Genomic DNA, 57,671 nt, shown 5'->3' with positions numbered 1-57,671 from the left:
CTCGGTTCCGAAGGCAGTGTCGTTCCGTTTTTCGCCAAGCAAATTGAAAGCGGCGGTCCGGTCACAGTCACCGACCCCGAGATTCGCCGCTATTTTATGACGATCCCCGAAGCCGTTTCGTTGGTGCTACAGGCAGGCGCATTGGCAAAAGGCGGCGAGATTTTTGTGTTGGATATGGGCGAACCCGTAAAAATCAAAGATTTAGCGGAAGACATGATCCGGCTGGCGGGATTGGTGCCGGGACGCGACATCAAGCTCAAATACATCGGTCTGCGCCCGGGTGAAAAGATGTTTGAGGAACTCTCGATGTCTGCCGAAACCGTAGACAAAACCACCCGCGAAAAGATTTTCGTACTGCGCGACAACGAACTCAATCCCGAAGAATTAAAACAATTATTGAAAAAATTAAACGACGCAATTCAAAGCGAAGACCCCGACGCCGCCGAGCGCGAGATCTTCAATTTTCTTCCCACAAATTATCGGAACTAAAAATAATAAAATGTAGGGGCGAACTTTGTTCGCCCGCCGGGTGATTCCGCTCTTACAAAGGACTGTCTACTCACGCTATTATAAATTAAATTCACGGGCGAACGCAGTTCGCCCCTACATATAACAACGATTACATCTCCTTAAAATCCGGAATAAATTCCTCGCCCGAGCAATCCTGCTCCTGAATAAAACCGTCCTCGATCCCGCTTTGAAATAAATATTCCTGCGCCGCTTCGTATTCCGAGGCGGTTAATTTTCTGTCCGGACCGCCGTTCGGCATCGGCGTATACTGCGCCATCAGCGAAAATAATACCTGCCCCGGTTTAAAATGTTCGGCGATAAAATCAATCGCCCGATAGGTGTTCTCCAAATGTCCCGGTAAAATCAAATGCCGGAGGATCACGCCTTTTTGAATCATCCCGTCTTCGCCGAATTTGTAATCCCCGACGAGTTCGTGCATCCTTAAAATCGCCGCTTTTGCGATTTCGGGATAATCCGGCGCATGCGAATACTGCGCCGCGAGTGCCGCATCGGTGTACTTCAAATCGGGCATCCATACGTTTATATACGGCGCAAGTCGCTCCAGCGTCTCGATTTTCTCATACCCGCCGCAGTTATAAACCACCGGCACCGGTAATCCGCCTTTGAGCGATTCGATCACCGCACCGGTAAAATGGGTCGCGGTCACTAAATTGATGTTGTGCACGCCCTGCGCGATCAGGTCCAAATAAACCTGCCGCAGCTGTTCGTTCGTCACCGCTTTTCCCCGATTTGCGCCCCGGCTGATCTCGGCGTTCTGGCAAAAAATACAGCCCAGATTGCAGCCGCAGAAAAAGACCGTGCCGCTGCCTTTTTCGCCGCTGACGCACGGTTCTTCCCAAAAATGTGGTGCCGCCCGAGCGATATGCGCCGTCGTGCCGTACCCGCAGACGCCGTTTCCGGCCTCGGCGGTGCGGACAGCGCCGCAGTTTCGCGGACATTCGCTGCAAATCATGCGATTTCCATTCCCCCGAGCGCCAGCAGGCATTCCTCGGTCGGCGCGTAGCCGTCGGCGGAAAATGCCGAGCCGCCCGGGGTCTTCAGGGTCTGTTCGTCGAGTTCTTTTTTATGGCGGTAATGTGTCTCCAGCACCGCCCAGCCGTCATAACCGGTGTTGTTTAAATACTTCAGTTGGTCTCTGACTCTTGCAATGCCGTCGCCGACGCGCACCGCCTCAATGGCGTTTTCTTTCTTCCGACCGTCCTTGATATGGACGTGCGCGATATACGGCCTGACCGCCAGCATGCCCTCATACGGAATCTCTCCTTCGGGATCCCATACCGAGTTGCCGATGTCCCACAGCGCCCTGAGGTCGGGCGAGTTGACGGCTTTGATAAATTTCGCCACCTTTGCACCGTTGGAACCCCAGACCGACGGGTCCTGCTCGACTACGGCAGTCACGCCGAGGGTCTTTGCCAGTTCCGCAAGCATCGCCAGTTTTTCGGCGACCTTGTCGAAATTCTCCTCAAACGTGCCGTTTTTGGCCCAAAAAGTGAAGGAGCGGATATTTTTCACGCCGAATTCCGCAGCAGCAGCAGCGGACTTTTTAAAAATTTCAATATGTTCTTCGATCTGTACGGGGTTCTCCAAATCGCATTTAAAACAAGGGGAACCCAGTCCGCAGACCACGGTGCCGTACTGCTTGCAGATCTCCTTGATGTTTTTAATGTCGCGGTCGGTCAGTTTGTGCGGCGCGCGTTCCCAGACGGTGCGCAGTTCCAGCCCCTTGACGCCGTATTTCGCCGCCAACTGCGCGGCGACCTCCAAATCCTGCGAAACCTCGTCGGTGATCAGTCCGAATTTCAGCATGTTCTATCCTCCCGTATTATAAATCGATCCGTTTTCCGGTTTTGGACGACTCATAGATCGCGCAGATAATCTCGACCGGCTTTTTGCCTTCGCGTCCGTCGACCGCAGGATTCCGGCCGGTGCGCAGCGCTTCAACCATATCTGAAATTTGGCTGATGTGCCCGCCGATATCGATATTGGTCGGGTCGCTGTAACCGCTCTTCACCGAAGACGAAATCAGAATATCGGCGGGAATCGCTGTACCGTCAACCGACCATTCGACCACCGCATTTTCAAGCAGCACGATGGTACCTTTTGAACCGTTGAGTTCAATACGCCTGCCCGAACCGGGCGTCACCGAAGTGGTGGCTTGAATCATGCCCAAAGCTCCGTTCTTAAATTCAAGCACCGCCGAACAGGTGTCCTCGGTCTCAATGTCGTGCAAAAGGGTGCGGCAGTTGGCGTAGACCGACTTGACCGGCCCCATCAGATATTGAATCGTATCGACGCCGTGCACACCCTGATTCATCAGCGCGCCCCCGCCGTCCATCGCCCAAGTGCCGCGCCACGGGGACTTGAGATAATATTCGCGGTCGCGGTGGTATTTCATATAGATGTCGCCGCAGAGCATTTGGCCCAGCTGCCCGTCGTTGATGGCGGCTTTGACCGAACGCACCGTATGAGAAAACCGCAGCTGTGAAATCACGCAGATTTTGACGTGATTGCGGTCGGCGGCCTCGATGATTTTATCGCAGTCGGCGACGGTGAGCGCCATCGGTTTTTCGGTGATAACGTGTTTACCGGCGTCTGCGGCCTGAATGCAGAATTGCGCATGCAGCCCGCTGGGCGTGCAGATGCTGACCACATCGATATCGGGGCATGCCAATAAATCCTCGACGGTATCGAAGGCCTTGCAGTTGTATTTCACGGCGAATGCCTCGGCGCTCTCCTTGGCGCGGTCGGTCGCGCCGATCAATTTGCAGCCCTTAATCGCGGCGACGGCTTCCGCGTGCCATTTAGAAATCACGCCGCAGCCGATAATGCCAAATCCGATTTCTCTCACCAAATCACCTCTGAATTTAATTTCACTAACTTAAAATTTTCGTCCACCTTTTTAAAAGGTGGCAGGGTTCAAAGGGATGGAATCCCTTTGCCGTGTTCCGCAGAACGCGGAATCCTTTCCCTTAAAACAACGGGGGGATTATTAAGGGGGCCGTAACCGCCCCCTTAATGGGGGATCGGGGGTCGGTGACCCCCGCCTTGAACCGTTAACTCTTTTATTTATAATTTATGCAGAGATTCGAAACCCAAACGGAATCCCCCCTGCGCGTCGAAACGACGCGCAGTCCCCCTTTTCACAAGGGGTTAATTATCTACTATGCTTCTTATACACCGCCGAAGCCGTCAAAAACCCGATAGCAATTGAGAGCAGCGTGATACCGCCGAATGCCGGCCAGACGATGTTCCACAGCGTGTTTTCGGTCATCGCGGCAGCCGCCACGAATCCCACGCCCAGCGATAAAATTAGGCACAACGAATACAGCAGCCCGTAAATCCATATAAATCTTTTTTTACTCGGTTTCTCGCGCATATTCCCTGCCCTTTCCGAATTCTCGTCAACCGGCAACCTTTTCGCCGCCGATCACGGTAATTTGAACTTCGATTTCGGGGTCGAAACTCACCAAGTCGGCGCGCTTTCCGATCGCCAACGACCCGCATTCATGGTCAATGCCCATGACCTTTGCCGGATTCAGCGTCATCATCTTCACACCATCGGTCAGTTCGATTCCCGCAAAAGCCGTCACCGTCTTTAAAAGCCGCGGCTGCGTCGCAACACTGCCCGCAAATGCCGTGCGGTCCATCAGCTTGGCTACGCCGTCTTCGATGATGACCTCCATGCCGTCTTTGAACGAGCCGAGCATGGTCGTCGTACCCTCGGGCAGTCCCGCACCGCGCATCGCATCGGTAATCAGCGAGATTTTGTCATGGCTCTTGAATTTGAAAATCTGCCGCAGCAGTTCGGGCGGCAGATGAATGCCGTCGCCGATGATTTCGATTGTCACATCGTCGAGCATATAGCCGATCTCGACCGCGCCGCTGTGCCGGAAGGCGTTGATGCGCCGCACCGTTGACATCGCGGAATAAAAATGCGTCATATGGGTGTAGCCGTTTTCGTAGGCCTCCATCAGCTGTTCAAACAATCCGTCGGTGTGACCCATCGCGGCCACAATACCGCGTTTGCGCAGTTCGCGCCCGAATTGCATACCGCCCGGCAGTTCCGGCGCGGCGCTCCAGCGCTTGATGTCGGGGCAGGAATCGAGAATCTGCAAATACTCGGTCGGGTCGGGATCGCGCAGAAACCGGGGATCCTGCGCACCTTTCATCGCATAGGCAAAATACGGCCCTTCGAGGTGCAAACCGGGCATTCGCGAGCCGTTTTTATTGGCTTTTTTGGCTTTGTGAAAAGACGAGAGCGCCTCGGCGGAAGATTCCGGAGAGATGGTGGTCAGCGTCGGATAGAGCGTCGTCACACCGTTTTTGGCATAGTGTTTCGCACAGGCCGAAAAGGCCTCCTCGGTGCCGTCGGCGAAGTCAAATCCGGCCCCGCCATGGGTGTGCATCTCGATAAAACCGGGCGCGAGATAATTGCCCTTCAAATCGATTTCCGCATCGCCCTTTTCGGTCGGAGCGCCCGCGCCGAGTGCGGTAATGACACCGTTCTCGGTTGCAAGCCAGCCGTCGATAATGCGGTACGGCATCACCAGTTTTGCGTTTTTGTAAATGGTTTTCACGTTTTGCATCTCCTATTCGGAATATTCGTCAATGCGCTTGCGGAAGTGCACATAGTTTTCGAAACTGACCTCTTCGGGCACGCCGTGGTCGCAGGTCGGGAAAAATCCCCCGCGTCTGCGCAACGGCGGCAGCAGTTTTTCAAGATACCGGTCGATCCCGTCGGGTGTGGTCGCCAGCACCCGCTTGTCGATCGCGCCGTGCATTTTCATATCGGGATAACGTTCCGAAACGGCGATGGGGTCGTTGAAAGACGCGATTTCGAACGGGCTGAAATAGTTGACGCCGATGCTGCGGTATAGGTCGATGACCGGTTCGCAGAAGCCGTCGGTGTCCACCTGAAAATGCGTCGTATATCCAGGCGGATTGCGTTTTTTCACGTTTTGGTACAACTGTGTGTAATAGGGGAATAAAAATTCTTTGATCATGTCCGGCGAGATCAGCGGGCCGCGGTTGTAGCAGATGTCCTCCGACAAAAAGAAATCGTCGATGGCCACTTTTTCCTGGTGGCGGGCGGTGACGGCGTCAGCCAGTTCAAACCATTGTTTCATGCAGGCATGGATCAGTTCCGGCTCGTCGTAAAACTTATACAGCAGTTCCTCCGGACCCATCAGCGAACGCAGATACATATAACCGCCGACCAGTAGCTGTTCCACGATCATGCCCTTTTTTTGACCCTCGGCAGCCGCTGTGAGCTGATCGCTTGAAAGGGTCTCGCGCCCCGGTGTGTCGGGATTCATGCGCCACTTGATTTCGCGCTCCCAGGTATTCATATCCTTGACGGGATGATCAACATATTCGGGCATAAATCCGCTGCGGCGGCCTTTGAAGCACAGCACATGCCGCCCGGCGAAATCCTGCACCAGCTCGTAATCGCCCCGGTCTTGGAGCACTTTTTCATCGAATTTCGGGTAAAGAGCCGCTTCGCAGCCGCCCAATCCGTATAGCGTACAGACCGCAGGTTCGTCAAAATTGAATGTTTGACGCAAATATGCCGAATAATCCGACACTTCGTCGCGCGGCTTTAAATAACCCTGCTCAATCCATTTGTCAAGCACATAATAACCGAATTCCCGCTTGTACAGCGGTACGCCCGGTTTGACCGCGAGAAAATCGCGGTATTTTTGAATGGATTTTTCAAGCGAAGACGATTGATTCAATCGAATGTTCCCCCTTTGAAAGCACCGTTTGAACCTTGCGATAAAAATTATAACATACGAATCCGAGAGGCGCAATGCGAAATCGAAATAATCCACCAATCCGCTATAAATGTACAAACACCCGCAGGCGAACCCACGGGTGTTTTTAGAAAATTTGTTAAGAAAACCTACAAACCTCTTATAAACTTGACCGCATCCTCGGCTTCGGCGAGAGTTTTGGCATAGTACCAAATCAGGCATTTGTTGCGCTTAATGATGTCGGCGTTTGCGCGCAGTTCCTCGGCGGTCGGTGTCATAATGACAACTTTATCCGCGAGGGTTTTTTCGTATTGCCGCCAGACGTCGAAGCAACGGTCGGCGTTGGGGTCGTTGGAGATTTCAATCACCTTAATCTGCGGCACGGTGACAAACAGCGGCAGCATGACCTTGCCCAGCGAATGGACGTGAATCATAACGGCGTCAAAGCCTGCGCAGGTCTTTTTCAACCCGTCGAGGAACAACTCCTCGAAAATATCCGGCGACATCATGCAGGAGGCGTCCTCGGAGACCTGACCGATGCTGTCGCCGTCGAGCCAGATATCGAAACCGGTCACATAACCACCGGCTACTTTACCCGCAGCGGCCTTTTGCGCTTCCAAATAGAAACGCGCGGCATCGGCGCTGAAATCGACAAGCGCTTTGATCTTTTCGGGTTCGTCGTAGACGTCGTAGAACATCTCGTTGCCGCGCACGATATTGATAATATCCGACGGACCGTCAGCGCCGCGCAGTTTGGGCACAAACTTATCGCCCCAATTTTCGCGATAATATTTAATACCGTCGGTGACCATCTTCAGGCGCGGATTTTCGGGATCGAGTTTCAACTTAGCCACGTCGTCCCATTCCGGGCAGATGGTGTGGTTGTAGCTGGTGTCGGGGGTATAGTCGACTTCGCCGCCCAAAAAGGAGGTATGTTCGGCAATGCCGTACCACGGCCCGATTGATGGAAAAATGTCATCATCCAATTTTGCACGGCGTTCCCAATACTTCTCGAGGTTCTTGGCGCGCAGTTCGAGATATTTCTCCATATCCGCCGGGAACGAGAAGGAATTGAGCGGCGGCATGGTTTCGGGGGACAATTCGGAGATGCCGCGAATTTGGATGGATGCGGCGGGATTGGGGTCTGCATAGAATTTTCTGGCGCGGTCGGCCAGCATGTCGATGTCACGGAACATGTCGGACTCCTTTCGGCACTGGAAGGTGGCGTGTTTTTTAAAAGTTTTCGCCGGCCTTTTTCAAAAGGCCGCAAGGTTCAAAGGGGCGGCGCCCCTTTGCCGCGTTCCGCAGAACGCGGAATTCTTTCCGCTTAAAATAACGGGAGGATTAGTAAGGGGGCCGTAACCGCCCCCTTACTGGGGGTTCGGGGGCCGGTGGCCCCCGCCTTGGATTTAATCATTAGAAGATTTCAATTCCGCGGAGGTATAAACAGAAAGTTTTACATTTCACGAGTTATAAAACAACAGTTTTTACGACTCAAGGCGGGGAACACTGTTCCCCGCACCCCTGTCAAGGGGGTTAGCAACAGACTGAAAATCGGTATCATCGCCCTCTTGCAACATGGTCGCATCCCTCGCTATTCGCACCGTGCTGCTCCCTGTTGCAGCGCCATAAAATCTTCACTGTCGTTAAAAGTCTAAAGATTTCGCGCTTTGCGAAGCGCGACAAGGGCTCCGCCCTATGATCCCGCGGCCTTTGCAAAGGCCGGCGAAACTCTTGTGATTACTTCTTATCCTTTAACAGATACTTGTCGACTTTTTTGACCATCTCGTCGGGCATTACGCGGGCGATCGGGAACATCGCGGCGTTGGCGACCCGCTCCGAGAATAACGCCGCAAATTCTGCCGTGCCGCGCAGTGAGTCGGCGGAAAGCGGCTTCAACGTATCATGATGGTTGTGGCAGTCCGCCGCGCCCGGTGCGCCAAAGCGGATAAAGTTGATGGCGGGAATGCCTTTGTCAGCAAACGGGATGCAGTCACTGGAATAGGTGTCCCAGCGCACGCTCATCGGACGTCCCATCTCTTTATACATGAACTCGATTGCATGGCAGACCTTCTCCTCTGCAAGAACGGTGACCGTGTCGCGCCCGATGACCGGGCCGGCCAGATCGACGTTGATCGACAGACGGATTTTTTCGAGTTCGCTCTCGTGGGTCTTGATGTAGTCCTTGCTGCCCAACAGACCGCGCTCCTCGGAACCACACCAGATAAAGCGCAGTGTGCGCAGCGGCGGATTCTTGATAAAATGCGCCGCCAGTTCGAGCAGAATCACACTGCCCGCGGCGTTGTCGTACATACCGTGGCTGAAAACAACCGAGTCATAATGTGCGGTATAGGTAATCACTTCGTCCGGGTATTTGGTACCTTTGATCTCGGCGATCACGTTGCCGCTGTCACCCTCGCCCTCGTCCTGTTCGAGCGTGATCTTGACCTTTTCGGGCTTGGAGCTAACCAGTTTGACCGCATCTTCCATACGGATGCAAACGCCGGGAATCTGGCCGTGCTTAATGTGATTTTCACGCAGCATGCGCAAGTCGTGATCGGTCTCGGAACGGCGGTCACGATAGGTACCAGACGTGCCGATAAAGCCGACGACACCGGCCTTGACCAACCGCTCATAGGTCTCGTAGCCCGCGCCGTTGGAAAGCAGCACGATCTTGCCCTTGGCGTCAAAGAGGTCAATATCCTCACCGAGTTCGGCATACTTGAATTCGGCTTCAAGCCCGTCTTTAGCCGCGTTGCCCGAGAATCCGTAACCGGTCGCCTCATATTCGGCGTATTTGGGTGCGGTAACTTCAAACTTGCATTTTTTAATCTCGTACTTCGGGGCTTTGAAAAGCTCGATTTTAGGTTCTAGGCCGAGTTCGCGCACTTTGGCGGCGATAATCTCGCGTCCGCGCTTCTCGCCCTCGGTGGTAGAAAGACGCTCGAAGTCGAGTTCTTTCAAGTTTTTGTACATGCGGTTTCCGTTGATGGTCATAATGATTTTACCTCCGATAATATGATGTAGTCCTAATATATAAAGTTTTCGTCCACCTTTTGAAAAAGGTGGTGGGGCTGGGGCAACGCCCCAGTCGTGCTCTGCAGAGCACGAAATACTTATGTTTATAGCAACGAGGGGATTATTAAGGGGGTCGTTCTAACCCCCCTTAATGGGGGTTCGGGGGACAGTGTCCCCCGTCTTGAACTTTACCCACAAGGCTTTCGCGCTTTGCGAAGCGCGACAAGGGCTCTGCCCTTTGAACCTGCCACCTTTAAAAAGGTGGACGAAACTTTTAAAAGTCCTCGTTTTTAGTTTCCGTCGCTGTCATTCCTCCGAATCTGCGCCCGCTTGATCTTCCCGCCCAGCGTCTTCGGCAGTTCGGCGACGAATTCTACCACACGCGGATATTTATACGGCGCAGTGACCTTTTTTACATGATTCTGCAGCTCCTTAATCAGTTCCGGACTGCCCGTAAATCCCGCTTTCAATACGATTGTCGCTTTGACCACCTGACCACGAATGGGGTCGGGGGCTGCCGTCACGGCACATTCGAGCACCGCTTTATGTTCGAGCAGCGCACTCTCGACCTCAAACGGCCCGATGCGGTATCCAGAACATTTGATCACGTCGTCATGCCGCCCGACGAACCAGTAATAGCCCTCGCTGTCCCGCCATGCCACATCCTTCAGGTTGTAAACGCCCTCCTGAAAGGACTTATTCGTATTTTCCTCATCGTGAAAATATCCGGTAAACAAGCCCGCCGGCGGTGCGGAACGCGCATTCATCACGGCAATTTCGCCCTCGTCGCCGTCCTCGCAGGGATTACCGTCGGCATCAAGCAAGGCGATATCATAAAGGGGAGACGGCTTTCCCATAGAACCCGGAATCGGGTCAAACCAAGGGAAGTTGGCCAGCATCACACTGCTCTCACTCTGTCCGAAGCCCTCGGCCATCTTCTTGCCAGTCAGCTGTTCCCACTTGCGGAAAATCTCGGGATTGAGCGGCTCTCCGGCCAGACACCACCGCTCAACGCTAGATAAATCATAAACCGAAACGTCCTCGGTCAGCATAAAACGGTACATGGTCGGCGGCGCGCAGAAGGTTGTCAGTTTATAATCCTGTATCTTTTGTAAAAGGTTCTTCGGCACAAACTTGTCCATATCATAGGCAAAAATCACCGCACCGCAAATCCATTGACCGTAAATCTTGCCCCAACCGAACTTTGCCCAACCGCTGTCCGAGACGCTCATATGCAGCTTGTCTTCCTGAACACACTGCCAGTATTTTGCCGTGACGATATGCCCGAGCGGATAGGAAAAATCATGCCGCACCATCTTAGGCATGCCGGTCGTACCGGAGGTAAAATAGATCAAAAACGTGTCTTTGACGTCGTTTTGCACGCGCTCGATCTGATCGGGAAATTCATCGATTTTTTCGAAACTCTCCCAGCCGTCTTTTTTCTGACCGACTAAAATTTTCACGGCCAGCGACGGGGCCTTGGGCTGCGCCAGTTCGACCTGCTCGACGACGAACGGGTCATCGACGGCGATAATGGCCTTGATTCCAGCGGCGTTGGCACGGTAAGCGATGTCTTTTTGGGTCAGTTGCAGCGAGCCGGGAATCAGCACCGCGCCGAGTTTATGGACGGCGTTGGCGGCGACCCAGTATTCCCAGCGGCGTCGCAGAATCAGCAATACCACATCGCCTTTACCGATGCCGAGAGAGCGCAGGTAGTTGGCGGTCCTTGCGGAAAGAGCGGCGATATCGGAAAAGGTAAAAGAACGCTTGCCGCCGTGATCGTCGCACCAGACCAACGCGGTCTTAGCGGGCTGTTCTTTTGCCCAGCCGTCGACGATATCGTAAGCGAAGTTAAAATCCGCCGGAATATTCACTTGATAATTGCGTTTAAAGTCCTCATAGGAGGAAAAGTCAACGCGCGGCAGAAATTTTTCGAGCATGCAAACCTCCGAAGTGTAAAACTAAAGTTTTCGCCGGCCTTTCTCAAAAGGCCGCGGGTTCAAAGGGCAGCGCCCCTCATCGTGCTCCGCAGAGCACGGAACTCTTATTGCTTAAAATAACGGGGGGATTATTAAGGGGGTCGTTCTAACCCCCTTAATGGGGGTTCGGGGGTCGGTGACCCCCGGCTTGAACTATAATTGTATAGGATTTATATCCGCATAGAGCCGGGACCGGGGGTTTCGCATATTCGCGAAATGATATAGGAGTTTTCACGATTCGAGACGGGGAACACTGTTCCCCGAACCCCTGCTAAGGGGGTTAGAAACAGATCCCCTTAGCAATCCCCCCTGTTTTATAAATGAGAGATTTCGCGCTTGCGAGCGCGACAAAAGGCGCTGCCTCTCGACTCTGCCACCTTTTGCAAAAGGTGGACGAAAACTCTCTGTTGATTCGACGGAACTTTGTCAATTCGTAATCACGGTCAAAAACACCGCCTGTGTATCACCGCCGCAGCGCTGCCCGTGCGGATACGCCGGGTTGAAATAAATGCTGTCCCCTTCGGTGAGCGCAAATTCCTGCCCATCGAAAGAAACAACGACCGTACCGCTGACAATATAATTGAATTCCTGCCCGCTGTGGCTCACCAATTCAGCGGGTTCGTTCGTCGGATCGAGCGTGACCAAAAGCGGCTGCATCACCTTATGAGAATAGCGGAATGCCAAATCCTCATAACTGTATCCGGTGAATCGGTCGACCGGCTTGCCCTTGCCCTTTTTGACAATGTGGTAAGTGGTCAGCTTGGCAGCCGTACCCGTCAGAATCTCGGTGAAATCGACGCCGCAGAGTCCCGCAATTTTATACAGCACGCTGATCGGGATGTCATCGCCGTTTTTCTCATATCCGGCATAAGTCTCCGAGTCAATGCCGATCATTTTTGCGAATTCTGCCTGTGTGTAGCCGCAGGCGTCGCGCAGTCCAGCAATGCGCTGGGCGATTTCGACTGTCTGTTCCACGTTCCTGACTCCTTTCCTGCGAAGCCGATAACTTACGCTTTCCCTATTTCAATCGCTTTGCGATTAAAATCAACCATCTCGGGTTTGCGCGCAGGCACGCACTTCACAAGGCCTTTGTCCAGTCCTTCGGCGCTCAGCACCTTGCATACCTGATTGAGCCGCCCGACCAACACCATGTTGCCGAGACCTTTTAAATCGTTTTGCTCGGCCAATTCGGTTGCGGGCAGTTTGCAGACGGTGATGTCGCTCCGATCGATTTTGACGTCTACAATCGAGCTGTCAATGATCACTGTGCCGCCGGGAACGACCGCATCGATGAATTTTTCGAGCGACGGGCGATTCATGGCGACGAGAATATCGGGGTTGGTTACGAGCGGCGAGCCGATTGGCTGATCGGAAACGCACACGCTGCAGTTGCAGGTGCCGCCGCGCATCTCCGGACCGTAGGACGGCAGCCAGGAAATTTCCTTTCCGTCGCAGAGACCGCCGTAAGCCAGCACTTTTCCGGCAAACAGCACGCCCTGTCCGCCGAATCCGGCGATTAAAATATTATGGGTCATTTTTATTTCTCCTCTCGAACTCGTATCACACGCAGTAAAAGGTTCAAGACGGGGGACACTGTCCCCCGAACCCCTGCTAAGGGGGTTAGCAACAGACCCCCTTAGCAATCCCCCCTGTTGTTTTACTGGAGAGATTTCGTGCTCTGCGGAGCACGACCGGGGCGCTGCCCCGAACCCTGCCACCTTTTAAAAAAGGTGGACGAAAACTTCTTGCTTATTCCTTTTTCGCTTTAACGTCCTTATAAACACCCAGCGGATAATACGGCAGCATGTTTTCGCGCAGCCACTCCAGCGACTTGATCGGCGAAAGCCCCCAGTTTGTCGGGCAGGTCGATACGACTTCCACAATCGTATATCCCAACCCCGCAACCTGGTACTCAAACGCCTTTTTGATCGCTTTTTTTGCCGCGATGATGTCTTTCGTGCTGTCCACGGCGACACGCTGTGCCAATGCCACACCGTCCAGCGTCGAGAGCATCTCACAGACCCGAATCGGGTTGCCTGCGGTCTTGACGTCGCGCCCGTAAGGCGTGGTCTGCGTGATCTGTCCTGGCAGTGAAGTCGGCGCCATCTGACCGCCGGTCATGCCGTAGATCGCGTTGTTGATAAAAATTACGGTGATATTCTCGCCGCGGGTCGCCGCATGCACGGTCTCCGCAGTGCCGATCGCAGCCAAATCGCCGTCGCCCTGATAGGTGAAAACGATCCCATCCGGCAAAGCGCGGCGTAATCCGGTTGCAACCGCCGGCGCACGTCCGTGTGCGGCCTCAACCATATCGCATTCAAAATAATTATAAGCAAATACCGAACAGCCGACCGGTGCCACGCCGACCGTGCGGCCCGTTACGCCCAATTCGTCGAGCGTCTCGGCCACCAGCCGGTGCACAATTCCGTGCGAACAGCCGGGGCAATAATGCAGCGGCACATCGCAAAGCGCTTTCGGTCTCTCAAAAACAATCATGTTATATCCTCCTTACAGCAGCTTCTCTGCGGCAACAGCAATTTCAGCGGGGGTGGGAATCACGCCGCCGGTTCTGCCGTAAAACTCGACCGGACGCTCGCCGTTGACCGCCAGCCGGACGTCGTCGACCATCTGACCCATGCTCATCTCGACCGTCAAAAACTTCTTCGCCGTCGGGATGCAGGCGCGGATCGCCGCTTTCGGGAACGGCCAGAGCGTGATCGGGCGCAGCAGCCCCACTTTCAGACCCTTTGCACGCAAAGCATTGACGGCACTGCGGCTGACACGCGAAGACGCGCCGTAGGCCACAATAACCAGATCGGCGTCTGCGGTCAGATAGCTCTCGGCCATGACTTCGGTCTTCTCAATCTCGGCATATTTTTGAAACCGCTCCCGCACCAGACGTTCGAGTTCATCCGGTTGAATATAGAGCGAATTGACGATATTATGCTTGCGCTTGCCCTGTGTGCCGCTGGTCGCCCACTCTTTCACGGGCGGCGTGATCTGCTTTTCGGGCAGAATCACCGGTTCCATCATCTGACCCAGCATCCCGTCGGACAGAATCATCGCGGGCATGCGGTATTTGTCGCCGAGTTCAAACGCCTTGGCGACGAGGTCAACCGACTCCTGCACCGTGGACGGCGCGAAAACGAGGATATGAAAATCGCCGTGACCCGTGGCGCGGGTCGCCTGCCAGTAATCCGACTGGGAGGGCTGAATGCCGCCCAAACCCGGACCTCCGCGCTGGACGTTGATGATCAGCGCAGGCAGATCGGCGCCCGCCAGATAAGAGATCCCCTCGCCTTTTAAGCTGATTCCGGGCGAAGATGACGAGGTCATGACACGCGCGCCGGCGGCAGAAGCGCCGTAAACCATATTGATCGCGGCGACTTCGCTCTCGGCCTGCAGATAAGTTCCGCCGACCTTGGGCATGCGCTTTGCCATATACGCGGCCACTTCGGTCTGCGGGGTGATGGGGTAACCGAAGAAATGACGGCAGCCGGCAGCAATTGCGGCCTCGGCCAACGCCTCGTTCCCCTTCATAAGCACTTTTTCAGACATGATGTTTCTCCTTATTTCTCTACAGTAATTGCGCAGTCGGGGCAGGTCATTGCGCAGAACGCACACCCGATGCACAGCGCCTGATCGCTGCAGTGCGCGGGGTGATAGCCCTTGGCGTTGAGTTTTTGCTGATCCAGCTTCATAATCCCTTTCGGGCAGGCCGCGATGCAGAGCTCACAGCCCTTGCAGCGGTCTTCATTGACGGTGACTTTTGCCATTTCCGATGTATCTCCTTTGCTATGTATATTCATATCATTCCCAGGGCTTTTTCACGTAAATCTTCACCGGGAACGGATTTTCGATATTTTTAGTCGAAACGCCCTCGGGAACCGCCGTAAACAACAGCGGCAGTCCGGCGATGCGGGCGATTTCACGGGCAAACGGCATGCTCTTTTGCACGGTTTCGGCGTCGGTCTGGTCGCATAAATGCGAATTGTTGACGATCGCCGTGGCTTTCAGCCGGCAGACGGCCTCGATTTCACGTAAAATCCCGACGGCCTCATCCGGTGTTCTGGTAAGGTTACGGTAATAATTGACGACGTAGTACATCTCATACCCGACACGGCTGATTTTCTCCGAAAACTGCCCGAGCGCATACGCGCCGGCATCGTCGCCGCCGACGTCAAAAATCGCTTTTTCATTGCCGTCCCAAACCGCGTTCAGCGCGGGTGAGATAAAGGGCTGGTCGACGTTGGAGCCGTCATAGGTCTGCGCGATCAGCCGCACGCCGCTCTGTTTCAGCAGTTCGCCGTGTCCGCTCGACCGGAAATAGGGATTGACGATATCGAGATCGGCCAGTACGCAGGGTGCGTTATAAAGCGCGAAGTTGAGCGAGAGGTTGGTCTTGCCCGCGCCGTAGTGGCCGATGACAATTAAAAGCCGTTTTTGCATCTTTTGTGTGAAAATAACCCCGCTCACCTCCCCGCCGAACTCTTTTTGCGGACAATAACAAATTATACACCCCAACTTGATTCAAGTCAACCGCGCGCAGACCCGTTTCGGCATTCCGAAACAAAATCATATTCTTCAAAAAATATTATAAAAACGCCCGGCCGAAAGGCAAAACGCCTTATGGCCGGACGCTTTTAAGAAAAGTGTTTATTCCACACTCGCCGTATCGAAAAACGCCAGATAAGCGTTTACTTGTTCCTTGGAATTACCGCTGAAAGTCATAAAAGTCGTCACACTTCCTGAGATTACTCGCAGACAATACGCCGCGTAATAATCATCCACACCCTCAAGCATATATCCGCGATAAAGATATAAATTCCCGCTAAGTTTTATTTCTACAATATCCTCGTAAATAACCTCACGTACTTCACCGTTATATTTTTGAGTCGTAAATTCAACACTCGTTAGATTCATATACTGCTGTACGGTATAATTTTTGCGCAAGTTTACATCATATTTAATGCTCATCTTTGAATTCTCATCGGTTATTCTGACATCATAATATCCGCTCTGACTTTTTACATCATCATAAAAGCTTTCGGGATATCCCTTCCATTCAATCAATTCCTCATCGGAATAAATATTATACCCATCGGGTACCGTCAGTTTTATTCCCGCCTCGGTGTTGGTATAAGTCCGCCCATCCCAAACGCCCCGCGCCGGAACTGTCTCTTTCTTGGCACAGCCCAAAACGCCGATCGCTAGTAACGTAAAAGCCAAAATGCCGCAAACAAACTTTTTCATCCCTTTTTCTCCTATTTATTTTTTGCCGATCATTTCGTTTAACTCACACTCGCTGTATCAAAAAAAGCCAAATAGGCATTTGCCTGTTCTTCATTCTTGCATGCGATATTAATATAAGTTAATACCCCTTCGGATGTAATTCGAATACAGCGACCTCGGTAAAAATCATCCGCACCTTCTAAAGTAAAACTGTAATAAGTATATCCCTGCCCGCAGAGAACCTTTTCAACCGTGTCTCCATATATAATATTCCAATCTGCACCATCATAATGCTGCGTTTTGCTTTGCGCTTTTAAAAGATTGATATACTGTTCAGCGGCCAAATTTTCGTCCATAATTTTATAATTGATGAACATCATCGAATGATCATCTGAAATCAAAATATCAGTATATTCCTCTTTGCTTTTTACATTATTAAAATAATCGTCGGCAAAATTGCCCCAAGCGATAATCTCTTCATCGGTGTCAATATGATACCCTTCGGGTACCGTCAGCCGAATACCCGCCTCGGTGTTGGTATAAGTATGTCCATCCCAAACGCCACGCGCCGGAACTGTCTCTTTCTTGGCACAGCCCAAAACGCCGATCGCCAGTAACGCAAAAGCCAAAATGCCGCAAACGAGTTTCTTCATGTCCCTGCCTCCTTAAAACTATGTATGTTGAATTCAAATAAAATCACTTACTTCACGCTTGCAGTATCGAAAAATGTCAGATAAGCGTTTACCCTTTCTTCGCTTTTGCCACGGATATCGATCAACACTGTCGCATTTGTCGAAGTGATCCGATAGCAGACTATTTGATAAAACTCTTCTATTCCCTCAAGCGTAAAGCTGCAACAGATGTATGTCTGACCGCAAAGTGTCAGTTCAAAATTTTCTCCGTATATTCTGTTGAGATCCGGACTTCCGTCGAGATAGTATGTATATTTTGTATTTCGGGCTTTATAAAATTCCAAGGTTTGCTCGGCGTCGATCTTTTTATCTTGACCGAGGTAATACTCAATATACATTCTTGAATAACTTCCCGAAGTTGTGTCTTGCACAAAAACATCCAAACAATTGTGTTTATTTTTCACATCTTCAAAGTAATCTTCGGAAAATCCGTATGTATCGATGATTTTTTCATCCGTTCCAATATCATATTCCTCCGGAACCGTCAGTTGAATGTTTGCTTCTTTATTCGTATATGTCCGTTCGGCCCAAACACCCCGCGCCGGAAGTTCAGTTCGATTAAGTCTGCTGTAAATCCAAAAACCACCGGCCAATAAAACGCAAATCAATAAAACACTGATGAGTTTTTTCATATTCTTTCCCTCCGTTAATTCCTTGTGGGAAATTATACCTCCGTTTTCTATCTTTGTCAATCCGCCCTGTAGCAGCACCGGGACAATCAAAAAACGGCTTTCCTTTCACAAGAGAAGCCGTCATTTATGATTTTATTGATGAACCACCCGCATTCTCCGGAGCGACAGGGGCGTCGCTCCCTACGAAACCGCACTTTTTATTCGACAGTCACTTTTCCCAGTTTTCCCGCTCCAGATGCCAGCGGGCTGTTGTACAGACGGTCAAAACGTACTTCATGCAGATAGATGGAATCCGGAGTTGTAATCGGCGTTCCGTTGACTTTTACATTGTGCAGCACCAACTCGCCAAGCGTACAGCGGACGTATGGGTCGAATACCTCATTACCGTTTTGAACGGAGGACTTCGGCCCGACCAGCAGCACCGCAGACGAGGGGTATTCGGGGTGAACCGTCAAATTGATGTTTTCCAACAAGATGCCGCCGATATCCGCGCCGATCTCGAAAAGGGCAATCCAGCCCGTCAGCGGATCGGAAGCCCTGTAATTCGGCAGTCCGTCAATAGGCGAATCCAGATCGGCGTCGATGTTCTCGAAATAAATATGATCTCCCGTGCCGATTCCGGTCAAAGACGGTTTCCCGTCCACCGGATACGAGCGTGTCTGCAAATACAGTTTGAAATTTTTAATTCCTCGGACATCCGAAAACAAGATGTTCTCGGTTGCGCAGTCGACGAAAGACCCGTCACCGTAATAATAAATACCGGGCAGAATCCGCAGCGCTTTATAATTACTGTCGCGGTATAAATCGAGATGTTCGCACAGTACATTTTTAATCGGCCCGAAGTTGATCGATGAGTTATCCCAGTCGAACGCGTTCAGCGCAACCAGATCGTCACCCACCTGCCCGCGAATGTTTCGGCAGACGACATTTTCGGAATTGCCGTTGATATGCAGCCCGTCCGCATAGCAGGACTCGAACGCGATATTTTCAAAAACAGCATCCTGAAGATTCCCCGCCTGCAATGCAAACCCCGCTGTATGCGAGAACGTGACATCTTTCAGCGTAAATCCACGGACGCCCGAAAACAAAAAGCAGGTGGAGACGCCGTATTTACTGTGTGCCTCGTCATATTTGCCCGTCGCTCCGCAGCCCCCGCGTTTGGTGCGGCATTCGACATAGGTGCCGCCCAAAAAAGAAATATCCTCATCTTCGGGCATTCCTTCGGGTGCCAATGCACCGTCGGTGACGTGTTCGTTGCGAAACATCAGTACGTCGGTTTCGGGCAGCAAACTGACAGTCGCCCCGTAAGCGACGATTTTCCGATGCGAGGGAATGGCGACCGACCTGTCAAGGTAATACGTCGTATCCGATGCCGGAATCACGACCGCCGCATGTTCTTCCAGCGCTTTTTCAAGCGCTTTTGTCCAACAAAGCCCCTGCAAAACCGCCGTCGTCAGCGTCTGATAATCGGTCACAAGACACGAATCTGTCAAAGATTCCGCCTCTTTGTTCCGCTTTTCTTCCATCGCCGAAAGCGACGCGCGTATTTCCCGTCTTTTGTCTGTCATAGAAATCTCCTGTCTGTTTTATATTCGATCTTTGTTATAATAGGTAATATTACACCTAAATACCATTTGACAATCAATAAAACAAAACGACCCCTTTAAAAAGGGGTCGTTTTTTATTACCGCAGAATAATGTCGTTTCTCGACGGGCCGTTGGAGATCATGCCGATGTGGATGCCGATATATTCCTCGGCGAACTCGATATATTTTTTGCAGGCTTCGGGCAGGTCACGGTAATTGCGAATACCCTTGATTTCACATTTCCAACCGGGCAGCGTCTCATAGACCGGTTTGGCATATTTGAGCTTGACGGTAGTCGGAAATTTATCGGTTACCTTACCGTCAATTTCATAGCCGACGCACACTTTTAATTCATCCAGATACCCCAGTACATCCAACACTGTAAAGGCGATTTTGGTTGCGCCTTGTAGCTTACAGCCGTATTTTGAAGCCACAAGGTCGAGCCAGCCAACCCGGCGGGGTCTGCCGGTGGTCGCGCCGTATTCCCCGGCGTCGCCGCCTCTGTGCCGCAGTTCCTCCGCCTCGTCGCCGAACAGCTCGCTGACGAACTCACCCGCACCGACCGCACTGGAATAGGCCTTGACGACCGCAACGATTTCTTGAATCTCATACGGCGGCACACCCGCACCGACCGTACCATATCCGGCAATTGTATTAGATGAGGTCACCATCGGATAGATGCCGAAATCGGGATCTTTGAGCGCGCCGAGCTGCCCCTCGAGCAGAATCGTCTTACCCGCAGCACGTGCGTCGCATAAAAATTCAAAGGTATCGGCGACATACGGACGCAGCATCTCGCGGTATTCGATCAGTTTTGCAAACATCACGTCGCCGTCGAGCGGCTCCTGTCCGTAAAGGCCGGTCAGAATGGCGTTTTTCTGTGCCAAAATCCCGTCGAGTTTTTCGCGCAGGGATTTCTCATCGTCGTAAAGTTCACTGATCTGAATGCCGATTTTGGCGTATTTATCGGAATAAAACGGCGCGATGCCGCTCTTGGTCGAGCCGAATTGTTTTCCGGCCAACCGGGCTTCTTCACACTCGTCAAACAGGATATGATAGGGCATCAGCACCTGCGTGCGGTCGGAGACCAGCAGCTTCGGCGCAGGCACATTGCGGCTTTTCAGCTCACCGAGTTCCTTGATCAGCTTTTCGGGATTCAACGCCACGCCGTTGCCGATGATATTGGTTATGTGGTCGTAAAATACGCCGGAAGGCAGCTGGTGCAGCGCAAACTTACCATAATTGTTGATGATGGTGTGACCGGCGTTGCTGCCGCCTTGAAAGCGGATGACAACGTCGGAATCGGCGGCCATCAAATCGGTGATTTTTCCCTTGCCCTCATCGCCCCAGCAGGAACCAACTATCGCTTTAATCATAATAATACCTTCCTAAAGTGTGATTTCGGCATCCGCAATACGAACGCTTTGATATTTCTCAAGCAGCGGCTTGATGACTTCATTCAAATATTCGGTCACCTGATGTGCGCTGCGTCCGGTGAATTTCTCGGGTTTACATAGTTTGATGAGTTCCTCTGCGGTCAGGCCGAATACGGGGTCGGCTGCGATGCGTTCCAATAGATCATTTTTCGCGCCCTCCTCCTTAACCGCTTTCGCGGCAGCCATCGAGTGGACGCGGATGCGCTCGTGCAGTTCCTGACGGTTTCCGCCGCGCTTGACGGCGTCCATCAAAATCGTCTCGGTCGCCATGAACGGCAGTTCGGCCTCGAGCCGCGCCGCGATAACCTTCGGATAGACCACCAGCCCGTCGGATACATTGCGCAGCAGTTCCAAAATCGCATCCGCCGCTAAAAAGCACTCAGAAATCGCAAGACGGCGATTAGCCGAGTCGTCAAGCGTGCGCTCAAACCACTGCGCCGAGGCGGTCAAAGCCGGATTCAAGGTGTTGACCTCGACAAACCGCGCCAGAGACGCCATGCGCTCGCTGCGCATCGGGTTGCGCTTATAGGCCATCGCCGACGAGCCGATCTGATTCTTTTCAAACGGCTCCTCGATCTCTTTTAAATGCTGTAACAGCCGGATGTCGTTGGAGAACTTCGCGGCAGTTTGAGCGATACCCGAAAGCACATTTAGCACGCGGCTGTCGGTTTTGCGCGAATAGGTCTGCCCCGACACCGGAACACTCTTTTCAAAGCCCAGTTTTTTGGCGATCATATCGTCGAGACGGCGGCATTTCGCATCGTCGCCCTCGAAAAGTTCCAAAAAGCTGGCCTGAGTGCCGGTCGTGCCCTTGACCCCGCGCGGATATAAAGTCAACAGCACAAATTCCAAATCGGTCAAGTCCATCACCAGTTCGTTCATCCATAACGTGGCGCGTTTCCCAACGGTGGTCGGCTGTGCGGGCTGGAAATGGGTGAATGCCAGTGTGGGCATCTCTTTATATTGTTCGGCAAATCCGGCTAAAATGCGAATCGCATCGACCAGTTTTGCACGCAGCAAAACCAACGCGTCGCGCATGATGATGATGTCGGTGTTGTCGCCGACATAACACGAGGTCGCGCCCAAATGGATAATCGGCGCGGCTTTGGGGCATTGCTTTCCGAAGGCCCACACATGCGCCATCACGTCGTGCCGGACCTCCTTTTCGCGGGCCTCGGCATCGGCGTAATTGACGTCTTTTTCATGGGCTTTCAATTCGTCGATCTGCTCTTTGGTAATCGGCAGGCCGAGTTCCGCTTCGGATTCCGCCAAGGCAATCCAAAGCGTGCGCCAAGTCGTAAATTTTTTCTCGGCGGAAAACAGATATTTCATTTCCCGCGAGGCATATCTGCCCTGCAGCGGAGATTCGTAAGATTGATACTCTTCCATGGTCGTCAATTCAGTCCAAGACGCTTCATCATCTCGGCATAGGCCTCTTCGACGCCGCCCATGTCGCGGCGGAAGCGGTCCTTATCGAGTTTTTCATGGGTTTTGATATCCCAGAAGCGGCAGGTGTCGGGCGAGATCTCATCGGCGAGAATAATTTCATCGCCATAGCGCCCGAATTCAAGTTTAAAGTCGATCAGTTCAACGCCGACCTCGGCAAAAAACGCCTTCAGCACGTCGTTGACCTTAAAAGCCATCTTGGTGATGGTGTCAATATCTTCTTTTGTTGCGAACCCGGCAGCCAGAACGTGATATTCGTTGACCATCGGGTCGCCGAGCGCGTCGTCTTTATAGGAAAATTCGAGCACCGGGCAGTTGAGTTCCATGCCCTCCTCGAGCCCGAGCCGTTTAGCCATACTCCCGGCGGCCTTGTTGCGGATGATGACCTCGAGCGGGACGATCTTGACTTTTTTCACAAGGGTTTCGCGGGGAGACAGCTGTTTGACGAAATGGGTGGGAATACCGTTTTTTTCGAGCAGTTGGAACAGATAATCGGACATCGTATTGTTGACGACGCCCTTGCCGACGATGGTGCCCTTTTTCTGACCGTTAAAAGCGGTCGCGTCGTCTTTATAATCGACGATGCACAGGTTCGGGTCGTCGGTGGCGAAGACCTTTTTGGCCTTACCCTCATAAATCTGCTGCAGTTTTTCCATACGCTTTTCCATCCTTTCGCATTTGTCAGGGTCGAAATAATCCTTTCCATCTGCCCCGGAAAACAAAATATGTGATAATTCGGGAAAAAATTCATTCCCTTTTTATCACATACCTCATTATAACAAACCACCGTCTTTTTTGCAACAACAATTTGCCGCTTTACGAATTTTTACGAATAAATATACACCGCATGATGCCGATCATGTTTTGTTCATCTTTTTTACTGCAGCAATCCGTTTATTCCGTCTCCTGCTCCGTCTCGGTCACAAATCCGCACCAGTTGTCGGCATATTGTAATAACAATGTCAGCGGCTTTTCGTGCTTTGCGACACTGCGGTTGTCCTCCACATACTGCCCGTCGTGATAGACGATGGCCTGCGTCTCCTCCTGAGTCAGCGGCAGATAGGGCAGCGCCAGCCAGATACTGCGTACCGGCACGCTTAAATAAGTCAGATCATTGTTGAACCGGTAGGGTACCGACGGGCCGTAGCCGTACCGTTTCTGTTTTTCGGTCGGTTCGTTTTCAAGATACTGCGGTTGGCCGGGGATACCGGCCTTGCCGAGGTCGTGCAGCAGCGCCACAATCACACAGCTCTCGTCCGAAAGCTCGGGTGCCAGCACGGCTTTAATTTTCAACAGGGTCTCGGCGACGTTGACGCTGTGCTCCAACAACCCGCAGTCCTTGCTCATATGAAACCGCATCGAGGCCGGTGCGGTCAAAAATGCCGTCTCCTGCTCGACGAATTCCATCAGCCGTTCAAACGCCTCTTTCCGCTCGGTGACCTTCTCTTTCAGCGCTTTATACCGCGCTGTCAGCGCATTGTATTCCATAACGTCTCCCTTTCATACACAAACAATCTATACTATTATTATATCGCTTTTTTCTGCCCTATACAAGCGCGAAAAGGCCGCCCGCTTCGGGCGGCCTTTAAATTCTTCAAATCTTCTCAATTTGCCGAAGCGGCGGCCAGTTTTTCGGCCTCTTCCTTTTCGAGCACCGTGTAGGCCACTTTGCCGACCAGGGTCTGCGGCAGCGACTTGCGGTATTCGATCTCATACGGCAGCGCGTATTTGGCGATGTTTTTTACGCAATGGTTGTAAATCTCGGACTTAACCTCATCGGTCGGCTCGTAGCCCGGCTTCAGCACAACAAACGCCTTGACCTTTTGTACCTTATATGGGTCGGGCACACCAATAACCGTCGACATCAGCACATATTCATGCGCGTCGATGATGTTTTCAAGCTGCGACGGGTAAATCGAATAGCCGGACGAGATAATCATTCTCTTCAGCCGCTGGCGGTAATAGACAAAGCCCTCCGCATCCATCGCGCCCAAATCGCCGGTATGCAGCCATTTCCGTCCGTCTTCGTGAATCTGCAGGCAGTCGGCGGTCTCGGCGGGGTTGTCAAGGTATTCGATCATGACTGACGGGCCGCTGATGCAAATCTCGCCCTCCTCGCCGTAAGGCGCGGTCACCTTGGTACCGGGTTTGACGATCTTGTAATAAGTATCAGGGAACGGCACGCCGATGCTGCCCTCTTTAAAGAAGCCGCGCGGCGTCAGGCAGCTGGCCGTGACGCACTCGGTCAGACCGTAACCCTCACGCACCTGCTCCTTGGAGCCGTGGTCACGCAGGAATTTATCGACTTTTTTCTTCAATTCGATCGACAGCGAATCGCCGCCCGAGAAAATGCCCTTAAGGCAGGACAGGTCCACGCCGTCCATGTTCTTGTTGCGCAAAAGCGCTTCAAACAGGGTCGGAACGCCGGCGATGACATTCGGCTGTTGTTTTTTCAATAACTGTGCATAGGTCTGAGCATTAAACTGCGGAACCAGGATACACTTCAAAGCGTTCGTAAGCGCGGTATGAATACAGACACCGAGTCCGAAACCGTGAAACACGGGCATGACGGCGAGCATCGAACTGCCGGGATCGATGCAGTCGCCCGCCGAAAAGGTCTGCATTGACAGGGCGTTAAAGCAGAGGTTCGACAGCAAAATGCCTTTGGTCGTGCCGGTTGTACCGCCGCTGTACAAAATGACCGCCGGATCCATTCCCTTTTTGGCCACACGGTAATTTCCGGTGTATTTTCTACCCGCAGCCATAAAATCCTTATATCGGATGATGTCGGCATCGGCGGGGATGGGTGGGATTTTGCGGCCCTTGGTCAGCATAAAGCCGATTTTCAGAATCGGATTCAATTCCTCGGCAATCGTGGCGATAATCACATGCTTCAGGGTGGTCAGCTGGGGCCGGATGTTTGCGATTTTGTTGTAAAACGCGTCAAGGGTCAAAACTGCAACGCTCTTTGAAAAGTTGAGATAGAATATGATTTCGCCCTCTGCCGACAGCGGGTGAATCATGTTGGAAAGCGCGCCGATCACATTGAGCGCATAAAACGCCGTGACGGCCTGCGGGGTATTAGGCATGCAGATGGTCACGCGGTCGCCCTCTTTGATGCCTATGGCTCTGAAGGCCTTGGCGCAGTCGAGAATATCGGCGACAAATTTTTTATAGGTGACCTTCGTGCCCATAAAATCATAGGCATAATAATCCGGATATTTATTAGCGGTTTTCTCGAGAAAATCAAACATCGAGATATCCGGGTAATCCAAATGCGCGGGGACATTGCCGTAAGACGACAGCCACGGTGCGGGGATGTTCGGTGCATCAAACGTCATAATCTACTTCCTCCTTGAATGGCTTATCCAACATTTCCGGATGAGCGAGAATGTATTTGAGAAGCTTTACCGATTTTGCAAAATAAAAGCCGTCGGCAATGCGTTCGTCCAAAGTGATGCCGATTTCCACGACGTCGCGGATCTCAAAACTGCCGTCGTCATGATAGACAGGCTCTTTATGGATCACACCGATGGTGGCGACAATGGAATTGGTGCCGTAGTTATTGAGGTGGTGATAAGTTGCACCGCACTTGATACTGCCGAGATTGGACAGCAATACAGTCGAATAATTGGTATCGCCGTCCTTGAGGGAATTGGGCATCCAGTCGTGCCTGTCCATCATCCGGAAAAATACCATAATCAATGACATTACGCAGCGCGGCAGTTTCTTAAAAAAGTCGAGCGCGTCGCCCATGTCGTTGGAACCGCCCTTGCGTAGTTTCGTAACGTCACCGACAACGCTTTTGCTGATATCGGATAATACCGTTTCGCCGTCGGCGATAGCCTTGACCAAAACCTCTTCGGAATGATCTTCGAAAGTGCGTTTGGCCATAAACGAGAGAGAGACCTTCTCGCGTTCATAGATGTGTTTATTGGCAATAAAACGGTTGAGCAGCGGGCGGTGGATGACCGTCTTGGCGACAGCGGCGGCAAAGACGTGGAATGCCGTTGTCTTATAAGGTGCATCGGGACCGTTTTTGGCGGCGACGAATTTTAACAGCTCCGTGACATCGAATTTTTCCTGAATATACACTTCGGCGTCACAGCGGTTGGGCATCAGATGGGGCATTATGTAATGCACGCCGTCCAGATCCTTAATCCGCCTCCCGTCATGCCTGTCACAAGACCGTTTTTTCGTTTCCGCCATTGATCATGACTCCTCTCAAAATCGCTGAATCAGCGCATGAAATCCGCACTTAGATTCTCATTATACTACACAATATTTGCGAATGCAACAATCATAATCCGCGCATTTTTTTGCCCGCCGATCAGCGTCCGCACCAATTCGGAGAACACTGCGTAAAATAGGAATGCAACCTGATTTTATAAAGGAGCGCGATGCTTTTATGAACGAGACTCTGCTCAAATGCGGATGTGTGGGCTACGATGTAATCGGCGAAACGACCGGCGACACGTTGAATTACGAAGAGACGCCCGTACTGCGCAGCAAGATCACACTGCCCAAACTGCGTACGACCGGCGCTGCGATCAACTACATAAAAATCAATGCCTGGTATCAAAACCTCGCCTCACAGGACCGCAATCATGCGCGGCTGGTGCTCTACCCCGCCGCGGTGGACGATTATCTTGACTCCGTCAAAGACAAACGTCCCTTTAACACCCATGAATTCCTCGTGACCTATGAAGCGCAGCTGGTCGCGCAGGACCTGTTTTCCGCCACGGTCGACACGCTGACCTATGAAGGCGGCGCCAATCCGACCACGGTCCGAGCCGCCCAGACTTGGCTGACCGGCAGCGGCTACATGCTCAAAGCCGAGGACTTTTTCAAACCCGCCTGCCGCTATAAAGACCTGATTTTCAGCAATGTGCTTGCGCAGGCCGAGGAAAAAGCGGAAGAACTGGCTTTGTTCCCGGATTTCCCCGTATTGTTGAAAAAATATCTCGATTGGAACAATTATTATCTGACCTGTTCCGAATTCGTGCTGTTCTATCAGCCGGTGACCATCGCACCGCACAGTTCCGGTATTGTCGAATTCAAAATCCCGCTGTCAAAAATGCGTTTTTGCATCCGTGACTGCTTCTTGAAACAACCGAATCGCTGTGACGACAGAGATTGCTGCGACAACGGCGTCAATCCGTTGAACATGCCCCCGCTTTACCGATGAGCGGCTGGGAATTATGGCTGATCCTGGTATTGGCGGCACTCGGGATTTGCTGTGTGGTCAATGCTGTCCTGCTCCAAATCACGTACCGTTCCCCGAAAAATCGGGAGATCGAATTGCTTCTCACCGGCGATAACGCCGAATGCCTGCTGCGGAGCACTTTGCAGGCGTCACGAGGCTCTTTTACAAAAATCATCGCCGTCTGTGAGGACGAGGAAGCCGAAAAAATCTGTGAGATCTTCTGCCGCTGCCACCCGAATATTATATGCCGCCGCTTGTCCGACGATACCTGAACGATTTCAGAAAACGCGATTTAGCGTGTGACGGTTCTGAGCCATTTTCCGCTTCTGACTCGAAAAATGCAGGCAAACGCCTTGGTGGGCTCGTCCACCTTCATTGCAGCCAGCACAAACGGCACCGGCAGCCGTAAAACCGCCGCCGCCAGATAACCGAGCGGCACACCGAGAAACCACAGCGCCCCGATCTCCAAATACATACAAAACCGAGTGTCGCCCCCGCCGCGCAGAATCCCGATCAGGCAGATACCCACAATCGAGACAAAAAAGGTGATGACGGCAATTACGGTAATCATCTGCCGCGCCAGTTCTTTGGTCGCTTCGTCGATATTGTAAAATCCGACCGCAAGGTCGCGCATAAAGAAGATCATTGCAAACGACACCGCGCCGATGCCGTAGGAGAGCAGCCGGAAAGTCGTCGCCTGTTCGCGTGCCTTTTTGTGGTCCTCCTCGCCGATCGTGCGTCCGGTAATGACCGCTGCCGCATTTGCAATGCCGAAAATGACAAGACAGGCCAGCTGCTGGAGCATACTTGCAATCGAGTTGGCTGCAACCGGATCACCTTCGGCATAGTCGATATGCCCCATAATCGAGGCCTGCACCGAGATACCGATGGCCCAAAGTCCCTCATTCAGCAGTACCGGCGTACCGTAGTGAATCAAATCCTTTGCCAGCAGCTTGTCAAACAGTTTGAGGTCGCGCAATTTAAATCCCAGCTTTTTATCAAAGCAGAACAGGTAGATCATGATGATGACAAATTCCGAAACGCGGGCAATCAGTGTGGCGATGGCGGCGCCCCGGATGCCCAGCGCCGGAAAGCCGAGATTCCCGAAGATCAGCACCCAGTTCAAAAATACGTTTAAAGCAAACGAAACAAGATTGATCCCCACCGAGATCTTCACCGATTCCACCGCCCGAAACAGACAGATCAGCATTGAACTGACGTCGAAGGTCAGGCAGGCGAACCCCATGATTCCAAGATACTGCGCGCCCATTCCGACAATCTCGGGATTGTCGGAATAAAGCAGCATGATTTGACGCGGTATCGACAGCGATAATACGGCAAAAAGCACTGAAACTACCGCCGCAAATTTAATCATCATCGCAAAAATCCGACGGATCGACTCCATATCCCGTTTGCCCCAATACTGAGCCACCAGCACCGAAGCACCGCCGGACATCCCAAACCCGAGGACGTATAATATAAACATCGGCTGACCGCCGAGTGACGCCGCAGAGAGCATTGATTCACCGTTTTCAGCGAGCCCAAGCATGATTGTATCCATCATTCCGGTCGCAAACGAGATCAGATTCTGCAGTGCGATCGGAACCGCAATCAACAGCATATTCCGATAAAAATGTTTCGATTTAATCAGGTGCATTCGATGAAAACCCCCAGTACGCAAAGTATAACATCAAAGGCTTTAAAGTCAACAAAAATTTGCACGGGCGGTTGACAAAGATGGAGGGCTATGATATACTGACCACATAACTCCTGCTTACAAGGCAAAGGGAGGGATAACAAATGGCCGAAGTTCATGTCAAAAACGAGTCGATCGATAACGCTTTGAAAAAGTTCAAGCGCCAGTGTGCCAGAGACGGCGTCCTGGCCGAAGTTCGCAAGAGAGAACATTATGAAAAGCCGTCCGTGAAGCGCAAGAAAAAGGCGGAAGCAGCCCGTAAACGCAAGTATTATTGAGGCCTTTCCCTGAGCGTAAACAGACAGTCGAAAAGATCTGTGCAAATCAGAGCGGGCTTACAGCCCGCTTTTTGCATGTTAAAGGATAGATTTATGAAAATTTTTACCCCGGACGAGATGTTTTCCGATCTCTGCGAAATCACAACCCAAATGTTGAAAACACGCGGCATCACCTGGCTGGCGCTTGATCTCGACAATACCATCACCCATGACTGCCACGATGAAATTCCGGAAAAAATCGCAGAAAGACTGAATGATCTCAAAGCCGCGGGAATTTCCCTCGCGGTCATTTCCAATAATAACTCCGCCCGGGTCAAACGCTTTGCCGATAAGTCGGGCCTGATTTGCATCCCACAATCCCAAAAGCCCAAGAAAAAAGGGCTGTTAGCAGCCTCAAAAGCCCTCGGCAAGCCCCTCAGTGAGGGCGCTGTCGTGGGGGATCAGATTTTCACCGACGTCTGGGCCGGTAAAAACGCCGGCATGGCGGTTTTTCTTGTCGAGCCGCTGGGCGAAGATCTCGGGTGGTTCGTGCGTTTCAAACGGCGTCTTGAACGCCTGACAAAAGCGGGAAGGAACAGAGCCACATGCAAATAAGAATCGGCCCCGCAGGCGGATGCGACGAATTTGCGGCCAAATATAAATCGAATATTTTTCTGCCGGAGTTTATCTCCGATTTCAATTTGAACGCCTTTGAATATCAGTGCGGAAGAGGTGTCAACCTCGCCGAAAAAACCGCCGAGATTCTCCGCGAAAAGACCGCTGCAATCGGCATGGAAATCTCTTTGCACGCGCCCTATTACATCTCGCTCTCGGGCATTGTCGAAGAAAAGCGGCTCAAGAGCCTCCACTATATTCTGCTCGCTGCAGCCGCGATTAAAAAACTCGGCGGAACACGCATTGTTGTCCACGCGGGATCGGCTTCGAAAATCTCCCGTACCCGTGCCGTCGAATTGGCCAAAGACACGCTGATTCGGGCGCAGAAAGCCCTCGACGAGGCCGAGATGAGCGATGTGATTATGTGTCCCGAGACCCTGGGCAAAGTCAATCAGTTGGGCACGGTCGAGGAGGTCTGCGAACTGTGCAAAATCGACGACCGGCTGCTGCCCTGTATCGACTTCGGACACGTCAACGCCATGACCAACGGCGGCATTAAGGGCAAAGAGGATTACAAAAAGATACTCGACACGATTGAAAACGCCCTCGGAAACGACCGCATGAAACGCATGCACATCCACTTTTCCAAGATTGAATATACCCTTGCGGGCGGTGAACAACGGCACCTGACTTTTGCCGATACCGTCTACGGACCGGAATTTGAACCGCTGGGGGAACTGATTGTCCGAAAAAACATGACGCCTTTTATCGTCTGCGAATCGGCCGGCACCCAGACCCGCGATGCCGCACAAATGCTCGAATTTCTGAATGGAGTGAAATAGATGAACAACACCAAAAAAATCGCTAAACTGCTCCCCGAGGGAATCGACGCGGCAATTTTCACCGACGAAAACGACCGCTTCTGGCTGACCGGATTCCGTTCAAGTGCGGGAACCGTCGTAGTCGGCCACGAAAAAAGCGCATTTTACACCGACTTTCGCTATATCGAGGCCGCCAAAGCCGCGATTTCGGGCACCGAGGTCATTCTGCTGGATAAACTTTTTGATCAGCTGACCTCTTTCCTCGACGGAATCAACGCCAAAAAAATCGCCCTGCGCGACGACAAAACCACAATTCGCCTCGCCCGTCAATACGAGACGTCGCTGCCTAAATTTCATCCGCAATTCTCAAGGGAACTCGCCGATCTCTTCGAAGGGGCTGTCATGCTCAAGGACGAAGAAGAACTCGAAACCATGCGCAAAGCCCAGCAGATTACCGACGAGGCGCTGGCCGCCGTTCTCCCGCAGATCAAGGTCGGTATGCCCGAAAAGGAACTTACCGCCAAAATTGAAGATGAGATGAAAAAGCGCGGTGCGGAGGGCGTATCGTTCGACCTGATCGTGGTCAGCGGCAAAAAGTCGGCCATGCCGCATGGCGTCCCCGACGGCAGCCCCATTCAAAACAACGCCTTTTTAACAATGGACATCGGCGTCAAATATAACGGCTATTGCTCAGATATGACCCGCACCGTCTGTGTCGGCCAACCGACTGAGGAAATGAAGAAGGTCTATGAAATCGTACTGGAAGCGCAGAGACGCGCTCTCGCCGCGATTGCCCCGGGTAAAATCTGCAGCGATATCGATAAAATCGCCCGTGATTACATCTATCAGTCCGGCTATGAAGGCTGCTTCGGACACGGACTGGGTCACGGGCTCGGTGTGATGATCCACGAAAGTCCCCGCTTCTCTCCTGCCTGCTCCACTGTCTTACAGCCCGGCATGGTGCTTTCGGTGGAGCCGGGCATCTATTTAGAAGGGAAATTCGGCGTGCGCATCGAGGATGTAATCTTCGTGACCGAGACCGGCTGCGAGGATATCACAAAGTCGCCGAAAGAGTTAATTTGTCTTTAAAACATAACGGCACCATATGTGGCAGCCTGCGTAACATCGTAGGGGCGAACTGCGTTCGTCCGCCAAATCCCCCTCTGAGGAGGTGTGTCACGAAGTGACAGGGTGGTTAAATATAAACAAAACGCCGGGTTGCACCGGCGTTTTGTTTTGTTATAATCATTCCTTATCCTGCCGTTTTGCCCACTCGGCGAACGCAGCGAAGGCCTTTTGATCGGGCGCACTGATGTTTTGGGGCAGATTACCTATATCAAACCACTTGAGTTCGACAACCTCGGATTCTTGCGCTTTGATTTCTCCTGAAAAATCCCGGCAGATAAAGTTGACCTCGATAATCTGTACCTGATCACCGCCCGGAAACGTATACGTCATCCCCTCGCCCGAAAAGATGCCCAGCAATTCCAACTGATTGGCAATCAACCCCGTCTCTTCAAACAATTCCCGTTTTGCGGTGTCCTCCACGCTCTCGCCGATCTCAACGCCGCCCGCATGCATCGACCAGCACAGATTGTCGGTGCGCTTTTGTAAAAGTACTTTCCCGTCTTGATAAACAAAAACACCGGCCCCGACGCCGATCAGCAGGTCGTGGCCGATTTTTTTGCGGATTTCTTCGATATACCCCATAATGCTTCTTTTATTGGCTGACTATTGTGTAATAAACGCATCAATTTCAAGCTCAATCGCTTCGATTTTTGCAGAAAGCTCTTTGTAGGAATCCTTTTCCATCTCAATACCGCCCTCGGGCAGATAGGGTGAGAGATTCACTAATTCCTGCCGAATGTCGTAATATTGCAGAATGTAATCGTCGGTTGCTGTTCCGGCCAAAACAGCGGCATCCTTGGCCTCGTCAAGTTCAGAAAACATTGCCATCAGACGCTCGTTCAGCTGTGCAGTTCGCTTTGTGCCGACCACAGCGCAACCGGATAGAGAAAACATCAATAGTGCAGCCATCGCAATACAAAGAAATGCGGTGAGCATTTTATTCTTTTTAATATTCATTCTTTTCCTCCGAAAGATTGTTTATTTTCAAGCAAGCAATTTACATGATTTAATGCGGAAAAATTCCGCAAAACAAACGTTGTGTACAAACAACGTTTGTTTATCAGGCATCATTTTAGCACATATTCCTGAATCCGTCAATTCGTAATAAATTCATATTGCTTTTTATATTGTGTCATTATATAATTCAGTCGTCACCGTGCAGAGCGGTGTCAATCTGAATAGCGAGGCCATATTATGACCGTCAGGGAAATTACACCCGAAGACCGAGAAACTTTCTGTAAACTCTGCGAGGACTTTTACAACACCGGGGCCACAAAACGCGGCTATGATCGCGACAGCGCCCTGCTGACCTTCAATCAGGTCATTTCCAAACACGAGAATCTGTTCGGCTATTTTATTGTCGAACCCGAACTTGCCGCCATCGCCGGGTATGCGCTCATCACCACCTATTGGTGTAATGAGGAGGCGGGCAACGTCATCATTCTCGACGAAATCTACATTGACCCGCTGTTCAGGCATCACGGGTTCGGCATCGGATTTTTAAACTGGTTGGACAAAGAGTTCCAAGGAAAAGCGGTTTCGGTGACGCTTGAGGTGCTCTCGACGAATCTGGCCGCGAAGGAGCTCTATTCCAAAGAGGGCTTCGAGGAAGACGGCTTCGTCACGATGTCCAAGAAACTGTAATTTTTTCTTTAAAATAAAAACCGGCGGCCTTTTTGACCGCCGTATTTTCTCTTGCATCGATTTATTGATCCTGCATCTGCTTGATTTTCATCAGGTTGACCCGCGTGCTGCGGTCGGCCTCGTCGAGCTTCATCGTGATCATGCGGATCGTCGATTTGAAGTTCGGGATCATAACATATTCAAGGGCGTTTACGCGCCTGCGGGTGCGTTCGATCTCCTTGGCCATCAGTTGACAGCTCTTTTCGACTTCGGCCAGTTTGATCAATTTTTCAAACACCGCCTGCATCCGTTCGAGCGCAAAGTCCAACTCCGCGGAAGTCTGCGCAAGACCGTAAGGCAATGATGTGTCCACGTTTTCCCGCTTTAAATCAAATACGGGCGTGTTGACGCTCATGATGTTACGCGTGCTGACGTCAACCGAAACGCTCTGCATCGGAAACAGGAGCGCCGATTCGAGAGCGGGCGCGCTCATGACCGCGCTGGCCACGACAAAATTGCCGAATGCCGCCGAGAGTTCCTTTTCAACTTCCATTCTCAGTTCGCGGTTCTGACGTACCAGCTCTATAAACTTTTTGACCAGCTCGTCCTGTTTATCTTTGAGTAGCTTATGACCGCGCGTTGCGGTAGTGAGCCTCCGCTTGAGCTGGGTGAGTTCCATTCTGGTCGGGCTTACGTTGGTGACGGGCATCGGATCAGTCCTTCTTCGGGTAGTATTTCTCGATGTAAACTTCCTTAATTCGTTTCAGTTCGGATTTCGGGAAGATGGTCAGCAGTTCCCAACCGATGTCGAGCGTTTGCGCAATGGTTCTGTCCTCGGTTTCGCCCTGCCCAACATAGCGTTTTTCAAACGCATCAGCGAACTTGGCATAGAGTTTATCCATCTCAGACAGCGCGCCTTCACCCAAAATCACGGCCAGTTCCTTGGCCTCTTTGCCGCGCGCGTAGGACGAGAACAGCTGGTTCATCAGGCCGTCGTGATCTTCACGGGTCTTTCCGGCGCCGACGCCCTTTTGTTTCAGACGCGACAGCGACGGCAGCACGTCCACCGGCGGCAGAATGCCCTTACGGTAGAGGTCGCGGGACAAAATGATCTGCCCCTCGGTGATGTAACCGGTCAGGTCGGGGATCGGGTGGGTTTTGTCGTCCTCGGGCATCGACAAAATCGGGATCTGGGTGATCGAACCGGTGCGGCCGCGAATTCTTCCGGCGCGCTCGTAAATCGAGGCAAGGTCGGTGTACATATAGCCCGGATAGCCGCGGCGTCCCGGGACTTCTTTACGGGCGGCGGAAATTTCACGCAGCGCCTCGCAGTAGTTGGTGATATCGGTCAGGATGACCAACACGTGCATGCCCATTTCATAAGCCAAAAATTCGGCGGCGGTCAGCGCCATACGCGGTGTCGCGACGCGCTCGATGGCCGGGTCGTTGGCCAGATTCATAAACAGCACCGTGCGGTCGATGGCGCCGGTGGAACGGAAGTCACTGATAAAATAGTCGGCTTCTTCGTAGGTAATGCCGATCGCGGCGAAGACGACCGCAAACTGCGTATCGGTACCCAAGACCTTTGCCTGACGGGCGATCTGGGCGGCGATGCGCGAATGCGGCAGGCCCGAACCGGAGAAAATCGGCAGTTTCTGTCCGCGCACGAGCGTGTTCAGTCCGTCGATGGACGAGATACCGGTCTGAATGAACTCGGACGGAAAATCACGGGCGGCCGGGTTGATTGGACGGCCGTTGATGTCGAGACGCTCTTTGGCGATGACAGGCGCGCCGCCGTCACGCGGATTGCCGAGTCCGTCGAAAACGCGTCCGAGCATGTCCTCCGAGACGCCCAGCTGCAGACTCTTACCTAAAAACCGGACGCTGCTGTCACGCAGGTTGATGCTCTGCGAACCCTCGAACAATTGAATCAGCGCTTTGTCTTTGTTGATCTCGAGCACTCTGCCGCGGCGTTTTTCGCCGTCCTGCGTCGTGATCTCAACCAATTCGTCATATTTAACGCCCTCGACCTGCTCGACCAGCATCAGCGGTCCGACGATCTCGCGAATGGTTTGATACTGCTTATACATCGGTCTGCCCTCCTACTTGGTCTCGCCGAGCGTCGCCGCGGTCTGGCGGCGGATGTCATCGGCGATACGGTCGAATTCTTTGATATCTTCTTCCGAAATGTCTTTTTCACGGGCGAGGTCATGCAGCACCGGCATCGCCATGATGTCGGACAAAAGCGCGCCTTTGGCAACCGCTTCTTCGCCCAGTTCATAAAACAAAATCTCGTTACGCAGCATCTTATACATCTTGTGCGCCGAGCAGTAGCTGTCGGTGTCGGAGAAGGAGTTTTGCTGTAAATAGTCCTCACGCAGTGACCTTGCGGCCTCGAGCCGGAACTGATCCGCGACGGACAGCGAGTCGATACCGACCAGACGGACGATTTCCTGCAGTTCGGCTTCGACCTGCAGCAGGCGCATGGCTTCGGTGCGCACCCGCACCCAGTCGGAACTGACGTGATTGGTGAACCAGTCCTCCAACCGCTCCAAATACAGCGAATAGCTGTTGAGCCAGTTGATGGCCGGGAAATGGCGGCGGTAGGCCAGCGCGTAGTCGAGTCCCCAGAAGACCTTGACGATGCGCAATGTCGCCTGCGTGACCGGTTCGGACAAGTCGCCGCCCTGCGGGCTGACCGCGCCGACAACCGTCAGCGAACCCTCTCGCCCGTCGCTGCCCAAACATTTGACTTTTCCACTACGCTCATAAAACTCGGCGGCACGGCTGCCTAAGTAAGCCGGGTAGCCCTCTTCGCCGGGCATTTCTTCGAGACGGCCCGACATCTCGCGCAGGGCCTCCGCCCAGCGGCTGGTCGAGTCGGCCATCAGTGCGACCGAATAACCCATATCTCTGAAATATTCCGCAATCGTGATGCCGGTATAAATCGACGCCTCACGCGCCGCGACCGGCATATCCGAGGTGTTAGCGACCAAAATCGTGCGTTTCATCAGCGACTCGCCGGTTTTCGGGTCTTTTAATTCGGGAAACTCGTTCAGGACGTCGGTCATCTCGTTGCCGCGTTCGCCGCAGCCGATATAGACGACCACTTCAGCGTCAGCCCATTTGGCCAGCTGGTGCTGAACAACGGTCTTGCCGCTGCCGAACGGACCCGGGATGCAGGCGGTACCGCCCTTTGCGACCGGGAAGAAGGTGTCGATGATGCGCTGTCCGGTGATCATCGGAACCAGCGGCGGCAGTTTTTCAGCATAAGGACGCCCGACGCGCACCGGCCATTTCTGGAGCATTTGCAGTTCTTTGTCGCCCTCGTCGGTCGTGATGACCGCAACCGGCTCGACAACCGTAAAGCTGCCCTCTTTAATCTCTTTGACTGTGCCCTCAAAACCCTTGGGCACCATAATTTTATGGGTGATGATCTCGGTCTCGCGCACCGTGCCGATGATGTCGCCGCGCACGACCTTGTCGCCCTTTTTTACGGTCGGGACAAAATCCCATTTCTTTTCTCGGTCGATTTTATCGACGGTGATACCGCGCCCGATGAAATCACCGCTCTTTTCGCGGATAACCTCCAGCGGCCGTTGAATGCCGTCGTAAATCCCCCCGACGATGCCCGGAGCAAGCTCGACGGAGAGGGGTTCGCCCGTGGTCACGACCGGCTCGCCCGGCCCCAGACCCGAGGTCTCCTCATAAACCTGTATCGACGCGTTTTCGCCGCGCAGCTCAATGACCTCACCCACGAGGTGCTGATTGCTCACGCGGACCACGTCGTACATTTTCACGTCGTCCATGCCGTCGGCGACCACGAGCGGTCCCGAGACCTTTGTAATTGTTCCGGCCATAATTGATGATTCCTTTCCTGTGTGAAAACTCGCGTTACTGTTGTTTAAAAATATCGGTGCCGATGGCGCGCTCGACGCTCGCCTTGACCGCCGCAAGCCCTTTTCCGGTGCTGCCCGCATTATTCGGGATCAGAATCAGGGCGGGTGTCGTCTGGTTGCGATAGGCGGCGAAGACGGGTTCCAGTTTCTCCGCCAGCGGTTCGGTGATAAAAATAATGGCATAGTGTTCTTTTTCGAGTTCTGCAATCTTGCGCGAGGCCTCGCGCTCGTCGGAGGTGGCAAACACGGTCACGCCCAGCGCGTTAAACGCCAGAATCGAATCCCGGTCGCCGATGACTGCAATTTTACCTGTCATAAATATGATAACCTTTCCTCTTTGAGATTCTATTTTAATAGAATTTCAAATTTTCCCCCTAAAACAACTGACGCAGCCGCTGCCGGATGACCTGCGGGTTCATGCCGTTGATCTTACCGACAAGGATGATCCGCAGCTGGGCAATCTCGGTCAGTTTGGCCGACACATAGCCCATCAGCGGTTCGGGTCCGAAAGCGATCTTCTTTCCCATGCGCACAGTTTCCGTCAGATAGTCGTCACAGTCGCGCTCGAACCCCGCCAGATCCCCCTCGCCCGCACTCTTGGCGAGTGTGGCATACGGGGTGAATCCCAGCTTTTTCGAAAGCGCATCGGCACTGTCGAAGCAGTCGTCGAAAAACTCCACGGGCAGAGTTCCGCCCTCGATGAACACGGCGTAGAAAGCGCCTTTGCCGCCGGTGCGCGTCCTCAAAAAATCACGGAGGTTAGCCAGATCGATGCTGACGCGCACATAGTTAATAATAAATTCATTGCGGCACTTTTTGGCGTAATCCAGTTGCGCGGCATATTGCGCCCGATCGAGGGTCAGGTCGATCACACTGACCGACGAACCCGCCGAAAGGGCCTTGCGTACTGCGGCAACCGCTTCGCCGATAGCTTTTGGATACTTGGAAAAATCGCCGTCTTCAAAAGCATCTCTGAGTGTCGGCGGCTCGTAAATACCGAGTGCCGACATCAGCCGCGCGGGGTCTTCGCCCAGTTTTTCACACCGCAGCAACACTTTCAAATTAAAGATATCATAAGCGATCAGATACAACTCGGCCAATGCCCTGTCCGGGCAGACCTCGCGGATATATGACAGTACCGCCCGCGTCTGCGCGGTCAGCATGCCCTCAAACTCCTCCGGCTTTTGCAGCAAATCGGCGTTCTCGGCATAGACCGTGCCGGACAATGCCCGCAGGGCCGACGGCGCATCAGGTGCTTCCGTCAGCTGTTCAAACTTTGCCCGTGAGAGCAGTTTGTTTTCCAGTTCCGCGGTTCTTGCGACCGCGTAATAGTACCGTTCGCTCACTGTGTTCTCCTATTCGAACAGGATTTTTGCAATTTGGGCCTCGATCCGGTCGCGGTCGAGTTCCAGCGCGGCCTCGAAGGTGCAGACCTGCCGGCTGTTTTTGCCCTGCACGATAAACCCGTCTGTAATCTCGGAAGTTGAAGCGCCGAGTGCGACTTTTTTACCCGAGAGCGCGGCATTCATCTTTTCGACAATGCCGTCTCCGAGCTTTGCTTTGGCGTTTTCGGACAGCAGAATCTGTTCGCCGCCCTCGATCGTGCACTGCGAAAATAAACCCAGAACCGCTTTTTCATAATCGGCAGAACCGAATCCGGCGATGCGCTTTACGGCCTCGTCACAGACGCGGTCGATCAGCTCTTTCTTAGCGGCCAGCATCTCCTTGCGTACGGCAAGGGACGCATTCGATGCGGCGATGCGCTGTTTTTGGGCGCGCACGGCGGCCACCTTGGCTTCGGTCTGCGACTTCAGCTCGGCGATTTTAATCTCGTTGTCCCGTTTAATGCGAGCCGCTTCGGCTTTTGCCGCAGCGAGCATCTGCTCGCTCTCGGCTGCGCCGTCGGCCTCGATTTTATTCTTGATGCTCTCGATTCCGCTCATATCAGATGTTGATACCGAGCCACATCAGAACCGATGCGATCAGCGCCAGCAGCGCGTATGTCTCGACGATTGCGGTCATTGTAACGGCTCTGGAGCTGCTCTCGGGGCGTTTGGCGACGAGTGCGCATCCGCTTGCGCCGACTTTGCCCTGATAGATCGCCGAGATCAGACCGACGATGCCGATCGGCATTCCGGCCAACAGGAACAACATGCCCTGTTCAACCGAAAGCGCCGCGAGATTGCCCGAGAAGACGCCGATTTTAACCCAGATCAAAACCGCGATAATCAAGCCGTAAAGGCCCTGTGAACCGGGCAGCAGTTCCAGAATCAGAACTTTTGAAAACTTTTTGGGATCTTCGGTAACGACGCCTGCCGCCGCCTGACCCGCGATTTTAACGCCCATTGCAGAACCGATTCCCGCGAGCGCCGCCGCGATGAACGAGCCGAGGAACGCCAATACGATGCCGGTAAAGGCCGGATCGGTGACCGTGGGCGTGACCGTTGCAAAGAAATCCATTTTAAAAACCTCCGTGTTGTTGTGTTATGTCAAACGGGTTGCCCCGTGACAGCCATTATAGTGAAGCCACTTAAAAAATAAATACGTGGATAAATCAAGCGGTAAGTGGCTTCGCATTGGGTAAAACCACTTCAATTTTACGTTGAATTGAAGGTGGTTTTACTTTACTTAGTGATCTCGATATATTGAGTGCGTCTTGCCAGCGGGATAAAATCCTCGCCGTTGCCGTCATAGAACTTCGAGAAGAACTCGACGTACTGCAAACGGCTGGTATGGACGTAGGCCGACAGCAGCGAAAGCGAGAAGTTGAGCGCGTGGCCGATCAGCAGAATGATCACCATAAAGATGATACCGAAAATACTGTCCGTACCGGGCAGCCCCGCCATCATGTTGAACACCCAGCCGATGATGCCGGAGGAAAGCCCCAGCGCGAACAGGCGGGTATACGACAGCGCGTCACCCAAAAATCCGCTGACATTGTAAAGCGCCCCGAGGCCGCCGCCGAGTTTTCCGAACAGACCCTTAGCCGCACGTCCCTGCGTGAGCACGAGTACCAGCGCGGAACCGAGCGCAAGCCATTTCCCGATGGTCCCGATCAACACGCCCGTGTCGCCCGAAACCGCCATCGGGCCGGCCAGCATAATCAGTCCGGTGATAAACAGAATCCAAAAGCCCTGGTCAAAGATCGCGGCAAACACTTTGCCCTGCCGGATATTCTTGACGGCCATGGCGATATAGCCGCAGAACAGATGCACAACGCCGAGTCCGATTGTGAAGATCATCGTTTGGAGCGGAATCTCGAGCTGCAGCGGCATTCCGGTCTCGGACCGGATGGGCAGCAGCGCCGGAATCAGCGATGCGCCGAAATAACTGCCGAAAATCACGCCGACCAGAATTGAGGCCAGCCCTCCGGCCAAAAACACACCCAGATTCTTGCGCATTCCGGGCTTGGGATGCAAAAATAGCAGCGCGGCGCCGCAGGCCAGTGACAGAATCAACCCGTAACCGGCGTCGCCGACCATCATGCCGAAGAAGATCGAATAGAAAATTGCCAGCATGCCGTTGGGGTCAATATCACGGTAATTCGGATGTGAAAACGAGTCGGTAATGGCCTCGAAGGGGGTTGCGATCTTGCTGTTGCGCACCAAAACCGGAGGCTCGTCCTCGTCGGTCACGTCTGAAAATTCCACAACCGCGTTGTCTGTGACTTCGGAAATGGCCTTTTTCAGCGCTTCTGTGCTCTCGGCGGGAATCCAGCCGTCGGCGGTAAAACAGCGCATCGTGTCCTCGGACAGCGCCTTGGCGTCCAACCGTCCGCTCTTGATCGCGGTCAGGTCGCTCATATTTTCAAAATAGTCCAATAAATCGCCGCTGCCCGCCTCGGCCTCAATGGTTTCTTTGGCCTGTTCCAGTTCGGCGATCTCTTTTTTCAGCCGCTCGGTTTCTGTTTTTGCCGTGTCGGCAAACTCGGAAAAATCCGCCTTGGACCAGTTAAACCGCTTGGCGGTCTCGTCCCATTTTTGTCCCGCGCTTTTATGCGCGGCAACGATATAATATGTATTTTCAGCGTCGGCAAAAATCTCCTCAAGAGCGACCCCGTCGAGCTGTGCCGTCTCGGCGGAAAAACCCGCGCTGTCGCGCTGCAAAACAAAGCCCGCCGAAACCAATGTCGATTCGGTGTCGTGAATCTCGGAAAGCGGGGTTTTCACCGGCAGCCAGGGAAACAGTGCCGTTATTTTTGTTTCGGCTCGTTCACGTTTGCCGTTGATCTCGTTCAGGCGGCTCTCGTACTCCCGCACTTTTGCCACGGCTTCTTCCAGCCGCTTTTCATCCTTTGCAAGGCCGCTCGCGGTCTGTTCGTCGACCGGACGTGCCACCACGTCGAGTGAAGCCAGCAAACTTCTGGTCTCCACGCGGTATTTTGAGAGAAAATCGATGCAAAAGTCAATTTCAGCCCGGTTTGCCAAAAGGGTCTCGACCTGCTTCGCCTTCTCGGCGTCGCGGGCCTCCCCGACAAACTGAACCTTGCCCAACTTCTGTAATTTTTCCAAAATCTCATCCTGTTCGCCGATCAGGCCCAGAATTGAGACCTTTTTCATCTCAACGATCATTTTGCGACAAGCTCTCCGATCACGATTTTTAAAGCCGCCTCAACGTTCTTTTGCGCATACTCCATCGTCGCGGCAATCTTTTGCCTGCCATCTTGTATCTCTTTTTCCATGGCCGCAGCGCTGTCACGCTCAGCCTTAAAAGTTCCTTCAATCAGCTGTTTATGCGTCAGATCATACGCCGCATCATATTGTTCCATCGCCTCGGCCCGTGCCGTTTCCACGAGTTGTTCAGCTTCACTTTTGGCCGCTTCGACACGTTTTCGAACGGCTTCTTCGGCCTGTTTGACCTGGGCGACAAGTTCGGTGTTCATGCTGGGTTTCCTTTCGTCATTCGTTTTCACATATCGGTAATTTTGTGATTAAGACCTTTGCGATTCGAAGATTTTCAACTTCGGCGATTGTAAATTTCAGTCCGGCGACCTCAATCTCGGCATGTTCTTCAAGCGCAGGGATATGCCCCAACTGCGACAGCAGCAGTCCGCCCACGGTGTCGTAATCACCTTCCGGCAGTTCAATGTCGAGCAATTCTTCGAGATCCGAGAGCAGCATGCTCCCGTCAACCTCATAGGTGTCCTCACCGGTTTTGACGAATTCCTCTTCCTCGTCGTCATATTCGTCGCGCATATTGCCGACGATGCTCTCAAGCAAGTCCTCAATGGTCACGAGCCCGGAAGTGCCGCCGTATTCGTCGACGACGACGGCGAGCTGGATGCGGCGTCCGGTCAGTTCCCGGAACAACTCACTGCAGCTGACCGATTCGGGCACGAAAAACGGGGGACGCATGACCTTTTCGGCGTTGATATTGGCGGGAAGCTGTTTTCCGACATATTTCAAAAGATCTTTGACGTAGACAATGCCGATGATGGTATCAATGTCATCGCGATAAACCGGAAGCCGTGAATATCCCTCGTCGATGGCCAGTTTTAAGACTTCGTCGACCGTATCGATATTTTCAACGGCACAGATCTCGGTGCGATGGGTCATCACCTCGACGGCGACGCGATCATCAAACTCAAAGACGTTGTTGATCATCGCCTTTTCGCTGTCCTCGATGACGCCCTTTTCCTGACCGACGTCGACCATCATACGGATCTCTTCTTCGGTCACCTGTTCGTCGCTCTCACCGGGGATAACTCCGAAAATGCGTGCAAACCCGGTCGCCGCCCATTTGGTAAAGGCGGTCATGGGATAATTCAAAGCATAAACCAGCTTGAGCCAGCCGGAAAACGCCAGAGAAAGTTTCTCGCAAAAATGCGCACCGAGCTTTTTCGGAAACCAGTAGCCCAGCGTCAGATAGACGACGGTGCAGATGATAAACAGCAACAGCGCCGATAAAATCGGTGCAAACCCACCGGACTTGACAAACCAACCGGTGACATCCGCAGAAAACGCAAGCATTGTACAGATGACAAAGGCCAGCGCAAGCATAATGCGTCCGGTGTCCAAACTATCGTAAAAGCGGGACGGCTCCGAGGTCATTTTCAAAACACTCTGAGCTTGTTTCTTGCCTTCCTCAGCCAGTTTTTTCAGCCGGGAATCGGCAATGGTGACCGCCGCCGTCTGGGCCGCGCAGGTGATAAACGCAAAGATCAAAAATGCGATCCCGGTGATACACCACCATATATCGCCGTCTATGGAAATTCCCCCAATAAAACATAAAGTCAGGCCTTTACACATTAGCCTGATTTTATTCTATCGCATTTGGTCCGAATTGTCAACGATATAGACACCATCTTTTCCGTCTGCGGTCATTAAAAATATATTTTCCGGTTTTAAGCCCTTCTCTTTCAACAATTTTCGCAGCCAATTCTCGTCGCGGCCATAGAATTTTAAACCGTTGGGATTGATCTTGCCGTCCGAAATTACCACCGCCGGAATGCCGTTTTCGCAGCGATCTTCCCGTAAAAACACCGACATGTGCCCGTTGGTCTCAAGTACAATGCACGACAGGTTTTCAGGATTCGGGCAGCCCCGCTGGCGCATAGCCTCACAAATATCCTCGACGGTAATACGTTGCCTGCGCATTTCGGAACGATCGATTTTACCCATGTTCATTAAAAAGCTCGGTGAGCCGTAAAAAAACTTGTTGACCTGAGGATTCGCCAGCGTCAGCGCCGACATCCCCAATTCCAGCAGCACCAGCAGTCCGACAGCTGCCATCGATTTAAAAAACGGCATGGTGGGATCGATCAGCGGCTCGGTAGCAATCTGAGAGATGATAATGGTAATAGCCAGTTCCGGCACCTGCAATTGACCCACCTGCCGCTTGCCCATGATGCGTACCGCCGCGATAATCGCAATAAACGCGCCCGCTGTCTTCAACAGGAAAATCCACAAAAACAACCGCCTCCCGGGGTTTAGGTTGACCCCGAAAAGCGGTAAATATTCTTGTAGGGAACGGTCTTGACCGTTCCGTTTTCGGATATTGGCGAGATTGAAAATCTGTGCACTCTGTCAGTAGATATTTAAATCGTTTAAAATGAATTTTTGCAATCGGTGTCGATCACTTGACGAATGTGTGGTAAATCGCATTGATCGCCGGTTCGAAACTGGTCTCTTCCACGCCGATGATGATGTTCAGCTCACTGCTGCCCTGATCGATCATACGCACGTTGATACCCTCTCCGGCGATACAGCGGAAGATACGCGCGGCGGTGCCGATGGCGCTCTTCATGGCGCGCCCGACAACCGCAATCAAAGCCAGCCCCCTCTCAAGCCGAATCACATCGGGCTGCGCGGTAATCATCATCTCATCCATGATCTGCTTTTCGAGGCCGGCGATATCACGTTCGCTGACAATCACACACAGCGAGTCAATTCCCGACGGCATGTGTTCGAAACTGACATTGTGTTTTTCCAACACCGAAAGTACCTTGCGGCCGAAACCGATCTCGGTGTTCATCATCTCTTTTTCGATGATAATAATGCAAAAGCCCTTTTTCCCGGCGATACCGGTGATCACGTTCTGCAAATCCATCCGGTCGGTATGTGCCACGATCATGGTACCGGGCGCTTCGGGATCGTTGGTATTGCGGATATTGATCGGAATACCGCTTTCGCGAACCGGGAAAACGGCGTCCTCGTGCATGACGGTCGCACCCATATAGGCCAGCTCGCGCAGTTCGCGGTATGTGATGGTGCTGATGGTACGAGGAGAATCGACGATGTGCGGGTCGGCCATCAAAAAGCCGGAAACATCTTTCCAGTTTTCATATAAATCCGCACCCGCAGCTCTTGCCACGATCGAACCGGTGATATCCGAGCCGCCGCGCGAAAAGGTCTTGACGGTTCCATCGGGCATACTCCCGTAAAATCCCGGAATTACGGCGTTCGGGCAGCCCGACAGCCGCTTTGACAATACGGAATTCGTGGTTTTGGCGTCATAATTGCCCTTATCGTCAAAGAAGATCACTTCGGCGGCGTCGATAAATTCAAAGCCTAAAAATTTCGACATCACCAGTCCCGACAGATATTCACCGCGGCTGGCGACATAGCACTCGGGATGCTTGATATCGGACGCAAGCACCCGTTCAATGTTTTTACGTTCTTCCGATAGGTCAAGCGAAAGCCCCAACCCCGCGATGATCTCGTCATAACGCGCGAAAATGGCGTCTAAACTCTCAGACCGGTCGGTATCTTTTTTCAGCAGCGACAGCAGCAGATCGGTCACCTTGATGTCCGCCCCAAAGCGTTTGCCCGGAGCCGAGGGAACGATATAGCGGCGGTCGGGATTCTGCGCAATGATCTGCGCCGCTTTTTTGAATTGTTCGGCGTCGGCCAGCGAAGTGCCGCCGAATTTCGCCACACGGATATGTCTTTCCTGCATTTGCCTTGCTCCATTATAAGATTACGGCACGATGCCGTTTATATACAATTTATATTCAATATTTCTGCCTTGAATTCCCCTGCACTAACGTACGGCGGTGAACACATAGGTCGGAAGCAGCGCGCAGAGAACCGCTTCTGTGGTTCTCCAAAAGAATATTCTTAACAGAATATTCTTCCTGCTTCAAAAAACTTGATAGATACTATGACGCGTATGATGCGGCGTCATGCCGTTTACAGCAGTTCTGCGGACGCCTTGTCGAGATATAAAATCCAGTCGGCCTTTTGCTTGAGCAGCGTGGCCGGAACCATCGGGGAAAGTTCTCCGTAAACGGTATTTCGCACGGCGTCTGCCTTGACCTTGTGCGGCACAATCGAGATGATCCGCTCGCTCTTCATAATCTGTTTCGGGGTCATCGTGATGGCCTGCTTGGGGACGTCGTCCACGGTGGCGAACCAGCCCTCGCCGACCTGCTGGCGTTTGCAGGCGTCGTCGAGGTTGACCACGATGTAGGCCTCGTCGTTGTCGAAGTCGGCGGGCGGGTCGTTAAAGGCGATATGGCCGTTTTCGCCGATGCCGATCACACCGAGGTCAATCGGCGCGCTGCGCAGTTCTTCGGTCAGTTTTGCGATATTGGCTTTGACGTCACCCTCGCCGCTGACAAAATATGCGGCTTTCAGCGGCACCTTTTCAACAAACCGCTCGGTCAGGTATTTTCGAAAACTTGCGATATGGGTAATCGGCAAACCGACGTATTCGTCGAGATGGAACATCTCCACTTTTGTCCAGTCGACCGGCTGTTGAATCAGGTTTTCAAACATTTGAAACTGGGACGCGCCCGTTGAGAGCAGAATGCGCGCCGTTCCCTTGGCTGCGATGGCTGCGTTGATGACCCGCGCCGCTTCTTCGGCTGCGGTTTTCCCGAGCTGTTCGGGTGTGTCGCTGACAGAGATTTTCATGAAAAAGCCTCCAAAAAGAAATTACGGGAAGAATTATATCATACAATGAAACGATTGGCAATCTGAATTCGCGGGTTGCCGGTCCGGTGCAATTAACAGTTGGCAGTTTACAGTGAACAGTGACATTCCCGCTCAAACGATTTCCCTCAGTACAAGGAAAGAACTTATTTTTGGCATACGAAGAAAACTTGGTAGTTCATGAGAAAAAAGAGGGGGCGGGCGATTACAAATCGCCCCTACATTTTTTCCGCCGCACGGTACCTTACCTTTTCTTCTTTCTCTTTTCATTTTTCCCTTTTCACTATAAAAACCCCCGCCCCGAACGGGTTTCGTTCGGGGCGGGGTTAATGGTTATACCGCAGAAGGGAATACGGGCGCACACGCAGGTGCGCCCCTACAATTCTATTCTACATCCTGCAGGGCGTCGTAGCCCTCTTCGCCGGTGCGCACCTTGACAACGTTCTCCACGTCATAAACAAAGATCTTGCCGTCGCCGATGTTTCCGGTATAAAGCACCTTCTTGGCGGTCTCGATGACCGTGCGGACAGGCACCTTGCTGACGACGATCTCAACTTTAACCTTGGGCAGGAGGTTGGTCTCAAATTTGGCGCCGCGGTAATATTCGGTGTGTCCGCCCTGCACGCCGTAACCCAAGACATTAGATACGGTCATGCCCGTGATGCCGATACTGTCCATGGCCTCCTTGAGCTGCTCAAACTTACTCTGCTTTGCAATGATCTCGACCTTGGTCATCTTGATACCGGAAGTGATCCTTTCAGGCGCTTTCCGAATCTCAATCGGAAGTGCCTCTTCGACCGGAACCGTACCCGTGATTTCCGTCCTAGCACTCTCAAGCGCCATCGCGTTATCCGCATAATCGACCGTGACAAAGTCGGGATAGGCGTGGTTGCCGTGTTCGCCGACGTCAAGACCCTCAATCTCCTCCTGCGCCGTAACGCGAATACCGAGTGTGGCCTTAATCAGAAGCCAGACGCCGACGGACCCCGCAAAGACGAACCCGCCGACCGCAAGCACGCCGAGCGCCTGTGCACCGAGCATTTTAAATCCGCCGCCGAAGAATAACCCGTTTTCTGTCGCAAGACCGACCCCCGCCTGTGAAAACAAACCGACAAACAGCGTACCGAGTACGCCGTGCACCAGATGCACCGAAAGCGCGCCGACCGGATCATCGAGCTTCATGCGGTCAAAAAACAATACCGAAAGCACGACGATGATACCCGAGACGGCGCCGATAATCAAGGAACTCGTGACACTGACATAGGCGCAGCCGGGTGTAATCGCAACCAGACCTGCCAACAGGCCGTTGATCGACATACCCAAATCGGGCTTGCCGATGACAATCCACGAGGTTGCGGTCGCCGTCAGAATGGCCATGATGCCCGCAGTGTTCGTGGTCACGACAATGTGCGAAATCGCCGAGGGATCGGCCGCCATCGTGGAGCCGGGGTTGAATCCGAACCAGCCGAGCCATAAAACAAACGCACCGATGGTCGCCAAACTCATGTTGTGCCCGGGAATCGCATTGACTTTGCCGTCCTTGGTGTATTTTCCGATGCGCGGCCCCAACAGTATTACCCCCGCCAATGCAGCCCAACCGCCGACCGAATGTACCACCGAGCCGCCCGCAAAGTCGAGCATGCCGATGTTCGCCAAAAATCCGCCGCCCCAAATCCAGTGACCCACGATCGGATAGATAAACATGGTCAAAAACAGCGAAAAAATGATAAAAGAAAGGTATTTAACCCGCTCGGCCACGGCGCCCGAGACGATGGTCGCAGCTGTTCCGCAGAACACCAATTGAAAGAAAAACTTAGCCCACAGCGGAATGCCGGTCCACGAAATCGCAGAATAAACACCCTGATAGGCCTCCCCGACGGCGGGCGAATTATCGGCACCGCCTACCATAAACAGACCTTGGAGGCCGATGAAGCCGTTGCCGTCTCCAAACATCAACCCCCAGCCCAAAATTAAAAAGCCGAGTGACGAGACCGCAAATACGATAAAATTCTTCGATAAGATATTGACCGCATTTTTCTGCCGTGCAAGACCGCTCTCAACCGCAGCGAAGCCGAGGTTCATAAAAAAGACCAGCGCGCCGGCAACAATGACCCATAGGGTATCCAGCATAACCTGAGTATCCATAGCTTTCCCTCTTTCTTCCTAAAATAAAAAATTAAAGCAACAAAAAAGGGGTTGCGGACAAAAAGCCCGCAGCCCCATTGCTGCTAACCACACAAGTATATGTGCGGTGTTTTAAAAAGTCAAGAGATTTCAGTAAATTTCAGTAAAACGGTTTTTATGCATCGACCGTTTGGTGACCGGCGGTGACCAGCCGATAATAAGCGCCGCGTTTGGCCATCAGTTCCTCGTGATTGCCGCTCTCGATAATCTTGCCGCCGTCTATATACATGATCCGGTCGCAGTCGCGGATGGTCGACAGCCGGTGCGCAATCAAGAAGCTCGTGCGCCCTTTGAGTACCGCCGCAATGCCCTTTTGCAGCGCCTGCTCAGTTTTGGTATCGATGGAACTCGTCGCCTCGTCCAAAATCAGAATTTTCGGATCGCTGACAATGGTTCTTGCGAACGCGATCAGCTGTTTCTGCCCCTGCGAAAGACCGGATGCCCGTTCGGCAATCTCGGTCTCATAACCCTTAGGCTGCTGCAGAATGAAATGATGCGCCGAAACGGTTTTAGCCGCATTTTGCACCTGTTCGTCGGTTGCGTCAAGCAAACCGTAACGGATATTACTCGCAATCGTACCGGAAAAAGCGAAACTGTCCTGCATCATAATACCCATTTGGCTGCGTAGGGATTTCATTGTCACCTTGCTGATGTCGTGCCCGTCGATCAAAACCTGCCCGGACTTGATATCGTAAAACCGTGAGATCAGGTTGACAATCGTCGATTTACCGCTGCCGGTCGGACCGACCAGCGCCACGCTCTCACCCGGCTTAATCTTAAAGCTGACCCCGTGCAGAATTTCAATGCCCTTTTCATATTCGAAATGTACGTCTTTAAATTCGACCTCACCCTTGATCGGAGGCAGTGTCTCCGCATGTTCACAGTCGCTTATCTCGGGTTTCGCATCCATCATCTCAAAAATGCGTTCCAAATAAGCCACCGCAGTCATAAAGTTGTTTAAAACAACTGCCAACGAAAGAATCGGCGTCCAAAACTGGCCGGCGTATCCGGTCATAACGACGATCGTACCGACCGTGGCGGACGGCGCAAGGATCATCACGCCGGCGGCATAAATCAAACAAGTAACGGCATTGGCAACGGTATCAACCGAAAAATTCATAATTTGCCCGGCCATAACCGCTTTTACCCAGGATTGTTTGACATTTTTCGCAAGGCGGTCACAAATTCCGCGGTTATATTCCTCACGCGCAAAAATCTGCGTAACTTTCATACCGTTGATATTCTCGGCAAAAAAGGCGGTCAGGTTGCTGCTCTTGTTGGAAAAACGACGCCAGACTCTCACCTGTTTCGGCCGCATTAAGAACGCAATCAATATGAAAAGCGGAACGCCTGCCAAAGAATACAGTGACAGCGTGACATCTTTCATAAACATAAATACCAAAATAATCAGAATATTAAACATATCGAGGATAAACGTTACGACCCCGTTTGTAAGGACATTCGCCAACGCGTTGATATAATTAATGATTCTGACCAGGATCTTGCCGTGCGGACGGCTGTCGAAATAAGAAAACGAGAGTTCCTGCATATGCTGATAAAGGTCATTTCTGATATCAAAGATAATGCTTTGGCCGAGTATGGCCATCATGCGCATTCGGACGATTGACAAAACAATCGACACCAAAATGCATGCCACCAATATTCCGCCGTAAATGAAGATCAGCTTAACGTCTTTATTTGGGATGGCTTTATCGATAATCGAACCGCTCAGCGTTACGGTGAACAACGCTGCGGCGCTGCTGATAAAGCTTGCTATCAGCGTAATAATTAGTTTCCATTTGTATTTTTTAATATAGACGCCGGCGCGTTTTAAATGCTTAAAACTGAATTTTGTATCAAGCGTCTCGTCTATATCATATCGGTTACGAGCCATTTTCATTTCCCTTCTTTCGCGTTTTGTCCGCGTTATGTGGGACGTTTTATCCTATATAATAAGCGAAGCTTTCATACTGACTGCCGCACACAAAGAATAAGGTTTTGCGCTTACTCCGTCTGCTGTGACTGGATTTCATAGATGTCACGGTAGAACCCGGGTTTGCGGATCAATTCCTCGTGCGTGCCGCATGCGGTGATCTCGCCGTCCTGCATCACGAGAATCTCATCCGCCTCGGCGACCGTCGAGACGCGTTGGGCGATAATAATCTTGGTGCAGGTATAGGGCAGCGACTGAAGCTGTTCCCAGATATATCGTTCGGTTTTCATATCAACCGCGCTGGTGGTATCATCCAGAACCAGAATCGCCGGTTTGATGGCAATCGCGCGGGCAAGCGCCACCCTTTGGCGCTGACCGCCCGAAAGACCCATGCCGCGCTCACCGACAATGGTGTCATACCCCTCTTCCATCTTGGAGATAAACTCGTCGGCATCAGCGCGTACCGCACTCTCTTTGACTTGTTCTTCAGACATATCGGGATCACCGAATGCAATGTTGCCGTCGAGGGTATCGGAAAACAAAAATACGTCCTGCGTGGCCATGCCGATGTTTTTGCGCAGACCCTGAAGGTTGTAATCGCGCACGTCGACGCCGTCGATTTTAACACTGCCCTCGGTGGCATCGAAAAAGCGGGCCAACAAATTCACCACGGTGGTCTTGCCGCTGCCGGTCTCGCCGACAATGGCCAGTGTCTTGCCGGATTCGATATTAAAGTTCAGATTTTGAACAATCGTGGTGTCATGAATTTTCAGCGTGACGTTTTCGAAACTGATATTGCCCTTGAACCGTTCGGGCTTCACACAGTCGGCACGGCTGACAATACGAGGCTGCGTATAATATAACTCCATGGCCTTATCAGCGCTCGGGAAGAAATTCTGAAAATCGTTAAGGAAATTGCCGATGCTGCGGATTGAGGTAGCCAGTGCCCAAATCAGGGAAGTAAATGCCGTCAGATCGGCGACGGTCATTTTCCCCTTGATCGTTAAAAATCCCCCGATTGTCAGCACGATTACGGTCAGAAACTGTGATAAAAACTCCGGGATCGGCCAGATTGAAAGCCAATTCCTATTTGCTTTCAGCGCGGCTTCCTGATAATCTTGGTTGGCTCCGTAAAAGCGGTCGTATTCATAATCCTCACGGGCGAATGCACGCACAGTCTTGTTGGCGTCGATGTTTTCCTGCGCGATCTCGGACAGACGGGTCATCTTTGCGCGGTTAACGGTATACAGCGGCCGCATCTCTTTGGAAAATCGCCGAGATGTGACATAAATAAACGGCAAAATAATCAACAGACAAAGCGTCAGAATCCAGTTGATCGTGAAGAAGTAAATGACGGACGCAAAAAACATCAATGTCGTCGACACAATGGTAAACATGGTGCTGCGGGCATTCAAACCCACCACATCGAGGTCGCCCTGCACGCGCGTCAGAATATCACCGGCGTTCATGCGGGAATAAAAGTCGCCCTCCAGCATGGTGAGATTTTTGAAGATGCGCATTTTGATGTTGTAAATCAGTGTCTGAGTGGACGACTCGCGCAGATACACCCCCGTCGTATTCAATGTATTGCGCAATAACACAAGGCCCATCCACAGCGCCAAAGCCGGTAGCAACCAACTTTCGGGATCGGGTGTCCCGGCAGTAATATTGCCGACGATATAGCGCGTCAGAATGGGCCATACGAGTACGAACAGCGCGACGATGACATTGAGAATATGTGCGGTTATGTATCGGAATAATGTTCCTTTAAGGTTCTTAAACATCCAGCGGATTTGAAGCATGGAAAGCCCTCCCTTCATTACGTCGAAGGTTTTGAACCGCCAAAAGTATACCCCACCCCACCGCAAATGTAAACCCTTTTTCCGAATTTTTTAGAAATCTTGTAAGATTTCCCTTATGAGAGATAACCAAGTTTATAAAATTTGTCCAATCTGATTAAATCAGATATAATTTTGTGTTGACAAAGCAAAAACGGTATGCTAAAATCGGGTATCGGCTGTGACCGAGACCAAGTAAACAGAAACTTCACCCACAGAGAGCTGCCGGTCGGTGAGAGGCGCGGGAATGGGTTTTTGTCGAATACTTCTCGTGAGCTGCGCCCCGAAATTCAGTAGGCGGCGACGGGATCGCCCGTTACAGCGACAGGGTATTCATAGTGAAGCCACTTAACAATCAAAGCAACAATAAACCGTAAATTGCTTCACATTGTACCCGCAGAGGTTTTTTGCGTGAGTAAAAAACAAACCGAGGTGGTACCGCGGACTACAATCCGCCCTCAGGATGAGGGCGGTTTTTTTATTGGACTTGCCCTCAAAAAAGGAAGGGTCAACATGGCAGTAAAAATCATCCTTCTCGTCGCCTTCTTCGCGGTGACAATCGCAATCGGCATCTATTTCCGCAAAAGGGCGTCGACCGTCAGCAATTTCGTGCTCGGCGGACGCAACATCGGACCGTGGCTCACGGCCTTTGCCTACGGCACCAGTTATTTCTCGGCAGTTATTTTCGTCGGTTATGCGGGTCAATTCGGCTGGGACAACGGGATCTCGGCCGTCTGGATCGGTCTTGGCAACGCTTTCATCGGGTCGCTTGCGGCCTGGATGATACTTGCAAGACGCGCGCGCATCATGACCAAGCACTTCGACTCGGCCACCATGCCGGACTTTTTTGAAAAGCGCTATGACAGCAAAGCACTCAAACTGGCCGCGGCAATCTTGATTTTTGTATTCCTGATCCCCTATTCGGCGTCGGTCTATAAAGGCCTTGCACAGCTGTTCTCCTCGGCCCTCGGCGTCAGCAATCTCTGGGTCGTGCTCGCCATGGCGCTGTTCACCGCAGTCTATGTCGTTTTGGGCGGTTATGTCGCCTCGGCCGCCAATCATCTTTTCCAAGGCATCATCATGCTGATCGGCATTGTTGCGGTCATCGCCTCGATTCTGGGCGGAAAAGGCGGATTCACGGAAGCGATCAACCAGCTGTCTCAGATCAGCAGCGATAAAGCGCCGGAATTGCAGGGTGCGTTTGTCTCATTTTTAGGGCCGAACCCGCTGATGCTGCTGTCGGTTGTCATTCTGACCAGCTTCGGCGTTTGGGGCCTGCCGCAGATGGTACATAAGTTCTACACCATCAAAAGCGAAAAATCCATCCGCGCGGGAACGGTCATCTCGACCCTGTTCGCCTTGATCATCGGCGGCGGCGCCTATATGCTCGGCGGTTTCGGACGGCTGTTCTACACCCCCGGTACGGAAGGCTTCAGCTATAACAACATCATGCCGACCATGCTGGTAAACAATCTCTCCGATCTGTTGGTCGGTGTGTTACTGGTACTGATCCTCTGCGCATCCATGTCCACACTCGCCGCATTGGTGTTGACTTCATCGTCCACCGTCGTACTCGACTTTATCAAGGGCACCGTTAAAAAAGACATGAATGAGAAGCGGCAGGTCTCGTGGATTCGCATCCTCTGCGCCGTGTTCATCGTGATCTCGGTTGTCATTGCACTCTTCCCGGGCACGCTGATCACCACATTGATGTCGCTCTCCTGGGGCGCATTGGCCGGCGCTTTCCTCGGACCGTTCTTATACGGTTTATTCTTTAAAAAGGCTACCAAAGCTTCGGTCTGGGCCAGCTTTGTCGTGGGCGTCGGCATCACGGTAGTAAACCTGTTCGTGCCGTTCATCAACAGCCCGGCTTCTTCGATTGTCGCCGGGGCCATCGCAATCATGAGCTCGTTTGTGGTTGTGCCGCTGGTCAGCTTGTTCACAAAAAAACCCGATCCCAAGCAAGTCGAATGGGCATTCTCCTGCTATGATAAACAGGTCGAGACAACGGCAGAATCAGTTCTGGTCGACACGGAGGAACCCAAGGCCTGAACCGCATGTAATTTTATAAAAAGGAAGTAATTGATTGAACGGTGTCGGGAAAAAGCCTGCCGTGGCAGCGCTTGCGATCACATCGCTGTTTGTGATCAATGCGGGTGTCTATGCGCTCTTCGCGTTATTCTATTGCTTTGTGCAGCTTTTTCTCGGCACCATGCACACCCCGGTTGAAGTCGGCGCTTTGCTGTCCGTCGGTCAGGTTGCGGCCGTCATCTCCCCGCTGATGTTCGGCATTGCGGCGGACAAAGCAAAATATAAAAATACTATTCTGATCATCACGGTCGCCGGTTCGGCGGTCTGCTACTTTGCCATGACGCTGTCAAACAGCTTTATCTGGCATGCAGTGACCATCGCGGCGGCCCTTTGCTTTTTAGCGCCTTCAGCCACGCTGACCGATACCATCACGCTCGAATACACCTATCGCAACCAATTAAAATACGGCACCATCCGCGTGATGGGGACGATCGCCTACGGCGTCATCGCCTGTGTGCTTTCGCTGTTCATCAAGGACGACTACTCACCGGTGTTCATCATCTATCTGATCGTAGCCGCCGCGAGTTTAATCACCCTATTTGTCACCCCGAAGGTCGAGGGGCACGCGTCGAAAAAAAAGCTCTCGCTGGCTCCGCTGTTTAAGGATAAAGTCCTGATGTGGCTGTTTGCTTTCATCGCGGTGGCCAATTTCGGATGGGCCTACTATCTCAACTTTTTCCCTTCCTATCTGATCGGCGAACTCGGTGCTCCGAAATGGGTCTGGGGTCTGAACGTCCTGTTGACCGTTGTGGGCGAAATCCCGTTCTTTTTACTGTTTACGGGGTTGTTTCGCCGGTTCGGCTCCAAAAAACTGATGTTCACCGCCATGCTGCTCACCACGTTCCGTTATATCATGCTGGCGCTGTTCACTGCACCGTCTTGGTTGCTGTTTGCGGGCGTCATCACCGGCGTCTCAATCTCGATGTCGGGATATTGCGCCTCGGTTTATATCACCGAAAATATTCCGGGTGAATTGCAGGCCTCGGCGCAGACATTGATGTGTGCGCTGCCTGCAGGCGTGCCGAAAATTCTGGCCGGCATCCTCGGCGGAGTGATGACTCAGACGCTCGGAACAAAGACCTCGTTGTTTCTGTGTTCCGCGCTGGGTGCGCTCGCCGTTATCGTCTATTTCTTCACACTCGGCCGCAAATCGGTTGAATACCATTCCGCCGACGGCGTCAAACTCAGATAATTCCTCTAAAAATATATAAAACCCCTTCTCGTGATGCCATCGCCGCGAAAAGGGGTTTTATATATTTTTAATTCGGGATTCTTTATTCTACCGTACGGCTGCCGTCAGACCGGATTCGCATGGCCTTACAGCTGCCCTCGCCGAAGATCTTTTCGATTTCGCGTTTGTAATCAGCCAGCATTCCGGTCGGCAAAAACACCTGAATTGTGCCGCCGAAACCGCCCCCCTGCAACCGGCAGGCGCCGATACCGTTCAAAAACCGCTCGGTCAGCGCAAGCCCCACGCTAATCCCCTGAAACGCCGGATCGGAAATTGCATAGGCATTTTGATTATACATAAATGAAGAACGCCCCGATTCGTTGACCAGACGTAAAAACGCTTCAAAATCACCCTTTTGCAACGCTTCCTTCTCCTCTTCGGCGCGCTTGGTGTCCGCGAAGAAATGCAGCGCCCGCAATACCGCCCTGTCACCGCATTGTTTCCGGATCGCCGGAATGTCGGCGATAAACTGTTCCTCATCCACTTCGCGTAAATAATCCTTGCCGAAGCAGGCGGCCACGGCGCACATCTCCTGACGGATCGCGGCATATTCGTTTGTCAGATCTGCATGGCTTCCGCCGGTATCAACGATGCACAGCGTATAACCCGTTTTGGAAAAATCAAACTCAATGGGTGTGATCACGGGATTTTTCGGATCCTTGAAATCAATGCCGACAAAACCGCCGGTGGCACTGGCCATCTGATCCATCAGACCGCTCGGTTTTCCGAAATAGACGTTTTCGGCAAATTGACCGATCTTGGCCTCATCGGTATGAGAAATAATCCCGTCGTTATACAACTGATTAAAGATTGCGGCAACAAGCACCTCAAAAGCCGCCGACGAGGAGATGCCCGAACCCTTGAGTACATCCGAAGTGGTGCAGGCGTCAAAGCCGCCGATATGGCCGCCGAGATCTTTGATCCCGGCCGCAACCCCGCGAATTAAAGCGATTGACGTGTTTTTCTCATTTTTCCGCGGATCAAGGCTGTCCAGCGTCAGACGATCCTCGGAAAAACCCCGCGACTTCAGGCGAATCGTCAAATCGGCATTCGGCGAGACCACGGCGATGACGTCGAGCTGAATCGCAGCTGCCAGAACGCATCCGTGCTGATGATCGGTGTGATTGCCGCCGATCTCAACCCGCCCCGGTGCGCTGACCAAAATCGCATCGCGGTCACCGTACCGATGCATAAACTCTTCTAAAAGAGTCTGATAGCGTTCCCGCTGCGGCAAAAAATCTCTTTCGGAGGAACCGTATAAAAATGCGAAGGTGGTATCAAGTCCCCCTGCGCGGATAATCTCCAGTATTTTTTTGGTTTTTAACATAAAAGAACAACCTTTCACGGTAATTTATGTGATTATAACACGAAAAAGCCCATATTTCAATCAATTATTCCCTTGTTTTTCGAAACATGGTGTAGGATTACAATTGATGTGTTACAAAAGGGAGGAGGAAAAAAAGAGTAGCG

At 52.4% G+C, this 57,671-nt stretch carries 55 protein-coding genes and 1 other annotated feature (1 of these 56 running past the window's edge); of the genes, 10 read left to right on the top strand and 45 right to left on the bottom strand.

What is annotated here, in order from left to right; all coding sequences use genetic code 11:
• Positions 1-489, top strand: the 3' portion of a protein-coding gene (locus PK629_03305; protein ID HOP10498.1) for a nucleoside-diphosphate sugar epimerase/dehydratase. It extends 1,332 nt beyond the left edge of the window; 489 of the gene's 1,821 nt are visible here — the last part of the coding sequence; its start codon lies off the left edge, out of view; its stop codon occupies positions 487-489.
• A gap of 130 nt (positions 490-619) precedes the next feature.
• Here PK629_03305 and PK629_03300 read toward each other — a convergent pair whose 3' ends face one another.
• The 25 genes from PK629_03300 to PK629_03180 form a co-directional block, all read right to left on the bottom strand.
• Positions 620-1,483 (bottom strand): radical SAM protein, encoded by an 864-nt coding sequence (locus PK629_03300; GenBank protein ID HOP10497.1) that lies wholly within the window; start codon positions 1,481-1,483, stop codon positions 620-622.
• Positions 1,480-2,337 carry a sugar phosphate isomerase/epimerase family protein gene (locus PK629_03295; protein HOP10496.1) on the bottom strand — a complete coding sequence of 286 codons (858 nt, stop codon included), beginning with the start codon at positions 2,335-2,337 and terminating at the stop codon, positions 1,480-1,482. The genes PK629_03300 and PK629_03295 overlap by 4 nt, the downstream gene beginning before the upstream one ends.
• A 16-nt stretch (positions 2,338-2,353) precedes the next feature.
• A complete protein-coding gene (locus PK629_03290) occupies positions 2,354-3,379 on the bottom strand; it encodes a Gfo/Idh/MocA family oxidoreductase (GenBank protein ID HOP10495.1) in 1,026 nt (341 codons plus the stop codon).
• Between the two features lie 306 nt (positions 3,380-3,685).
• The gene (locus PK629_03285; GenBank protein HOP10494.1) at positions 3,686-3,907 is read right to left on the bottom strand and encodes a hypothetical protein; all 222 of its coding nucleotides are present in this window, start codon (positions 3,905-3,907) and stop codon (positions 3,686-3,688) included.
• Positions 3,908-3,932: 25 nt separating this feature from the next.
• On the bottom strand, positions 3,933-5,108 hold the full coding sequence (nagA, locus tag PK629_03280; protein ID HOP10493.1) for an N-acetylglucosamine-6-phosphate deacetylase: 1,176 nt from the start codon (positions 5,106-5,108) through the stop codon (positions 3,933-3,935).
• 12 nt (positions 5,109-5,120) lie between these two features.
• Positions 5,121-6,266, bottom strand: coding sequence for a uroporphyrinogen decarboxylase family protein (locus PK629_03275; protein ID HOP10492.1), 1,146 nt, complete (start codon positions 6,264-6,266; stop codon positions 5,121-5,123).
• Positions 6,267-6,433: 167 nt separating this feature from the next.
• Entirely contained in the window at positions 6,434-7,480 is a 1,047-nt protein-coding gene (locus PK629_03270; protein HOP10491.1) for a uroporphyrinogen decarboxylase family protein, read from the bottom strand.
• Between the two features lie 544 nt (positions 7,481-8,024).
• The gene (locus PK629_03265) at positions 8,025-9,281 is read right to left on the bottom strand and encodes a M28 family peptidase (GenBank protein HOP10490.1); all 1,257 of its coding nucleotides are present in this window, start codon (positions 9,279-9,281) and stop codon (positions 8,025-8,027) included.
• Between the two features lie 311 nt (positions 9,282-9,592).
• Entirely contained in the window at positions 9,593-11,242 is a 1,650-nt protein-coding gene (locus tag PK629_03260) for an AMP-binding protein (GenBank protein ID HOP10489.1), read from the bottom strand.
• Between the two features lie 465 nt (positions 11,243-11,707).
• A complete protein-coding gene (locus PK629_03255; protein HOP10488.1) occupies positions 11,708-12,256 on the bottom strand; it encodes an XRE family transcriptional regulator in 549 nt (182 codons plus the stop codon).
• Positions 12,257-12,288: 32 nt separating this feature from the next.
• Positions 12,289-12,816, bottom strand: a complete 528-nt coding sequence (locus tag PK629_03250; protein HOP10487.1) for a 2-oxoacid:acceptor oxidoreductase family protein — start codon at positions 12,814-12,816, stop codon at positions 12,289-12,291.
• Positions 12,817-13,030: 214 nt separating this feature from the next.
• Complete coding sequence (locus PK629_03245) at positions 13,031-13,777, bottom strand: thiamine pyrophosphate-dependent enzyme (protein HOP10486.1); 747 nt, start codon at positions 13,775-13,777, stop codon at positions 13,031-13,033.
• Positions 13,778-13,789: 12 nt separating this feature from the next.
• Positions 13,790-14,839, bottom strand: a complete 1,050-nt coding sequence (locus PK629_03240; GenBank protein ID HOP10485.1) for a 3-methyl-2-oxobutanoate dehydrogenase subunit VorB — start codon at positions 14,837-14,839, stop codon at positions 13,790-13,792.
• An 11-nt stretch (positions 14,840-14,850) separates the two neighbouring features.
• On the bottom strand, positions 14,851-15,090 hold the full coding sequence (locus PK629_03235) for a 4Fe-4S binding protein (protein HOP10484.1): 240 nt from the start codon (positions 15,088-15,090) through the stop codon (positions 14,851-14,853).
• A gap of 1 nt (position 15,091) precedes the next feature.
• Positions 15,092-15,757, bottom strand: a complete 666-nt coding sequence (locus tag PK629_03230; GenBank protein ID HOP10483.1) for a hypothetical protein — start codon at positions 15,755-15,757, stop codon at positions 15,092-15,094.
• A gap of 180 nt (positions 15,758-15,937) precedes the next feature.
• Positions 15,938-16,534 (bottom strand): hypothetical protein, encoded by a 597-nt coding sequence (locus PK629_03225; GenBank protein HOP10482.1) that lies wholly within the window; start codon positions 16,532-16,534, stop codon positions 15,938-15,940.
• A 38-nt stretch (positions 16,535-16,572) separates the two neighbouring features.
• A complete protein-coding gene (locus tag PK629_03220; protein HOP10481.1) occupies positions 16,573-17,166 on the bottom strand; it encodes a hypothetical protein in 594 nt (197 codons plus the stop codon).
• A 47-nt stretch (positions 17,167-17,213) separates the two neighbouring features.
• Positions 17,214-17,837 carry a hypothetical protein gene (locus PK629_03215; GenBank protein ID HOP10480.1) on the bottom strand — a complete coding sequence of 208 codons (624 nt, stop codon included), beginning with the start codon at positions 17,835-17,837 and terminating at the stop codon, positions 17,214-17,216.
• Positions 17,838-18,034: 197 nt separating this feature from the next.
• Positions 18,035-19,405, bottom strand: coding sequence for a right-handed parallel beta-helix repeat-containing protein (locus PK629_03210; protein ID HOP10479.1), 1,371 nt, complete (start codon positions 19,403-19,405; stop codon positions 18,035-18,037).
• Positions 19,406-19,521: 116 nt separating this feature from the next.
• Complete coding sequence (locus tag PK629_03205; protein HOP10478.1) at positions 19,522-20,799, bottom strand: adenylosuccinate synthase; 1,278 nt, start codon at positions 20,797-20,799, stop codon at positions 19,522-19,524.
• A gap of 12 nt (positions 20,800-20,811) precedes the next feature.
• Positions 20,812-22,248, bottom strand: coding sequence for an adenylosuccinate lyase (gene purB, locus PK629_03200; GenBank protein HOP10477.1), 1,437 nt, complete (start codon positions 22,246-22,248; stop codon positions 20,812-20,814).
• A gap of 5 nt (positions 22,249-22,253) precedes the next feature.
• Positions 22,254-22,961 carry a phosphoribosylaminoimidazolesuccinocarboxamide synthase gene (locus PK629_03195; protein HOP10476.1) on the bottom strand — a complete coding sequence of 236 codons (708 nt, stop codon included), beginning with the start codon at positions 22,959-22,961 and terminating at the stop codon, positions 22,254-22,256.
• Positions 22,962-23,199: 238 nt separating this feature from the next.
• Positions 23,200-23,793: an HD domain-containing protein gene (locus tag PK629_03190; GenBank protein HOP10475.1), complete on the bottom strand. Its 594-nt coding sequence runs from the start codon at positions 23,791-23,793 to the stop codon at positions 23,200-23,202.
• 116 nt (positions 23,794-23,909) lie between these two features.
• Positions 23,910-25,646: a class I adenylate-forming enzyme family protein gene (locus tag PK629_03185; GenBank protein HOP10474.1), complete on the bottom strand. Its 1,737-nt coding sequence runs from the start codon at positions 25,644-25,646 to the stop codon at positions 23,910-23,912.
• Complete coding sequence (locus tag PK629_03180; GenBank protein ID HOP10473.1) at positions 25,636-26,514, bottom strand: 2-oxo acid dehydrogenase subunit E2; 879 nt, start codon at positions 26,512-26,514, stop codon at positions 25,636-25,638. The genes PK629_03185 and PK629_03180 overlap by 11 nt, the downstream gene beginning before the upstream one ends.
• 199 nt (positions 26,515-26,713) lie before the next feature.
• Here PK629_03180 and PK629_03175 point away from each other — a divergent pair, with 199 nt between their 5' ends.
• Positions 26,714-27,493, top strand: a complete 780-nt coding sequence (locus PK629_03175) for a DUF3298 domain-containing protein (GenBank protein ID HOP10472.1) — start codon at positions 26,714-26,716, stop codon at positions 27,491-27,493.
• Entirely contained in the window at positions 27,490-27,783 is a 294-nt protein-coding gene (locus PK629_03170) for a hypothetical protein (GenBank protein ID HOP10471.1), read from the top strand. Before PK629_03175 ends, PK629_03170 begins: the two co-directional genes overlap by 4 nt.
• A gap of 20 nt (positions 27,784-27,803) precedes the next feature.
• On the opposite strand, the gene PK629_03165 is transcribed toward PK629_03170, so the two are convergent.
• On the bottom strand, positions 27,804-29,168 hold the full coding sequence (locus tag PK629_03165) for an MATE family efflux transporter (protein HOP10470.1): 1,365 nt from the start codon (positions 29,166-29,168) through the stop codon (positions 27,804-27,806).
• A 143-nt stretch (positions 29,169-29,311) separates the two neighbouring features.
• On the opposite strand from PK629_03165, the gene rpsU reads away from it, so the two are divergent.
• The 4 genes from rpsU to PK629_03145 all read left to right on the top strand — a co-directional run bounded on the left by rpsU (position 29,312) and on the right by PK629_03145 (position 31,989).
• Positions 29,312-29,485 (top strand): 30S ribosomal protein S21, encoded by a 174-nt coding sequence (gene rpsU, locus PK629_03160; GenBank protein ID HOP10469.1) that lies wholly within the window; start codon positions 29,312-29,314, stop codon positions 29,483-29,485.
• A gap of 93 nt (positions 29,486-29,578) precedes the next feature.
• Complete coding sequence (locus PK629_03155; GenBank protein ID HOP10468.1) at positions 29,579-30,079, top strand: YqeG family HAD IIIA-type phosphatase; 501 nt, start codon at positions 29,579-29,581, stop codon at positions 30,077-30,079.
• Positions 30,070-30,921 carry a TIM barrel protein gene (locus PK629_03150; protein HOP10467.1) on the top strand — a complete coding sequence of 284 codons (852 nt, stop codon included), beginning with the start codon at positions 30,070-30,072 and terminating at the stop codon, positions 30,919-30,921. Before PK629_03155 ends, PK629_03150 begins: the two co-directional genes overlap by 10 nt.
• Positions 30,922-31,989 carry an aminopeptidase P family protein gene (locus PK629_03145; GenBank protein ID HOP10466.1) on the top strand — a complete coding sequence of 356 codons (1,068 nt, stop codon included), beginning with the start codon at positions 30,922-30,924 and terminating at the stop codon, positions 31,987-31,989. It abuts the gene before it with no gap.
• 156 nt (positions 31,990-32,145) lie between these two features.
• Here PK629_03145 and PK629_03140 read toward each other — a convergent pair whose 3' ends face one another.
• Complete coding sequence (locus tag PK629_03140) at positions 32,146-32,610, bottom strand: NUDIX domain-containing protein (protein HOP10465.1); 465 nt, start codon at positions 32,608-32,610, stop codon at positions 32,146-32,148.
• A gap of 21 nt (positions 32,611-32,631) precedes the next feature.
• Positions 32,632-32,985 carry a hypothetical protein gene (locus PK629_03135; protein ID HOP10464.1) on the bottom strand — a complete coding sequence of 118 codons (354 nt, stop codon included), beginning with the start codon at positions 32,983-32,985 and terminating at the stop codon, positions 32,632-32,634.
• Between the two features lie 237 nt (positions 32,986-33,222).
• On the opposite strand from PK629_03135, the gene PK629_03130 reads away from it, so the two are divergent.
• A complete protein-coding gene (locus PK629_03130; protein ID HOP10463.1) occupies positions 33,223-33,672 on the top strand; it encodes a GNAT family N-acetyltransferase in 450 nt (149 codons plus the stop codon).
• Positions 33,673-33,733: 61 nt separating this feature from the next.
• Here the strand turns inward: PK629_03130 and PK629_03125 are convergent, their stop codons facing one another.
• The 16 genes from PK629_03125 to PK629_03050 form a co-directional block, all read right to left on the bottom strand.
• Positions 33,734-34,360, bottom strand: a complete 627-nt coding sequence (locus tag PK629_03125; GenBank protein ID HOP10462.1) for a V-type ATP synthase subunit D — start codon at positions 34,358-34,360, stop codon at positions 33,734-33,736.
• Positions 34,361-34,364: 4 nt separating this feature from the next.
• Positions 34,365-35,741: a V-type ATP synthase subunit B gene (locus PK629_03120; GenBank protein ID HOP10461.1), complete on the bottom strand. Its 1,377-nt coding sequence runs from the start codon at positions 35,739-35,741 to the stop codon at positions 34,365-34,367.
• Between the two features lie 12 nt (positions 35,742-35,753).
• Positions 35,754-37,514 (bottom strand): V-type ATP synthase subunit A, encoded by a 1,761-nt coding sequence (locus PK629_03115; protein HOP10460.1) that lies wholly within the window; start codon positions 37,512-37,514, stop codon positions 35,754-35,756.
• A gap of 31 nt (positions 37,515-37,545) precedes the next feature.
• On the bottom strand, positions 37,546-37,866 hold the full coding sequence (locus PK629_03110; protein ID HOP10459.1) for a V-type ATP synthase subunit F: 321 nt from the start codon (positions 37,864-37,866) through the stop codon (positions 37,546-37,548).
• A gap of 58 nt (positions 37,867-37,924) precedes the next feature.
• The gene (locus PK629_03105; GenBank protein HOP10458.1) at positions 37,925-38,896 is read right to left on the bottom strand and encodes a V-type ATPase subunit; all 972 of its coding nucleotides are present in this window, start codon (positions 38,894-38,896) and stop codon (positions 37,925-37,927) included.
• A gap of 9 nt (positions 38,897-38,905) precedes the next feature.
• On the bottom strand, positions 38,906-39,493 hold the full coding sequence (locus tag PK629_03100; GenBank protein ID HOP10457.1) for a V-type ATP synthase subunit E family protein: 588 nt from the start codon (positions 39,491-39,493) through the stop codon (positions 38,906-38,908).
• A 1-nt stretch (position 39,494) separates the two neighbouring features.
• Complete coding sequence (locus PK629_03095; GenBank protein HOP10456.1) at positions 39,495-40,010, bottom strand: V-type ATP synthase subunit K; 516 nt, start codon at positions 40,008-40,010, stop codon at positions 39,495-39,497.
• A 164-nt stretch (positions 40,011-40,174) separates the two neighbouring features.
• On the bottom strand, positions 40,175-42,121 hold the full coding sequence (locus PK629_03090; protein HOP10455.1) for a V-type ATP synthase subunit I: 1,947 nt from the start codon (positions 42,119-42,121) through the stop codon (positions 40,175-40,177).
• The gene (locus PK629_03085; protein ID HOP10454.1) at positions 42,118-42,432 is read right to left on the bottom strand and encodes a hypothetical protein; all 315 of its coding nucleotides are present in this window, start codon (positions 42,430-42,432) and stop codon (positions 42,118-42,120) included. Before PK629_03085 ends, PK629_03090 begins: the two co-directional genes overlap by 4 nt.
• A 16-nt stretch (positions 42,433-42,448) precedes the next feature.
• The gene (locus tag PK629_03080) at positions 42,449-43,714 is read right to left on the bottom strand and encodes a hemolysin family protein (GenBank protein ID HOP10453.1); all 1,266 of its coding nucleotides are present in this window, start codon (positions 43,712-43,714) and stop codon (positions 42,449-42,451) included.
• A gap of 99 nt (positions 43,715-43,813) precedes the next feature.
• Positions 43,814-44,458, bottom strand: coding sequence for a DUF421 domain-containing protein (locus PK629_03075; protein ID HOP10452.1), 645 nt, complete (start codon positions 44,456-44,458; stop codon positions 43,814-43,816).
• A gap of 166 nt (positions 44,459-44,624) precedes the next feature.
• Positions 44,625-45,947 carry an aspartate kinase gene (locus PK629_03070; protein HOP10451.1) on the bottom strand — a complete coding sequence of 441 codons (1,323 nt, stop codon included), beginning with the start codon at positions 45,945-45,947 and terminating at the stop codon, positions 44,625-44,627.
• Positions 45,948-46,180: 233 nt separating this feature from the next.
• Positions 46,181-46,906, bottom strand: a complete 726-nt coding sequence (locus PK629_03065; GenBank protein HOP10450.1) for a glucosamine-6-phosphate deaminase — start codon at positions 46,904-46,906, stop codon at positions 46,181-46,183.
• 402 nt (positions 46,907-47,308) lie between these two features.
• The gene (locus PK629_03060; protein HOP10449.1) at positions 47,309-49,069 is read right to left on the bottom strand and encodes an ammonium transporter family protein; all 1,761 of its coding nucleotides are present in this window, start codon (positions 49,067-49,069) and stop codon (positions 47,309-47,311) included.
• A 154-nt stretch (positions 49,070-49,223) separates the two neighbouring features.
• Positions 49,224-51,002 (bottom strand): ABC transporter ATP-binding protein, encoded by a 1,779-nt coding sequence (locus PK629_03055; protein ID HOP10448.1) that lies wholly within the window; start codon positions 51,000-51,002, stop codon positions 49,224-49,226.
• A gap of 110 nt (positions 51,003-51,112) precedes the next feature.
• A complete protein-coding gene (locus tag PK629_03050) occupies positions 51,113-52,843 on the bottom strand; it encodes an ABC transporter ATP-binding protein (protein ID HOP10447.1) in 1,731 nt (576 codons plus the stop codon).
• Positions 52,844-53,051: 208 nt separating this feature from the next.
• Positions 53,052-53,342 (top strand) — a binding site (T-box leader).
• A gap of 50 nt (positions 53,343-53,392) precedes the next feature.
• Here PK629_03050 and PK629_03045 point away from each other — a divergent pair.
• Together PK629_03045 and PK629_03040 are read left to right on the top strand one after the other, a co-directional pair.
• The gene (locus PK629_03045) at positions 53,393-54,931 is read left to right on the top strand and encodes a sodium:solute symporter family protein (protein HOP10446.1); all 1,539 of its coding nucleotides are present in this window, start codon (positions 53,393-53,395) and stop codon (positions 54,929-54,931) included.
• A gap of 34 nt (positions 54,932-54,965) precedes the next feature.
• Positions 54,966-56,162 carry an MFS transporter gene (locus tag PK629_03040; GenBank protein ID HOP10445.1) on the top strand — a complete coding sequence of 399 codons (1,197 nt, stop codon included), beginning with the start codon at positions 54,966-54,968 and terminating at the stop codon, positions 56,160-56,162.
• Between the two features lie 82 nt (positions 56,163-56,244).
• Here the strand turns inward: PK629_03040 and PK629_03035 are convergent, their stop codons facing one another.
• A complete protein-coding gene (locus PK629_03035) occupies positions 56,245-57,528 on the bottom strand; it encodes a galactokinase family protein (protein HOP10444.1) in 1,284 nt (427 codons plus the stop codon).
• Positions 57,529-57,671: the final 143 nt, after the last annotated feature.

It is taken from the genome of Oscillospiraceae bacterium (assembly GCA_035380125.1).
GTDB lineage: Bacteria > Bacillota > Clostridia > Oscillospirales > JAKOTC01 > DAOPZJ01.
Note: the sequence above shows the minus strand (reverse complement) of the source record. Positions and strands in the feature narration are given on the sequence as shown.

Excerpts from the sequence above, each read along its gene's own strand:
- PK629_03220 (HOP10481.1), bottom strand. The coding sequence starts at position 17,166 with ATGAAGAAACTCGTTTGCGGCATTTTGGCTTTTGCGTTACTGGCGATC.
- PK629_03175 (HOP10472.1), top strand. The coding sequence starts at position 26,714 with ATGAACGAGACTCTGCTCAAATGCGGATGTGTGGGCTACGATGTAATC.
- PK629_03150 (HOP10467.1), top strand. The coding sequence starts at position 30,070 with ATGCAAATAAGAATCGGCCCCGCAGGCGGATGCGACGAATTTGCGGCC.
- PK629_03120 (HOP10461.1), bottom strand. The coding sequence starts at position 35,741 with ATGTATAAGCAGTATCAAACCATTCGCGAGATCGTCGGACCGCTGATG.
- PK629_03260 (HOP10489.1), bottom strand. The coding sequence starts at position 11,242 with ATGCTCGAAAAATTTCTGCCGCGCGTTGACTTTTCCTCCTATGAGGAC.
- PK629_03225 (HOP10482.1), bottom strand. The coding sequence starts at position 16,534 with ATGAAAAAGTTTGTTTGCGGCATTTTGGCTTTTACGTTACTAGCGATC.
- PK629_03205 (HOP10478.1), bottom strand. The coding sequence starts at position 20,799 with ATGATTAAAGCGATAGTTGGTTCCTGCTGGGGCGATGAGGGCAAGGGA.
- PK629_03090 (HOP10455.1), bottom strand. The coding sequence starts at position 42,121 with ATGATCGTTGAGATGAAAAAGGTCTCAATTCTGGGCCTGATCGGCGAA.
- PK629_03050 (HOP10447.1), bottom strand. The coding sequence starts at position 52,843 with ATGCTTCAAATCCGCTGGATGTTTAAGAACCTTAAAGGAACATTATTC.
- PK629_03165 (HOP10470.1), bottom strand. The coding sequence starts at position 29,168 with ATGCACCTGATTAAATCGAAACATTTTTATCGGAATATGCTGTTGATT.
- rpsU (HOP10469.1), top strand. The coding sequence starts at position 29,312 with ATGGCCGAAGTTCATGTCAAAAACGAGTCGATCGATAACGCTTTGAAA.
- PK629_03035 (HOP10444.1), bottom strand. The coding sequence starts at position 57,528 with ATGTTAAAAACCAAAAAAATACTGGAGATTATCCGCGCAGGGGGACTT.
- PK629_03215 (HOP10480.1), bottom strand. The coding sequence starts at position 17,837 with ATGAAAAAACTCATCAGTGTTTTATTGATTTGCGTTTTATTGGCCGGT.
- PK629_03145 (HOP10466.1), top strand. The coding sequence starts at position 30,922 with ATGAACAACACCAAAAAAATCGCTAAACTGCTCCCCGAGGGAATCGAC.
- PK629_03245 (HOP10486.1), bottom strand. The coding sequence starts at position 13,777 with ATGATTGTTTTTGAGAGACCGAAAGCGCTTTGCGATGTGCCGCTGCAT.
- purB (HOP10477.1), bottom strand. The coding sequence starts at position 22,248 with ATGGAAGAGTATCAATCTTACGAATCTCCGCTGCAGGGCAGATATGCC.
- PK629_03055 (HOP10448.1), bottom strand. The coding sequence starts at position 51,002 with ATGGCTCGTAACCGATATGATATAGACGAGACGCTTGATACAAAATTC.
- PK629_03070 (HOP10451.1), bottom strand. The coding sequence starts at position 45,947 with ATGCAGGAAAGACATATCCGTGTGGCGAAATTCGGCGGCACTTCGCTG.
- PK629_03180 (HOP10473.1), bottom strand. The coding sequence starts at position 26,514 with ATGGCGGAAACGAAAAAACGGTCTTGTGACAGGCATGACGGGAGGCGG.
- PK629_03265 (HOP10490.1), bottom strand. The coding sequence starts at position 9,281 with ATGACCATCAACGGAAACCGCATGTACAAAAACTTGAAAGAACTCGAC.
- PK629_03155 (HOP10468.1), top strand. The coding sequence starts at position 29,579 with ATGAAAATTTTTACCCCGGACGAGATGTTTTCCGATCTCTGCGAAATC.
- PK629_03110 (HOP10459.1), bottom strand. The coding sequence starts at position 37,866 with ATGACAGGTAAAATTGCAGTCATCGGCGACCGGGATTCGATTCTGGCG.
- PK629_03060 (HOP10449.1), bottom strand. The coding sequence starts at position 49,069 with ATGGATACTCAGGTTATGCTGGATACCCTATGGGTCATTGTTGCCGGC.
- PK629_03135 (HOP10464.1), bottom strand. The coding sequence starts at position 32,985 with ATGAATATTAAAAAGAATAAAATGCTCACCGCATTTCTTTGTATTGCG.
- PK629_03240 (HOP10485.1), bottom strand. The coding sequence starts at position 14,839 with ATGTCTGAAAAAGTGCTTATGAAGGGGAACGAGGCGTTGGCCGAGGCC.
- PK629_03170 (HOP10471.1), top strand. The coding sequence starts at position 27,490 with ATGAGCGGCTGGGAATTATGGCTGATCCTGGTATTGGCGGCACTCGGG.
- PK629_03210 (HOP10479.1), bottom strand. The coding sequence starts at position 19,405 with ATGACAGACAAAAGACGGGAAATACGCGCGTCGCTTTCGGCGATGGAA.
- PK629_03300 (HOP10497.1), bottom strand. The coding sequence starts at position 1,483 with ATGATTTGCAGCGAATGTCCGCGAAACTGCGGCGCTGTCCGCACCGCC.
- PK629_03190 (HOP10475.1), bottom strand. The coding sequence starts at position 23,793 with ATGGAATACAATGCGCTGACAGCGCGGTATAAAGCGCTGAAAGAGAAG.
- PK629_03270 (HOP10491.1), bottom strand. The coding sequence starts at position 7,480 with ATGTTCCGTGACATCGACATGCTGGCCGACCGCGCCAGAAAATTCTAT.
- PK629_03130 (HOP10463.1), top strand. The coding sequence starts at position 33,223 with ATGACCGTCAGGGAAATTACACCCGAAGACCGAGAAACTTTCTGTAAA.
- PK629_03235 (HOP10484.1), bottom strand. The coding sequence starts at position 15,090 with ATGAATATACATAGCAAAGGAGATACATCGGAAATGGCAAAAGTCACC.
- PK629_03095 (HOP10456.1), bottom strand. The coding sequence starts at position 40,010 with ATGGATTTCTTTGCAACGGTCACGCCCACGGTCACCGATCCGGCCTTT.
- PK629_03140 (HOP10465.1), bottom strand. The coding sequence starts at position 32,610 with ATGGGGTATATCGAAGAAATCCGCAAAAAAATCGGCCACGACCTGCTG.
- PK629_03045 (HOP10446.1), top strand. The coding sequence starts at position 53,393 with ATGGCAGTAAAAATCATCCTTCTCGTCGCCTTCTTCGCGGTGACAATC.
- PK629_03100 (HOP10457.1), bottom strand. The coding sequence starts at position 39,493 with ATGAGCGGAATCGAGAGCATCAAGAATAAAATCGAGGCCGACGGCGCA.
- PK629_03295 (HOP10496.1), bottom strand. The coding sequence starts at position 2,337 with ATGCTGAAATTCGGACTGATCACCGACGAGGTTTCGCAGGATTTGGAG.
- PK629_03125 (HOP10462.1), bottom strand. The coding sequence starts at position 34,360 with ATGCCCGTCACCAACGTAAGCCCGACCAGAATGGAACTCACCCAGCTC.
- PK629_03285 (HOP10494.1), bottom strand. The coding sequence starts at position 3,907 with ATGCGCGAGAAACCGAGTAAAAAAAGATTTATATGGATTTACGGGCTG.
- PK629_03085 (HOP10454.1), bottom strand. The coding sequence starts at position 42,432 with ATGAACACCGAACTTGTCGCCCAGGTCAAACAGGCCGAAGAAGCCGTT.
- PK629_03185 (HOP10474.1), bottom strand. The coding sequence starts at position 25,646 with ATGACGTTTGATGCACCGAACATCCCCGCACCGTGGCTGTCGTCTTAC.
- PK629_03195 (HOP10476.1), bottom strand. The coding sequence starts at position 22,961 with ATGGAAAAACTGCAGCAGATTTATGAGGGTAAGGCCAAAAAGGTCTTC.
- PK629_03065 (HOP10450.1), bottom strand. The coding sequence starts at position 46,906 with ATGAAAATCTCTGTCAGCGACACACCCGAACAGCTCGGGAAAACCGCA.
- PK629_03250 (HOP10487.1), bottom strand. The coding sequence starts at position 12,816 with ATGACCCATAATATTTTAATCGCCGGATTCGGCGGACAGGGCGTGCTG.